Annotated in this window: 66 protein-coding genes and 1 tRNA gene (1 of these 67 cut by a window edge); 47 read left to right on the top strand and 20 right to left on the bottom strand. The window is 45.7% G+C overall.

Annotation, left to right across the window (positions count from 1 at the left end):
* Positions 1–247: the final stretch of an SET domain-containing protein gene (locus tag NEPTK9_RS02140; RefSeq protein ID WP_194847184.1), read on the top strand. Its footprint begins 557 nt before the window's first position; only the last 247 of its 804 coding nucleotides appear in the window; its start codon lies off the left edge, out of view; it ends in the stop codon at positions 245–247.
* Between the two features lie 51 nt (positions 248–298).
* Here the strand turns inward: NEPTK9_RS02140 and rsmA are convergent, their stop codons facing one another.
* The 3 genes from rsmA to NEPTK9_RS02125 all read right to left on the bottom strand — a co-directional run bounded on the left by rsmA (position 299) and on the right by NEPTK9_RS02125 (position 3,526).
* Positions 299–1,150, bottom strand: coding sequence for a 16S rRNA (adenine(1518)-N(6)/adenine(1519)-N(6))-dimethyltransferase RsmA (gene rsmA / locus NEPTK9_RS02135; protein ID WP_194847183.1), 852 nt, complete (start codon positions 1,148–1,150; stop codon positions 299–301).
* The gene (locus tag NEPTK9_RS02130) at positions 1,150–2,148 is read right to left on the bottom strand and encodes a SurA N-terminal domain-containing protein (protein WP_194847182.1); all 999 of its coding nucleotides are present in this window, start codon (positions 2,146–2,148) and stop codon (positions 1,150–1,152) included. Before NEPTK9_RS02130 ends, rsmA begins: the two co-directional genes overlap by 1 nt.
* A gap of 253 nt (positions 2,149–2,401) precedes the next feature.
* Complete coding sequence (locus NEPTK9_RS02125) at positions 2,402–3,526, bottom strand: RsmB/NOP family class I SAM-dependent RNA methyltransferase (protein WP_194847181.1); 1,125 nt, start codon at positions 3,524–3,526, stop codon at positions 2,402–2,404.
* A gap of 175 nt (positions 3,527–3,701) precedes the next feature.
* Between NEPTK9_RS02125 and NEPTK9_RS02120 the strand changes: the two genes are divergently transcribed.
* From NEPTK9_RS02120 to NEPTK9_RS02085, 8 genes are all read left to right on the top strand, one after another.
* Entirely contained in the window at positions 3,702–4,145 is a 444-nt protein-coding gene (locus NEPTK9_RS02120; protein WP_194847180.1) for a DoxX family protein, read from the top strand.
* On the top strand, positions 4,145–5,734 hold the full coding sequence (lnt, locus tag NEPTK9_RS02115; RefSeq protein WP_194847179.1) for an apolipoprotein N-acyltransferase: 1,590 nt from the start codon (positions 4,145–4,147) through the stop codon (positions 5,732–5,734). Before NEPTK9_RS02120 ends, lnt begins: the two co-directional genes overlap by 1 nt.
* A 32-nt stretch (positions 5,735–5,766) precedes the next feature.
* Positions 5,767–6,654: a UDP-3-O-acyl-N-acetylglucosamine deacetylase gene (lpxC, locus tag NEPTK9_RS02110; RefSeq protein WP_194847178.1), complete on the top strand. Its 888-nt coding sequence runs from the start codon at positions 5,767–5,769 to the stop codon at positions 6,652–6,654.
* Entirely contained in the window at positions 6,647–7,099 is a 453-nt protein-coding gene (gene fabZ / locus NEPTK9_RS02105) for a 3-hydroxyacyl-ACP dehydratase FabZ (protein WP_194847177.1), read from the top strand. Before lpxC ends, fabZ begins: the two co-directional genes overlap by 8 nt.
* A 12-nt stretch (positions 7,100–7,111) precedes the next feature.
* On the top strand, positions 7,112–7,942 hold the full coding sequence (gene lpxA / locus NEPTK9_RS02100; protein ID WP_194847176.1) for an acyl-ACP--UDP-N-acetylglucosamine O-acyltransferase: 831 nt from the start codon (positions 7,112–7,114) through the stop codon (positions 7,940–7,942).
* Complete coding sequence (gene fmt, locus NEPTK9_RS02095; protein ID WP_194847175.1) at positions 7,939–8,853, top strand: methionyl-tRNA formyltransferase; 915 nt, start codon at positions 7,939–7,941, stop codon at positions 8,851–8,853. The genes lpxA and fmt overlap by 4 nt, the downstream gene beginning before the upstream one ends.
* Before the next feature lie 78 nt (positions 8,854–8,931).
* Positions 8,932–10,395 (top strand): hypothetical protein, encoded by a 1,464-nt coding sequence (locus NEPTK9_RS02090; RefSeq protein WP_194847174.1) that lies wholly within the window; start codon positions 8,932–8,934, stop codon positions 10,393–10,395.
* Positions 10,396–10,459: 64 nt separating this feature from the next.
* A complete protein-coding gene (locus NEPTK9_RS02085; protein ID WP_194847173.1) occupies positions 10,460–11,113 on the top strand; it encodes a hypothetical protein in 654 nt (217 codons plus the stop codon).
* Between the two features lie 38 nt (positions 11,114–11,151).
* On the opposite strand, the gene NEPTK9_RS02080 is transcribed toward NEPTK9_RS02085, so the two are convergent.
* A complete protein-coding gene (locus NEPTK9_RS02080; protein WP_194847172.1) occupies positions 11,152–11,478 on the bottom strand; it encodes a hypothetical protein in 327 nt (108 codons plus the stop codon).
* A gap of 233 nt (positions 11,479–11,711) precedes the next feature.
* Here NEPTK9_RS02080 and rplC point away from each other — a divergent pair, with 233 nt between their 5' ends.
* The 26 genes from rplC to NEPTK9_RS01950 all read left to right on the top strand — a co-directional run bounded on the left by rplC (position 11,712) and on the right by NEPTK9_RS01950 (position 25,862).
* Complete coding sequence (gene rplC / locus NEPTK9_RS02075) at positions 11,712–12,371, top strand: 50S ribosomal protein L3 (RefSeq protein ID WP_194847171.1); 660 nt, start codon at positions 11,712–11,714, stop codon at positions 12,369–12,371.
* A 4-nt stretch (positions 12,372–12,375) separates the two neighbouring features.
* Entirely contained in the window at positions 12,376–13,032 is a 657-nt protein-coding gene (rplD, locus tag NEPTK9_RS02070; RefSeq protein WP_194847170.1) for a 50S ribosomal protein L4, read from the top strand.
* Between the two features lie 163 nt (positions 13,033–13,195).
* Complete coding sequence (rplW, locus tag NEPTK9_RS02065; RefSeq protein WP_194847169.1) at positions 13,196–13,534, top strand: 50S ribosomal protein L23; 339 nt, start codon at positions 13,196–13,198, stop codon at positions 13,532–13,534.
* Positions 13,535–13,542: 8 nt separating this feature from the next.
* Entirely contained in the window at positions 13,543–14,385 is an 843-nt protein-coding gene (gene rplB / locus NEPTK9_RS02060) for a 50S ribosomal protein L2 (RefSeq protein ID WP_228546975.1), read from the top strand.
* Positions 14,386–14,649 (top strand): 30S ribosomal protein S19, encoded by a 264-nt coding sequence (rpsS, locus tag NEPTK9_RS02055; RefSeq protein WP_194847168.1) that lies wholly within the window; start codon positions 14,386–14,388, stop codon positions 14,647–14,649.
* 14 nt (positions 14,650–14,663) lie between these two features.
* Positions 14,664–15,002 carry a 50S ribosomal protein L22 gene (rplV, locus tag NEPTK9_RS02050; protein WP_194847167.1) on the top strand — a complete coding sequence of 113 codons (339 nt, stop codon included), beginning with the start codon at positions 14,664–14,666 and terminating at the stop codon, positions 15,000–15,002.
* 5 nt (positions 15,003–15,007) lie between these two features.
* Entirely contained in the window at positions 15,008–15,637 is a 630-nt protein-coding gene (rpsC, locus tag NEPTK9_RS02045) for a 30S ribosomal protein S3 (protein WP_194847166.1), read from the top strand.
* Between the two features lie 19 nt (positions 15,638–15,656).
* Positions 15,657–16,076, top strand: a complete 420-nt coding sequence (gene rplP, locus NEPTK9_RS02040; protein WP_194847165.1) for a 50S ribosomal protein L16 — start codon at positions 15,657–15,659, stop codon at positions 16,074–16,076.
* Positions 16,077–16,088: 12 nt separating this feature from the next.
* A complete protein-coding gene (rpmC, locus tag NEPTK9_RS02035; RefSeq protein ID WP_194847164.1) occupies positions 16,089–16,286 on the top strand; it encodes a 50S ribosomal protein L29 in 198 nt (65 codons plus the stop codon).
* A gap of 3 nt (positions 16,287–16,289) precedes the next feature.
* On the top strand, positions 16,290–16,538 hold the full coding sequence (gene rpsQ / locus NEPTK9_RS02030) for a 30S ribosomal protein S17 (RefSeq protein ID WP_194847163.1): 249 nt from the start codon (positions 16,290–16,292) through the stop codon (positions 16,536–16,538).
* Positions 16,539–16,555: 17 nt separating this feature from the next.
* Positions 16,556–16,924, top strand: a complete 369-nt coding sequence (gene rplN / locus NEPTK9_RS02025) for a 50S ribosomal protein L14 (RefSeq protein WP_194847162.1) — start codon at positions 16,556–16,558, stop codon at positions 16,922–16,924.
* Positions 16,925–16,941: 17 nt separating this feature from the next.
* Positions 16,942–17,283, top strand: a complete 342-nt coding sequence (rplX, locus tag NEPTK9_RS02020; protein WP_194847161.1) for a 50S ribosomal protein L24 — start codon at positions 16,942–16,944, stop codon at positions 17,281–17,283.
* 3 nt (positions 17,284–17,286) lie between these two features.
* Positions 17,287–17,829, top strand: a complete 543-nt coding sequence (rplE, locus tag NEPTK9_RS02015; RefSeq protein WP_194847160.1) for a 50S ribosomal protein L5 — start codon at positions 17,287–17,289, stop codon at positions 17,827–17,829.
* Between the two features lie 9 nt (positions 17,830–17,838).
* On the top strand, positions 17,839–18,234 hold the full coding sequence (rpsH, locus tag NEPTK9_RS02010; RefSeq protein ID WP_194847196.1) for a 30S ribosomal protein S8: 396 nt from the start codon (positions 17,839–17,841) through the stop codon (positions 18,232–18,234).
* 20 nt (positions 18,235–18,254) lie between these two features.
* Positions 18,255–18,797, top strand: coding sequence for a 50S ribosomal protein L6 (gene rplF, locus NEPTK9_RS02005; protein ID WP_194847159.1), 543 nt, complete (start codon positions 18,255–18,257; stop codon positions 18,795–18,797).
* 3 nt (positions 18,798–18,800) lie between these two features.
* The gene (gene rplR, locus NEPTK9_RS02000; RefSeq protein WP_194847158.1) at positions 18,801–19,163 is read left to right on the top strand and encodes a 50S ribosomal protein L18; all 363 of its coding nucleotides are present in this window, start codon (positions 18,801–18,803) and stop codon (positions 19,161–19,163) included.
* A gap of 8 nt (positions 19,164–19,171) precedes the next feature.
* Positions 19,172–19,669, top strand: coding sequence for a 30S ribosomal protein S5 (gene rpsE, locus NEPTK9_RS01995; RefSeq protein WP_194847157.1), 498 nt, complete (start codon positions 19,172–19,174; stop codon positions 19,667–19,669).
* Positions 19,666–20,115: a 50S ribosomal protein L15 gene (rplO, locus tag NEPTK9_RS01990; protein ID WP_194847156.1), complete on the top strand. Its 450-nt coding sequence runs from the start codon at positions 19,666–19,668 to the stop codon at positions 20,113–20,115. The genes rpsE and rplO overlap by 4 nt, the downstream gene beginning before the upstream one ends.
* A gap of 11 nt (positions 20,116–20,126) precedes the next feature.
* Entirely contained in the window at positions 20,127–21,500 is a 1,374-nt protein-coding gene (gene secY / locus NEPTK9_RS01985) for a preprotein translocase subunit SecY (RefSeq protein ID WP_194847155.1), read from the top strand.
* A 71-nt stretch (positions 21,501–21,571) separates the two neighbouring features.
* Positions 21,572–21,946, top strand: a complete 375-nt coding sequence (gene rpsM / locus NEPTK9_RS01980) for a 30S ribosomal protein S13 (RefSeq protein ID WP_194847154.1) — start codon at positions 21,572–21,574, stop codon at positions 21,944–21,946.
* A gap of 51 nt (positions 21,947–21,997) precedes the next feature.
* Positions 21,998–22,390: a 30S ribosomal protein S11 gene (rpsK, locus tag NEPTK9_RS01975; RefSeq protein WP_194847195.1), complete on the top strand. Its 393-nt coding sequence runs from the start codon at positions 21,998–22,000 to the stop codon at positions 22,388–22,390.
* A 15-nt stretch (positions 22,391–22,405) separates the two neighbouring features.
* Entirely contained in the window at positions 22,406–23,506 is a 1,101-nt protein-coding gene (locus NEPTK9_RS01970; protein ID WP_194847153.1) for a DNA-directed RNA polymerase subunit alpha, read from the top strand.
* Positions 23,503–23,925 (top strand): 50S ribosomal protein L17, encoded by a 423-nt coding sequence (gene rplQ, locus NEPTK9_RS01965; RefSeq protein ID WP_194847152.1) that lies wholly within the window; start codon positions 23,503–23,505, stop codon positions 23,923–23,925. The genes NEPTK9_RS01970 and rplQ overlap by 4 nt, the downstream gene beginning before the upstream one ends.
* 101 nt (positions 23,926–24,026) lie before the next feature.
* Positions 24,027–25,043: a type I glyceraldehyde-3-phosphate dehydrogenase gene (gene gap / locus NEPTK9_RS01960; RefSeq protein WP_194847151.1), complete on the top strand. Its 1,017-nt coding sequence runs from the start codon at positions 24,027–24,029 to the stop codon at positions 25,041–25,043.
* A 21-nt stretch (positions 25,044–25,064) separates the two neighbouring features.
* A complete protein-coding gene (locus tag NEPTK9_RS01955; protein ID WP_194847150.1) occupies positions 25,065–25,721 on the top strand; it encodes a hypothetical protein in 657 nt (218 codons plus the stop codon).
* Positions 25,722–25,778: 57 nt separating this feature from the next.
* Positions 25,779–25,862 (top strand) — tRNA-Leu (locus NEPTK9_RS01950).
* Between the two features lie 248 nt (positions 25,863–26,110).
* Here the strand turns inward: NEPTK9_RS01950 and NEPTK9_RS01945 are convergent.
* The gene (locus NEPTK9_RS01945) at positions 26,111–27,061 is read right to left on the bottom strand and encodes an RNA-guided endonuclease InsQ/TnpB family protein (RefSeq protein ID WP_228546978.1); all 951 of its coding nucleotides are present in this window, start codon (positions 27,059–27,061) and stop codon (positions 26,111–26,113) included.
* A 347-nt stretch (positions 27,062–27,408) separates the two neighbouring features.
* Here NEPTK9_RS01945 and NEPTK9_RS01940 point away from each other — a divergent pair, with 347 nt between their 5' ends.
* Both NEPTK9_RS01940 and NEPTK9_RS01935 read left to right on the top strand, forming a co-directional pair.
* Entirely contained in the window at positions 27,409–27,687 is a 279-nt protein-coding gene (locus tag NEPTK9_RS01940) for a hypothetical protein (RefSeq protein WP_194847148.1), read from the top strand.
* Positions 27,684–28,499 (top strand): alpha/beta hydrolase, encoded by an 816-nt coding sequence (locus NEPTK9_RS01935; protein WP_194847147.1) that lies wholly within the window; start codon positions 27,684–27,686, stop codon positions 28,497–28,499. The genes NEPTK9_RS01940 and NEPTK9_RS01935 overlap by 4 nt, the downstream gene beginning before the upstream one ends.
* Before the next feature lie 21 nt (positions 28,500–28,520).
* Here the strand turns inward: NEPTK9_RS01935 and NEPTK9_RS01930 are convergent, their stop codons facing one another.
* Positions 28,521–30,140 (bottom strand): hypothetical protein, encoded by a 1,620-nt coding sequence (locus tag NEPTK9_RS01930; protein WP_194847146.1) that lies wholly within the window; start codon positions 30,138–30,140, stop codon positions 28,521–28,523.
* Positions 30,141–30,218: 78 nt separating this feature from the next.
* A complete protein-coding gene (locus NEPTK9_RS01925) occupies positions 30,219–32,081 on the bottom strand; it encodes a sulfatase-like hydrolase/transferase (protein WP_194847145.1) in 1,863 nt (620 codons plus the stop codon).
* A gap of 138 nt (positions 32,082–32,219) precedes the next feature.
* Between NEPTK9_RS01925 and NEPTK9_RS01920 the strand changes: the two genes are divergently transcribed.
* Complete coding sequence (locus NEPTK9_RS01920; RefSeq protein WP_194847144.1) at positions 32,220–33,806, top strand: trehalase family glycosidase; 1,587 nt, start codon at positions 32,220–32,222, stop codon at positions 33,804–33,806.
* Here NEPTK9_RS01920 and rlmB read toward each other — a convergent pair.
* Entirely contained in the window at positions 33,751–34,545 is a 795-nt protein-coding gene (gene rlmB / locus NEPTK9_RS01915) for a 23S rRNA (guanosine(2251)-2'-O)-methyltransferase RlmB (RefSeq protein ID WP_228546973.1), read from the bottom strand. The genes NEPTK9_RS01920 and rlmB overlap by 56 nt on opposite strands.
* 26 nt (positions 34,546–34,571) lie before the next feature.
* Here rlmB and NEPTK9_RS01910 point away from each other — a divergent pair, with 26 nt between their 5' ends.
* Genes NEPTK9_RS01910 through NEPTK9_RS01895 form a run of 4 tightly spaced genes read left to right on the top strand, consistent with a single transcriptional unit; the run spans position 34,572 to position 37,005 of the window.
* A complete protein-coding gene (locus NEPTK9_RS01910; protein ID WP_194847143.1) occupies positions 34,572–34,769 on the top strand; it encodes a hypothetical protein in 198 nt (65 codons plus the stop codon).
* Between the two features lie 6 nt (positions 34,770–34,775).
* The gene (locus NEPTK9_RS01905) at positions 34,776–35,807 is read left to right on the top strand and encodes an Lpg1974 family pore-forming outer membrane protein (protein ID WP_228546972.1); all 1,032 of its coding nucleotides are present in this window, start codon (positions 34,776–34,778) and stop codon (positions 35,805–35,807) included.
* Positions 35,808–36,560 carry an AsmA family protein gene (locus tag NEPTK9_RS01900; RefSeq protein WP_194847141.1) on the top strand — a complete coding sequence of 251 codons (753 nt, stop codon included), beginning with the start codon at positions 35,808–35,810 and terminating at the stop codon, positions 36,558–36,560.
* Positions 36,544–37,005 carry a histidine phosphatase family protein gene (locus tag NEPTK9_RS01895; RefSeq protein WP_228546971.1) on the top strand — a complete coding sequence of 154 codons (462 nt, stop codon included), beginning with the start codon at positions 36,544–36,546 and terminating at the stop codon, positions 37,003–37,005. The genes NEPTK9_RS01900 and NEPTK9_RS01895 overlap by 17 nt, the downstream gene beginning before the upstream one ends.
* Positions 37,006–37,555: 550 nt before the next feature.
* Here NEPTK9_RS01895 and NEPTK9_RS01890 read toward each other — a convergent pair.
* Positions 37,556–38,527, bottom strand: a complete 972-nt coding sequence (locus NEPTK9_RS01890) for an L-threonylcarbamoyladenylate synthase (protein ID WP_194847140.1) — start codon at positions 38,525–38,527, stop codon at positions 37,556–37,558.
* A 145-nt stretch (positions 38,528–38,672) separates the two neighbouring features.
* On the opposite strand from NEPTK9_RS01890, the gene NEPTK9_RS01885 reads away from it, so the two are divergent.
* Positions 38,673–39,032 carry a TMEM14 family protein gene (locus NEPTK9_RS01885; RefSeq protein ID WP_194847139.1) on the top strand — a complete coding sequence of 120 codons (360 nt, stop codon included), beginning with the start codon at positions 38,673–38,675 and terminating at the stop codon, positions 39,030–39,032.
* Here NEPTK9_RS01885 and NEPTK9_RS09600 read toward each other — a convergent pair.
* The 3 genes from NEPTK9_RS09600 to proC form a co-directional block, all read right to left on the bottom strand.
* Entirely contained in the window at positions 38,971–39,366 is a 396-nt protein-coding gene (locus NEPTK9_RS09600) for a superoxide dismutase (protein WP_228546970.1), read from the bottom strand. The genes NEPTK9_RS01885 and NEPTK9_RS09600 overlap by 62 nt on opposite strands.
* Positions 39,338–39,583 carry a hypothetical protein gene (locus tag NEPTK9_RS09595; protein ID WP_228546969.1) on the bottom strand — a complete coding sequence of 82 codons (246 nt, stop codon included), beginning with the start codon at positions 39,581–39,583 and terminating at the stop codon, positions 39,338–39,340. Before NEPTK9_RS09595 ends, NEPTK9_RS09600 begins: the two co-directional genes overlap by 29 nt.
* 1,949 nt (positions 39,584–41,532) lie before the next feature.
* Positions 41,533–42,324 (bottom strand): pyrroline-5-carboxylate reductase, encoded by a 792-nt coding sequence (gene proC, locus NEPTK9_RS01875; protein ID WP_194847138.1) that lies wholly within the window; start codon positions 42,322–42,324, stop codon positions 41,533–41,535.
* Between the two features lie 37 nt (positions 42,325–42,361).
* On the opposite strand from proC, the gene NEPTK9_RS01870 reads away from it, so the two are divergent.
* Positions 42,362–42,973 carry a phosphatase PAP2 family protein gene (locus NEPTK9_RS01870; protein WP_194847137.1) on the top strand — a complete coding sequence of 204 codons (612 nt, stop codon included), beginning with the start codon at positions 42,362–42,364 and terminating at the stop codon, positions 42,971–42,973.
* 76 nt (positions 42,974–43,049) lie between these two features.
* On the opposite strand, the gene NEPTK9_RS01865 is transcribed toward NEPTK9_RS01870, so the two are convergent.
* Together NEPTK9_RS01865 and NEPTK9_RS01860 are read right to left on the bottom strand one after the other, a co-directional pair.
* Positions 43,050–43,331, bottom strand: a complete 282-nt coding sequence (locus tag NEPTK9_RS01865) for a hypothetical protein (RefSeq protein WP_194847136.1) — start codon at positions 43,329–43,331, stop codon at positions 43,050–43,052.
* A gap of 524 nt (positions 43,332–43,855) precedes the next feature.
* On the bottom strand, positions 43,856–45,739 hold the full coding sequence (locus tag NEPTK9_RS01860) for an ATP-binding cassette domain-containing protein (protein ID WP_194847135.1): 1,884 nt from the start codon (positions 45,737–45,739) through the stop codon (positions 43,856–43,858).
* Between the two features lie 71 nt (positions 45,740–45,810).
* Between NEPTK9_RS01860 and NEPTK9_RS01855 the strand changes: the two genes are divergently transcribed.
* Together NEPTK9_RS01855 and NEPTK9_RS01850 are read left to right on the top strand one after the other, a co-directional pair.
* Positions 45,811–46,056, top strand: a complete 246-nt coding sequence (locus NEPTK9_RS01855) for a glutaredoxin family protein (protein WP_194847134.1) — start codon at positions 45,811–45,813, stop codon at positions 46,054–46,056.
* Positions 46,053–47,465, top strand: a complete 1,413-nt coding sequence (locus NEPTK9_RS01850) for an amino acid permease (protein ID WP_320412042.1) — start codon at positions 46,053–46,055, stop codon at positions 47,463–47,465. Before NEPTK9_RS01855 ends, NEPTK9_RS01850 begins: the two co-directional genes overlap by 4 nt.
* Here NEPTK9_RS01850 and NEPTK9_RS01845 read toward each other — a convergent pair.
* The 5 genes from NEPTK9_RS01845 to yhhA form a co-directional block, all read right to left on the bottom strand.
* Positions 47,462–47,860 (bottom strand): hypothetical protein, encoded by a 399-nt coding sequence (locus NEPTK9_RS01845; RefSeq protein WP_194847133.1) that lies wholly within the window; start codon positions 47,858–47,860, stop codon positions 47,462–47,464. The two genes, NEPTK9_RS01850 and NEPTK9_RS01845, sit on opposite strands and share 4 nt — an antisense overlap.
* A complete protein-coding gene (locus NEPTK9_RS01840; protein ID WP_228546968.1) occupies positions 47,845–48,462 on the bottom strand; it encodes a hypothetical protein in 618 nt (205 codons plus the stop codon). Before NEPTK9_RS01840 ends, NEPTK9_RS01845 begins: the two co-directional genes overlap by 16 nt.
* A 10-nt stretch (positions 48,463–48,472) precedes the next feature.
* On the bottom strand, positions 48,473–49,573 hold the full coding sequence (locus tag NEPTK9_RS01835) for a hypothetical protein (RefSeq protein WP_194847131.1): 1,101 nt from the start codon (positions 49,571–49,573) through the stop codon (positions 48,473–48,475).
* A complete protein-coding gene (gene yhhB, locus NEPTK9_RS01830; protein WP_194847130.1) occupies positions 49,534–51,693 on the bottom strand; it encodes a cyclophane-forming radical SAM/SPASM peptide maturase YhhB in 2,160 nt (719 codons plus the stop codon). The genes NEPTK9_RS01835 and yhhB overlap by 40 nt, the downstream gene beginning before the upstream one ends.
* A gap of 64 nt (positions 51,694–51,757) precedes the next feature.
* Positions 51,758–51,919, bottom strand: coding sequence for a YhhA family cyclophane-containing RiPP (gene yhhA, locus NEPTK9_RS01825; RefSeq protein WP_194847129.1), 162 nt, complete (start codon positions 51,917–51,919; stop codon positions 51,758–51,760).
* Between the two features lie 140 nt (positions 51,920–52,059).
* Between yhhA and NEPTK9_RS01820 the strand changes: the two genes are divergently transcribed.
* On the top strand, positions 52,060–53,298 hold the full coding sequence (locus tag NEPTK9_RS01820) for a replication-associated recombination protein A (RefSeq protein ID WP_194847128.1): 1,239 nt from the start codon (positions 52,060–52,062) through the stop codon (positions 53,296–53,298).
* Here the strand turns inward: NEPTK9_RS01820 and NEPTK9_RS01815 are convergent.
* Complete coding sequence (locus NEPTK9_RS01815) at positions 53,295–53,456, bottom strand: hypothetical protein (RefSeq protein ID WP_194847127.1); 162 nt, start codon at positions 53,454–53,456, stop codon at positions 53,295–53,297. The two genes, NEPTK9_RS01820 and NEPTK9_RS01815, sit on opposite strands and share 4 nt — an antisense overlap.
* Positions 53,457–54,007: the final 551 nt, after the last annotated feature.

The raw sequence follows: 54,007 nt of genomic DNA, 5'->3' as shown, positions 1-54,007 counted from the left end.
AGATCAGATTGAAAGAAATGGTGGTATTGAACTAACATTTGATTATGCTGCAAACGAGATAACATTAAGCTATGCTGAGGGGATAAAGTGTTTATGTGATGCACCAAAAAAACACTGCAGAAAGCAAATATTAGGATTTAATGGCCTATCAAGAAAAGAGCAAGAATTTCTAGTTAACACTGGAATAGCAAGTGACCATGTCAAGAAATATTTCTTAGAAGTTGTGTTGAGCGACAATTATCTGTAAGTATGTTAATAGTCGAGTGGCGCAAGGGGGAGGTTCCCTTGCGCCACTCGACTAATAACCTGAGTTCTCTAATCGCGCAGAAGTTTTTTGGCCTTTGGAGAGTGCAAACCACAAGTCAGAAAAATCCTGAAGGGTAAGCTCTTGAGGGCGGGCGGTCTCAGCATGCCCAATCTGATGTAAAGCGGGATTGACATCTTCTATAGAAGCGAATGTCTTGAGTGAAGCGCGGAGCATTTTTCGCCTTTGCTGGAAAGCAGCGCGAATCAGCTCAAACAGTGGTTCATAAGGGGCGCTGACTGGAGGAGGTTTGAGCTTGAGTTCCAAAATAGCAGAATCCACCTTCGGCTTAGGATAAAAGCAAGTGCGGGGGACAGTAAAGAGGAGCTTGGCGTCTGCATGGTAATCGGTAAAGAGGGTAAAGGAGCTATAGTTTTTAGTCCCTTTTTTTGCGGTGCACCGCTCAGCCACCTCTTTTTGAACCATGAGATGGATCGATGTGATCAGCTCCCTTTTGGGAAGGAGTTCCTGAAGGATGATCCCGGTGAGGCTGTAGGGAATATTTGCGATCACTTTTGTTTTTCCCTTAAGCAAATGCTTTAAAGAGACATTGCGAAAGTCATCGACAATAATCTCAACATTTTGAAATCGTCTTAAGTGTTCGGCCAGCTTTTCATCTTTTTCGATCGCGATAACTTTTGCTTCAGCCTCTAGAAGCGCTTCGGTCAAAACGCCCGGGCCTGGGCCAATTTCTAGTACCTGCTCTCCAGGAGTAAGCTGAGCCGCTGCCACCAGTTTATTTAGGATATTTCCATCGATGAGAAAGTTTTGGGAGAGCCCCTTTTTAGGGTGAATCCCCAGCTCCTTAAGAAATTGATGCAGCTCTGAAGGTTTGTAAAGCGGCATTACAACAGCGCAAAAGGGCGATAATTTTCGGGAAGCTCAAAGTTAGGGCTATGAACATCGTAGCCAAACCGCTTTTTAAGGGTGTGGATGTAGACCTCTTTTTCCTTATCGGCGATTTTAAAGAGGAGTTCATTCTTCAGTTTGTCATGCATCTTATCAAAGGTTTCGGGAAGGTTTTTCACCTGATCCTTTAAAAAGAAGATCCGCTGGACCATGCTATTATCAGAGCGGCTGACCTGGGAAACAGGGGCGCTATAGGTCCCCTTATCCAGCTCTTGAATCGCCTGAAGGTGAGCACTTGAAATTTTTTGTGTGGGTCCCGAGTAGTCATCAGAAAGGGCTATGGTCACCCCCTCCTCTTCAAGGGTGGAGGCAACGTCTTCAAGAGACTTTCCTTCATTATGGAGAAAAGCATAAGCTTTTTGTGCGAGAGATGCGCACACCTCCTTATCTTTTCCGCGGATTGAAAGCACTTGGTAGGTCCACTCATCTTCAGGGGGATGCTCTTGAACATACTCTTCATAGGCAACTTTAATGGCTTGTGGCGTGGCGGTTTGAAACGCTTTGGAGTGGACCTTCATTCCGATGAGCTGTCCAACGATAATTCCATTGCGGATCATTTCCCGCGCCTCTTCATATTGGAAGTTGACCTTATCTATGTTAGACATGATGTTGGGGCCAAACCGCTTTTCAAGTTCTTCGCGCACCTCTCCATCGCTCACCTTAATCTCTTTTTGTTCGGCATCCATTAAGACAAGCTCATCGGCAATCATCTCTTCTAAGGTGGGTTGCCACCGACTCATGTAGTACTGGTACCGGTCGGTCGTTGGAAAGGTTTGGTTGGGGTAGTAGTCGTAGAGGAAAAGGTCCATTTTTTTCACCACGTCATACAGGGAAATGACCCTTCCATTCACTTTAGCAAGGGGGCGGTTATTAATGATCAGGCGGGGCTCTTTATTGGCAGCTGTCGAAGATTCGATAAAAGAGGGGGTTTCCATCTCTATCTCGCCTACCTCTGCAAGCAGGGGAAGAAAAAGCGTTGAAAAGAAAAAAATTGAAGCATATGTCAAAGCCCAAAATTTCTTCGGAAAATTAACCCATCTTTTCCGCCCCTGCTGCGGGCTCGATCTCGAAAGCTTTATTAAGCTTCCATCGATCTCCGCTCCTTGCAGGTCCGAAAAATCTGAGCGCAATTTTATCGAAGAAATTTTAGGCTTTGACATATATAGTCCTTTCATCTCAATCCTTATGTTATTTTTGCATTCTAGACAAAATCGCACAAAAAAAGCCATCCATCTCTCCATTTTTTGGGAAAGATTGGAAGGAAGATGCTGCAAGTGTTAAGCCATACCGTTTCATAAAGTCATCGACTTGCTCTTCATTTTCCTCGGGGAGAATGCTGCAAGTGGCATAGACAATTTTTCCTCCTGGACGGACAAATTTTAGAGCATCATCAAAAATTTTTCTCTGCTCTTTAACCAAATGATCAATCATTTCAGGCTTGAGTTTCCATTTCATATCGGGGTTTCGCCTTAAAGTCCCTGTTCCCGAACAGGGAACATCGAGAAGGAGCCAGTCCATCCGGCCGATCAGTCCCCGTTTGTTTAATTTTTTAGGGTCGAGGATTTGACTATTTTGAATTCCAGCCCGCTTGAGCCGCTTTTTTGCTTCCTTAAGGGCGTGGGGGCGGATGTCATATAAGTAGATCTGCCCCTTTCCCCTCATCTGAGGGGCAAAGGCGAGGGTTTTCCCCCCTGAACCAGCGCAGTAATCGAGGACATGATCGTTTGGCTTTACATCCATGTGAGAGGCAACGAGCTGACTCCCTTCATCCTGGATTTCAAACAGTCCCTCTTTAAACTCAGGAAGGGCAAAGAAGTTAATTTTTTTATGAAAAATGATCCCATGAGGGCTTTGCATGCAGCGAGAAACGGCATATTCCTTTTCCCACTTCTTAAGGAGTTCTTCACGGGTGATCTTAAGGGCATTGACCCGAACCATTGTAGGGGCCTTTTCATTGGAGGCTAAACAGAGTTCTACCGCCCGCTCTTCGCCATAATATTTTTTAAGTTTTTCAAAGAAAAATTTCGGAAAGCTCACCTGAACATGTTTTGGAAGAGAAGAAACATCGTACGTCGGAAGTTTTTGGTAGGCTGCAAGGCGATCTTCCCAATGGATCGGCTTATCGCAGTGGGCGTCAATAAGTCCTCTCCAGCGGATCATTCCATAGAGCGTTTCGCAGATTTCCTGCCGATCCTTTGAGCCTACAGCCCGGTTTTCCCGAAAGTAATCTCTTAAAAATGCATCGAGAGGAAGGGAGCTTTTTTCCTGCCCTTCTAAAATTTTTAATAGGTGGTAGCGCCTAAATTCTTTCATGGGAAGAAGGATAACACTGATTGCTCAAGGTTTCAACCTCTCATTGTCACTGCGAGGTTTTTGCGAAAACCTCGCAGTGACAGTGAGAGGTGTTGAAAAAGCTATTTATATTCAGCTGTTTGTGAAGTCTCTAGAAGACTAGCATATAATTGCCTAATCTGTGATAATTAGGGTTATGCGAAAGATTATTTTATTTATTGCGCGTGCACTCATTAGTATCATTTTCCTGGTGGCTGCTGCTGGAAAACTGATGAACTGGCAGGAAAATGTCGATAGCCTTGTCATGGTTTTTTCTAAGTGGCACATGCACCTGGAAGGGGGGATCACCTCGAGCGATCTCAATAGCTTCTTGGTTTCTAGCGCCCCCATTCTCCTTGGAGTGGCCCTCTTTTTAGAGGTTGTGGGAGGACTCCTTCTCTTTTTAGGGGTGAAGGTCCGTCTTGGAGCATTGCTCCTTCTCATGTTTTTGATTCCCACAACGGTTGTTTACCATGCCTTTTGGTTTGAAATCGGGCCTGATCTCCATAGAGAGTTTACAAAATTCTTATTAAACCTTGCCCTTATCGGTGGCCTTCTTTATATCGCTGCTTGTCCAACGCAGAGACGGGAAGTGGGATAATGACTTTCCTCTTCTTTCTCCTTAGCTGGGCCCTCGTTGCTTGGGGTCAGCCCCATATTAGTCCCTTTTTCTCCCTTTTAGCGAGTAGCGTTGGCTTTGCTCTTTTTTGGCTTGGCCTTTCCCGTTTAAAACAAAGACGTTACATCTGGGCCTCTTTATGGTTTTTTGCTGTCCAGCTCGTTCAGCTTTCTTGGCTTGCGACCCCTGCCTACCAAGGGACTTACATCTTCTTCGTCTATGGAGGGATTGCCCTTTGGTTAGGGGCGGAGTTTGGAATCCTTGCCCTCTTTTTTCCCAAGAAAGGCCCCCTCCGGTTTAGAGCGATTTTGGGGATTGCTGCCCTTTGGACTCTCTTAGAGTGGAGCCGTCTTTTCATTCTGTGTGGCTTTGCATGGAATCCTGTGGGCCTAGCCCTTACAGGCTTTCCGATCTCTACGCAGCTCGCTTCGGTAGTCGGGGTGTTTGGCCTTTCCTTCATTGTGATGGTGGTCAATTTACTCGCTTATAATGTGATGGTGATGCCCAAAAAACGAGCCATTTCTCTATATGGGGGATGCCTCCTCCTTCCCTATCTTTTTGGTTTTGGCCATCTCCAGTTTCATGAGGGAAGGAAAGGGGATACCTCATACAATGTTGCCCTGGTCCAAACAGCCCTTCTTCCCGATGAAAAGGGGAAAGTTCACCCCTATTTGCAGTGGAATGCCATTTTTACCTATCTTGAAGAGCATCGCGCCAAAGACCTCGACCTGATTGTGCTTCCTGAGTATGCCCTTCCCTTTAGTTCTCATACGCCAGTCTACCCTTTTGAGGAGATGAAAGCGTTCGTGAAAAAAGAGCTTGGTGATTTGCCACCCCTTCTTAAGGAGCCTCTTGCAGAGGAAATGGAAGGAAAGTGGTATGTGAGCAATGCTTTCTGGACCCAGGCGATTGCCAATTTCTATGGAGCTGAGGTGGTGATTGGACTAGACGCAACTCAAGGAGGAGAAAGCTACAATGCTGCCTTCCATTTCACTCCAAATAAAGAGAAGGTAACCCGTTACGACAAAAGAGTTCTCCTTCCCCTCGCTGAATACCTCCCCTTTAACTTTTTAAGACCTTTGGTGGCGCGGTATGGGATTTCCAACTTTTTCACCCATGGAAAGGAGGTAAAGCTTGCCGAGGGAAAAGAGCTGATGAGCTTGTCGGTTTGCTACGAAGAGTGTTTTCCCCACATCATGCGGGAGGGGAGAAAACAAGGAGCAAAGCTCTTTGTCAATGTGACCAACGATGGGTGGTATCCCGCTTCCCGCCTTCCGCAGCAACACTTTATCCACGGAAGGGTGCGGGCCGTTGAAAATGGCGTTCCCCTTGTCCGCGCTTGCAATACAGGGATTACAGCAGGTGTCGATAGTTTAGGAAGAACGACAGCCCGCTTTGAAAACGGGGAAGGGAAATTTGAATTCGAACGGGGAGCCCTTTTCGTTCCTATTGACCTCTACTCCTTTTCCACCCTTTATACTTTTTGGGGAGATGCCTTTATCGTCTTTATCTCTCTTGGATGCCTCCTGTTTTTAAGACTTGCTCAAAATCGGGAATCTGGTTTAAGCTAAAGGGAAGTAATTTTATCTTAAGCTAGGTTTACATGTCTCATACCGATAAATTTTCGACCTCAAGAAAACACCAAAGGTCACTAAAAAACTCTGTATCCCTCTCTGGAATGGGCCTTTTTACCGGGATGAAATCAGAAATTAAGCTCCGTCCTGCTCCGGAAGGGACAGGTATTGTCTTTCAACGGATGGATCTTCCCAACAAGCCAACCCTTCCGGCCCTTGCTGAATATGTTCAGGAAACGCCTCGCTGCACCATTTTAGGAACAGATAACTTTAAAGTGCAAACCGTCGAGCACATCCTTTCTGCGCTCAAAGCGCATGACATCGATAATCTCATTATTGAAATTGAAGGGCCAGAAATTCCGAGTTGTGATGGGAGCGCCCTCCCCTTTGTTGAGCTCATCGAAAAAGCAGGGATTGTTTCTCAAAGTAAAACCAAGAAGATTCATCACCTAGAGACCCCCATATTTTGGTCAAAAGGGGATGTCCATCTCGTTGCCCTTCCTTCAGAAGAATTCCGCATTAGCTACACCTTAAATTATCCCAATAGTGAACTTCTCAAATCTCAATTTTTTACCGTCCATGTTGATGAAGAAACTTACAAAGAAGAGATTGCTTCTGCCCGTACCTTTTCCCTTTATGAAGAGGTTGTCCCTTTGATTGAAAAGGGGAATATTAAAGGGGGACGCCTTGATAATGCTGTCATTATTAAAGGGGATTCTGTTTTAAACCCTGAGGGGGTGCGGTATGAAAATGAGATGGTCCGCCATAAAATCCTCGACCTTATTGGAGATCTTGCTCTTGTTGGGCAGTCGTTTATTGCCCATGTGATTGCCATCCGTTCAGGCCACTTTTCAAACACCTCTTTTGCAAAAGAGCTTGTTAATAGTTTCAAGATGGAGACCCATGTAAATGTCTGATAAGGTTGTCCTTAATATCAAACAAATTCGAGACATCCTCCCTCACCGGTACCCTTTTTTGCTAGTCGACCGGGTGGTTGAGCTCGATCTAGAAAATAATAATATTGTGGCGACTAAATGTGTCACAATGAACGAAGAATTTTTTCAAGGTCACTTTCCCCAAGCCCCAATCATGCCAGGGGTTCTCATTCTAGAAGCCTTAGCGCAAACAGGGGGAATCCTCATCCATGAAAAAGGGTTTAAAGAAAAAACGGCCGTTCTTTTGAGCGTGAACAATGTCAAGTTTCGTCGCCCCGCTCTTCCTGGAGATGTGATTATGATGCATGTCCATGGATTGCACCTAAGCTCGAAGGGGGGAAAGGTAGAGGCAAAAGCGATGGTTAATGGAGAGCTTGCTACAGAAGCGGTGATTGGCTTTGCCCTCACAAGTTTTGAACAGATTTAGGAAATGTGCACCATGTCTAACATCCATCCCACAGCGATTATCGAAGAAGGGGCGAAGCTCGGCCAAAATGTGACGGTCGAGCCTTACGCGATTGTTAAAGAAAACGTCACCTTAGGTGATGGAGTGACCATTAAGTCTCATGCCTATATCGATGGGTACACCACCATTGGAGAGGGGACTGTTATCTATCCTTCCGCGAGTATTGGAACGAAGACCCAAGCAAAGAAATTTCAAGGGGAAAAGACCTACGTCAAGATTGGAAAAAACTGTGAGATCCGCGAGTTTGTCACGATCAACGCATCCTGTGGTGAAGGGTCGACCGTTGAGGTAGGAGAGGGGTGTTTGATCATGGCTTACTGCCACATTGCCCATCACTGTAAGGTAGGCAACCATGTCATTATGGCCAATGGAGCGATGCTTGCCGGCCATGTGGAGATTGAAGACTATGTCAACATTGGAGGGATGACTCCGATTCATCAATTTGTCCGAGTGGGCGCCCATGCGATGGTTGGAGGCTTAAGCCGGATTGCCCACGACATTCCCCCCTATACACTAGGAGCAGGGATCCCTTACCGGATGGCAGGGTTAAACCTCATTGGGCTAAAGCGACACAACTTTAATCTCGAGCTGCGAAAAGCGCTGACCCACGCCTTTAAGCTCACCTATCGTTCAGGGATGCAGCTGAAAGAGGCGACCGACCGTGTTGAAAAAGAGGTAGAAGATAGCCCTGTGATCAGACACTGGATTGACTTTGTCAGAACCTCAAAGAGAGGTCTAATCGGTCTTCAACCTGTCGAACAAGCAAGTGAGCTTCCCGCCCTTAAAGACCTTCTAGAAGAATGAAAATCATCTACTTTGGAACCCCAACTTTTGCATCTGTTGTCTTAGACTTTTTAATACAAAGTGGGGTCGAAGTTTTAGCCATTGTGACCAAGCCCGACAAACCCCGTGGCCGTTCGGGCAAGCCCGCCTTTTCCGCCGTTAAGCAGCTAGCAACCGAAAAATATCCCACCATTCCCCTCTATCAGCCCGACAAAGCCTCAACCACTTCCTTTGAAGAAGAGATAGCCCGCTATGGCGCCGATCTTTTCGTTGTTGTTGCTTATGGGGAGATCATGAAACAGCCCCTTCTCGATCTTCCCAAGCGAGGGTGCATCAACCTCCACGCCTCCCTCCTCCCCAAATATCGGGGAGCAGCCCCCATTCAATTTGCCCTTCTTGATGGAGCCAAACAGACAGGAGTGACCATCATCGAAATGGTTCTCAAAATGGATGCAGGGCCTATGCTTGCCCAAGAAAAAATCCCCATCCCGAAAGAGATGAACAGTGGCGAGCTTGAAGAAGCCCTTTGCGATCTAGGAGGAAAAACCCTTTTGCGGGTGATTAAAACCTACCCTAAACAAAAAGTAGAGCAAGACCCTAGAGGAGCCACCTACGTTCAAAAAATCACCCCCGACATGGCGGCTATTGACTGGGGTAAGCCTGCCGAAACCCTCCACAACCAAATCCGCGCCTTTAGCCCCCGTCCGGGTGCTTGGTGTGAGGTGGAGATCGATGGGCAGACCAAGCGATTAAAAATTTTCAAAGCAGAGGTTAGCGCCGAAACAGAGGAAGTTTTTTCAAAAGAAAAATGGAGCATCCCTTGCGGCGAAGGGGCTCTTTCCCTTTTAGAGGTGCAGCTCGAAGGGAAGAAAAAACTTCCCATTGGCGACTTTGCTCGAGGGCTGAATCAACCTCCTCATATCAAAAAATAATTTTTTCATTGGATCTTTTTTTAAGTTTTTGTAAAATTAGACTCTTTTTACGATAAAACCTTAACCAGGAAAATTATTATGACGGTAGGAGCACCTAAGGCTTTTCTCAATTACTTCTCAAGTGTCTCGAACACTGTATCTATACTAAATACAGCAGATTTCGGAGTCTCAAAATTTTTTGAGTGTCCCACTCTAAAAAAAATTGGCGGAATGGTTCCCCATTTCTTTACCTTTTTAAGCATTGGTGGAGCCGGATCTACCCTTTATATGCTTGCCTCTGATTGGGCCATACTCAACACTATAAGGAAAAAAGAAAACAACAACAATGCTGATACCAAAGGCAAACATTTCCCAAGACAAGATGCATGGGTAGGGCCTAAGGGATGGATTTCTTACCGAACTTTAAGGCATGCTGCAAAGCTGTTTGCACTAGGTGTGGGGATTCATCAAGGACTTCGAGCCTTGAGTGTTGTGAGTTCAAGCCCTTGCACGCTTGCAAAAAGGGTTGCCCCTTTTGCAGGAATGGTCGCTGCGGGTCTTGACATCGCTGAACTTCAGAAGCAAAAGAATGATCAAGCAGGAAGATTAAAGAACAGTGATCAAAAAGAGTTAGCCGCTTATACAATAAATGCTACAGTGAACCAATTAGAGCACGGCTTGATGATTGCTGTGAAGATCGCATCTCTAGCCGCTGCTTTCAAAGCTTGGGAAAGTTGTGAAGGACTCTGTGGTGATGCTATAAAATTTGTCAATAAGCACTCGGTGAATATTTATGGCGCCCTTTTTGCTTCCCACCTTGCTATAAATCTGGTTCGAAATGTTGCTTGCCGAGAGGTTATTAAAAAAGATAAAGAAGCCAAGCAAAAGGAAAAATCTAACCATCCTTTTGCAAAATACGTGTTTAATGTATTCCCAGGGTCTCGCTCTTTTGTCCGACTAGCAAAGCTTGTTTTTTCAGGCTTGGTTGAATACTATGACTCTTCCTTTGGAAAGGCCCTTGGAATGTCTAAACACTTCGATGCCTTATTCTACATCCCAAAAGTTGTCACCTCTCTGACAGAGGAAGATGAGAAGAAAGGGGTTGTAGCAGCCTATGGCAAATGGGATAGTAGCAAAAAAGTTGAGAGTCTCCAGGTCGTTGCGATTCCAACGTTCGAATTTGTTGCCAATACAGCTGGAGTTGCAAAATGGGTTTTACAGCTCGCTGGTTATAAGGGTTTAGCGAGATACGCTGGCTACGTAAAAGGTGCCATGTCTGTATCTGCAGCGACAGGCCACATTGTCATAGCAGTAAACGCTATCAATGCCAACAAAGACAAGAAGCTAGAGGAAGTGCAAAACCAAGCGCAGCCCCTTGCAGCTAGAACTTTTGCTGTCATTGCAAATAGCATAGCGATGATGGAGACCTATGCAGGGCCTGCGATAAAACAGCAGCAAGGACAGATGCTTCCCCCTTGGTTCAAGCTGGCTCTTGCAGGTGCCGCATGGACAGTAAATGAGAGAAACAGTCTGCATAAAGCGTGGACAGCCAAAGTGGCATAACCCGTCGTTAAGCGAAAAAGCCCCTTCATAAGAAGGGGCTTTTTTTAGCCATAGGCATGCGTATATGTTAATAAAAGCCCCGCTTCCCCTCTCTGTTTCAAGTGATCTTTTTCATCAAACCTACCTTTCCTCCTCCCATAGTCCCAATGAAACAAGAAAAAGGGGACGCTCTTCCCTTTTTACCTTTATTGACGAGCTGATTAGCCTCATGCGTCTTCCCTATCTCTTTTTAGAGGTCCGGAGGGTCTACCACAATTTTAAGAAAAAAAGAACATTTGAACTTTCCTCAGAGGATTGCTATCAAATCCTTTCGATCATCGCAAACAGCGCAGAAATCCTCCTCTGGCTTTGCGAAAAGAGGTGGATTAAAATAGGAAAAAAGGGGGGGTCTTGGGTTCAAGGAATTTGTTACATCAGTCGGATGATCCTTTATGAGCAAGCCCTTTACCAGGAGGGACGGATATTTTTTGCTTACCGAAGAGCGATTAAATTGGACCCCAAAGTAGGGGAAGAGAGACAATACAAACAGCTCAAAATGGAGCTCATTTCCCACTCGGCATACCTCGCTTGGGTCACTCTCCACTTCATCTCCCATGTTTCATCGATTTCTTACCCCCAAACCTATCTCAAATTTCTCCATACAACCAGTTTTTGTTTTGGGCTGATCAGTAGAGGGTATAAAGAAAGAGGTTTTGGACCATCGACAGAAATTTATTAACATCGCGTCCCACCCTTTTTTTGAGTGAGCGGATCGCTTTAATCATTTTTTTTTCGGTCCTTATCTCCCTTGTTTTGATCCAATTTCTCAATGAAGAGAAGATCGATCCCGCTGTGGAACATTTTTTTGAAAGTAGAAAAAGATGGGTTAGTGGTTGTAAAGAATAACGCGGTTTGATATTCTTTATGCTTTAGAGCCAATTGCAAAATTACTGATGATCGCTTTTCGGTTCTTTTCACAAATTTTGCCGCTTGAACCAAAAACCCTACCCTGAAGGGTATGTGAGTTTGGCTCAAACGGCGAAATTTGCAAAAACCTTCCAAAAGTCGACTGATCAGTAATTTTGCAATTGGCTCTTTAACCATAAGTAGCGTGGTATCGATTTCGATGACTCCGTTACTCGCTTAATAGTGTAAAGAAGATCCCTATGCAACTGGCTTGATAGCCAGGTTTTTAGGGGTTTTGTTTTGGAATTTGGATTTTCGATGACCCCATAGCCTCAAGCTATAGGGGAAGAGAAAAGATCGGATTCCAAAGCGTAAAGCAAAAAAAGATGGCCTCAAAACAGTTATGATGGGGGTCTCAAAAAGGAAAGACTATGTCACTAAAGCTCATGGGCAAGAAAAGAGGAATGACCCGTATCTATGATGAGAGTGGAAATCTCGTTGTCTGTACGGTGATTGCTGCCGAACCCAATGTCATCGTTCAAGTGAAGAATGAGGACAAAGATGGCTACAAAGCCGTTCAGCTAGGAGCAGTCAAAGTTCCCGAGACTAAGAAAAAAAATCTTTCTAAGCCTCTCGTTGGCCACTTTGCTCGCGCAAAAGTGGAGCCACGCCGCCACCTTTTAGAATCCCGCATTGAAAATACCGAAGGGTACCAACTCGGCCAAGAGATTGGCGTTGACTACTTTGCTGACACCGAATTTGTCGATGTCTGCGGAACCTCAAAAGGAAAAGGATTCCAAGGGGTTGTCAAAAGGCATGGTTTCGGGGGAGGGCCAGGATCTCACGGATCGGGCTTTAACCGAACAGCAGGATCGACAGGGATGTGTAGTACACCCGGTCGCAACATGCCAGGCATCAGAAAAGCAGGTCAGATGGGAGCCCAAAAAGTGACAGCAGAAAACCTTCGGGTCATTCGGGTTGATGCTGATAAGCAGGTGATCCTTGTAAAAGGGGCCGTTCCAGGGCCGAAGAACAGCCTGATTTATATCCGGAAATCGGTAAAGAAAACAAAATTTCAAAAGGTAGGATAAGATAGTGGCGAAACTGAAGAAATATGATTTAGATGGAAAAGAGGTCGAGGAGGTCTCCGTCGATGAGAAGCTTCTCGATGTTTCAGTCAACCAGCAGCTGATCAAAGATTACATCGTTGCCCTTAGAAAAAATGCACGGCAGTGGAGCGCCAACACAAAAGGACGCTCTGAGATCGCCCTTTCCAACAGCAAGCCCCACCCCCAGAAAGGGACAGGGCGTGCCCGTCAGGGATGTATCAAAACCGCGCAATATCGAAAAGGGGCCATTGTCTTTGGTCCTAAGCCAAAGTTTGACCAACATGTCCGTATTAACAAAAAAGAAAGACGGGCAGCCATCCACTATCTATTAGCCCAAAAAGTGACCGAAGGAAATATCCGTCTCTTAAAGCTAAAAGCCCTTAAAGAGCCGAAGACCAAGTCGGTCTGTAAGTTCCTCGATGCGGCAGGGCTTAAGAGTAAAAAAGTTCTCTTCCTCTGCGATCAGGGAGAAAAAACCAAGAGACAGCGTGTCAATTTTTACCTCAGCATGCGCAACATCCCTGGAGCAAGATTCCTTCCGATCGAAAATATCAGTGGATATGACCTGATGAGAACTCAGGAAGTGGTTGTTATCGATACAGCACAAGAAAAACTACTTAGCGCGATGGGAGGTAAGTTATGAGCCAATCCGCAAACTCAAATACCCTTTCTTTTCGTGCTTTTTGCACCTTTTTGAAGACAGATTCTTCGGCCTTGTCTCTTGGACAATGTCCTCGAATCAGTTTCCAAAAATGCACTAAAAGATCAATCGAAAATCAAGAATATTATAATTTACGGATAGCCTCATGAAAGAGCGAAACCCTTACCATGTGATCAAATCCCGTCATGTGACCGAAAAGACAACCGTTCTTGAAGGGCTTCAACATGCCAATAGCAACCGATGTGTTGCCAAGTGCACAAGCCCCAAGTATGTCTTTATCGTCGACAAAAATGCGAATAAAAACGAGATCGCACAAGCTGTCGAGACGATTTACGTTGAGAAAAAGATTAAAGTAAAAGCAGTCAATACCATCAGCATGAAACCCAAGAAGCGACGTGTTCGTGGCTTTAGAGGCTTTCGCGCAGGATTTAAAAAGGCAATCGTTACCCTAGAAGCTGGGGATACGATTGATGAAGCGGTTTAGGAGCGATAATGGTTAAGAAATTTCGACCGACAACACCCGGACAAAGAAAGCTAGTTCTTCCTAGCTTCGGTCAGCTAACCCGTGTGAAGGGGAAGCGAGCAACTGTAAAACCGACAAAGTCTCTTTTGGCTCCAAAAAGACGGACTAACGGAAGAAACCACCATGGTCACATTACTTGTCGCCATAGAGGTGGAGGACACAAGCGCTTTTACCGCCTGATTGACTTCAAAAGAGATAAAGATGGGATCGAAGCAAAGGTTGCCTCTGTTGAGTATGATCCAAACCGGTCTGCCCACATCGCTCTTTTAAACTACCGCGATGGGGAAAAGCGTTACATCATTGCTGCTGAAGGGCTCAAGGAAGGCGATCTCCTCATGTCAGGAGAAAAAGCCCCTTTCAAACCGGGATGCGCGATGCAACTTAAAGATATGCCCCTTGGTTCGACCATTCACAATATTGAAATGTATCCAGGGCGAGGTGGAAAACTTGTCCGTTCAGCAGGCCTTTCAGCGCAGCTCATGGCTCGTAGTGGAGGTTATGCCACATTGAAGATGCCTTCTGGAGAAGTGCGCATGGTTCGAGAGACTTGCCGCGCCACCTTTGGAGTGGTCTCCAATGCAGAAAGAGCGCTTCGTGTTGAAGGAAAAGCGGGAAGAACCCGTTGGAAAGGTTTCCGTCCGACAGTGCGAGGAACGGCAATGAACCCCGTTGATCACCCCCATGGAGGTGGTGAAGGGCGTCATAACGGTTATATCCCCCAGACACCATGGGGAATGCAGACAAAAGGGCTCCGCACCCGTTCGAAGAAAAAATCGAAGAAGCTGATTGTGAAAGACCGAAGGAAGAAATAAATGGGTAGAAGCTTAAGAAAAGGTCCCTTTGTGGATCACCACCTAATCAAAAAAGTCCTCAAGCAACCTGCAGAGGGGACTAAAAAAGCAATTAAGACGTGGTCGAGACGTTCCATGATCGTCCCTGAGATGATCGGTCATACGTTTGACGTCCACAATGGAAAAAAATTTATCTCAGTCTTTGTGTCTGAGAATATGGTGGGTCACCGGTTAGGAGAATTTTCTCCCACAAGACTCTTTAAAACCCACCCGGTTAAGAAGTAAAGGAAAGTGAGACAATGCAAGAAGCGATAGCTAAAACGAAATATGTCCGCATCAGCCCAAGGAAAGCACGCCTTGCAGCCGACCTGATTCGAGGCAAAGGTGTTGAAGAGGCGCTCCTTCAGCTCCTCTATTGCAACCTCAAGGGAGGACGCCTTTTAAAGAAGACCCTCGATAGCGCCATTGCCAACGCCGAGACGCTTCATAGCGTTCAGCGCAGAGATCTCAAGGTTAAAGAAGTGCGTGTAGATGTAGGGCCGACTTTAAAGCGAGCAAAATCGAAAAGCCGTGGTGGAAAAGTACCCATCTTAAAGCGGATGAGTCACTTTACAATCATTGTTGGAACGGAAGGTTAAGCATTATGGGACAAAAAACATCACCAACAGGGTTTAGACTAATCCTGAATAAAGATTGGAAGTCAGTATGGTTTGCAAACAAACAAGAGTGTGGAAACTTCATTGCTGAAGACAAAAAGATCCGCGAATTTTTAATGAAAAAACCTTGTTGCGTCGGAACAGCAGAGATCGTCATCAAACGAATGAGTGAAAAAATTGAAGTGACATTGCACACCGCTCGCCCAGGTCTTGTTATTGGAAAGAAAGGGGCAGAGATCGATGCGATGAAGCAAGATCTTAAGAAACTTACTAACAAAGACATTTGGATCGAAGTCGCAGAAATCAAACGTCCTGACCTCGACGCCAAGTTAGTTGCAGAAGCCATTGCCCAACAACTCAAAAGACGGATGGCCTTTAGACGCGTCTTGAAAAAAGCGATCCAAGCGTCGATGGACGCAGGGGCTGCAGGAATTAAAGTTCAGATTTCAGGACGGATTGGTGGCGCAGAAATTGCACGGACCGAGTGGTACAAGGAAGGGCAGATTCCTCTCCAAACCATGCGTGCCAACATCCAATATGCCACAGCACGCTCTGAGACAACCTACGGCTCTATTGGAGTCAAAGTTTGGATTAATAAAGGTCAGCAAAACGGATAGGAATTAGGAGAAATTTGAAATGAAACAAATGCCCGGACGGCCGAAATACCGTAAGCAACAGAAAGGTTCAATGAGCGGAAAAGCTGGCTCTGGACAGTTCATTGAATTTGGCGACTACGGAATGCAGATCCTTGACCGAGGCCGGATTACGAACCAGCAGATCGAAGCTTGCCGTGTAGCCGTTAACCGAACCTTTAGTCGTAGAGGAAAAGTGTGGATTCGGATTTTCCCCGATAAGCCGATCACAAAAAAACCAGCCGAAACCCGAATGGGTAAAGGAAAAGGGGGGACAGACCACTGGGTCGCCGTTGCCCGCCCTGGAAGGATTTTATTTGAAGTTGCGAATGTATCCGAAGATGAAGCCAGAGAAGCCCTTGCAAAAGCGGCAGCAAAGCTTCCCTACCGCACACGTTTTGTAAAACGGCTAGAAAGAGTTTAAGGAGAAAGACAAGTGGTAAAAGCAGAAGAGTTAGTAAATCAATCGATCGAAGAGCTTGAGGCGAAGTACGAAGACACTTGCCGCGACATTTTCGAGCTCACCAGTGAGCTCCGGGTTTCTAGAAAGCTAGAAAAACCCCACGAATTAAAAGAAAAGAAAAAAGATCGGGCGCGAATCCTTACTGTTTTGCGTCAAAAGAAAAACGGATAGATCATGGAAGCTCAAGGAAGAAAAAAAGTTAGAGAAGGAACGGTTGTCTCAGCAAAAATGGACAAGACCGCAGTGGTCAATGTTGAGAGAACGATCCTCCATCCTCGCTATAAGAAAGTGATCAAGCGAGGAAAGAAATATTATGCGCATAACGAGAAAGGAGAGCTCAAAGTGGGTCAAAAAGTCCGCATTCAGGAAACCCGCCCCCTTTCAAAGTTAAAGCGGTGGATAATCATTGATGTGCTTTCATAAAAACAGGTAAGAGAAGAATGATTCAACAAGAAACAGAACTAGAAGTAGCAGATAACAGCGGAGCCAAGCGGGTCAAGTGCTTTAAAGTCCTTGGCGGAACAAGACGGCGTTATGCTGGAGTCGGTGATATTGTTGTCTGTTCGGTGAAAGCGGCAGATCCCAAAGGAAATGTGAAAAAAGGGGATGTTGTCAAAGCGGTCATCGTTAGAACAAAAAACTACATCCGTCGAAAAGATGGCTCGATGCTAAAGTTTTATGACAACAGTTGTGTCATTATAGACGATAAGAAAAACCCTAAAGGGACCCGTATCTTTGGCTCTGTTGCCCGAGAAGTACGCGAAAAAGGGTTTATTAAAATTGGCTCACTGGCCCCCGAAGTGATTTAAAGAGGAAAGAGCGAATCATGAAACAAAAATGGATTAAGAAAGGTGATAAAGTCCTCGTTATCAGCGGAAACGACCGAGGGAAGGCAGGTGAGGTCATCGCCAAGAAAGATTCTCGGATCCTTGTGCAAGGGATCAATGTCCGAAAAAGACATATGAAAGCACGCCAGCAAGGGCAAAAGTCTGAAATCGTCAGCTTAGAAAAGCCCATCCACATCTCCAACGTGGCCCTTTGTGATGGCGAAGGAAAAAAGATTAAGCTCAACGTGAAGATTGGCAAAGATGGATCTAAAGAGCTTGTTTATCTCGATAACGGTAAAGAAGTCAGTTATCGAACCCTAAAAAAACCGGTGAAAGCGTAAACCATGTCAAGATTAAAGAAGAGATACCAAGAAGAAATTAAAGAGGCCCTCAAAGAGAAGTTCTCTTACACAAACCCGACAAAGATTCCAGAGCTTAAGAAAATTGTTATCAGCATGGGAGTTGCCGAAGCGATCAAAGACAAAAATGTCTTGCAAGATTGTGTCAAAGAGCTTACCCTGATCTCTGGTCAGAAGCCTATTGTTACAATCGCGAAAAGGTCGGTGGCAAACTTCAAGCTTCGAGAAGGACAGGCCATTGGGGTCAAGGTCACCCTAAGAGGAAAGCGGATGTATGAATTTTTTGACCGCTTTTGCAACATCGTTTGTCCCCGCATTCGGGACTTTCGAGGTTTCAATAAGAAAGGAGATAGTAGAGGAAGTTACTCCCTAGGATTAACAGACCAACAAATGTTTCCAGAGCTCAACCTTGATGAAGTGAAACGGGACCAAGGGATGAACATCACCTTTGTCACAACGGCAACAGAAGAAGAGGACTGTCTAGAGCTGCTCACCCAGCTAGGACTTCCCTACAGAAAAGAAAATTAAGAGGATATGATGGCAATTACCGATACAGTCGCAGACTTATTGACCCGAATTCGCAATGCAAAAGATGCAAAGCATAAATATGTCGATGTTTGCTTTAGCAAGTTGAACCAATCAGTGATCGATGTCCTTAAAGAAAAAGGATATGTGAATCAACTTCTGATCAATGAAAAAAAACATCAGATCCGAGTCTTCTTGAAGTACCGAAAAGGATCAACAAACAGCATTATCCATGGACTCAAGCGTGTCTCTAAGCCTGGCTTAAGAAAATATGTCGGCTACCAAGACATCCCAAAAGTCTTTAGCGGACTTGGAATTGCAATCCTTTCTACTCCCTCAGGAGTTTTAGAAGGGGAAAAAGCTCGAGAGATGAAAGTAGGTGGAGAGCTTCTCTGCTTAGTTTGGTAAAAATTAGGAAATAACGAAAAATGTCACGATTAGGTAAAGCACCCATTCCCCTCCCAAAAGGAGTAGAAGTTAAGGTTTCAAAAGAGGCCATTGAAGTCAAAGGTCCAAAAGGAACCCTGAAGCATGAATTTCCCCTAGGGATTTCTGTCAAAGTGGAAGAAGACCAAGTTCATGTCCTATTTGATGAAAAAGCAGGTCTAGAAAAGCCCCATTATGGACTCCACCGCTCACTGATTAACAATGCTGTTGTGGGGGTCAGCGCCGGCTTTGAAAAGCAGCTGAGCCTCATTGGGGTAGGATATCGTGCGGCGGTCAAAGGAAATGTCCTTGATCTTCAGCTCGGTTTTTCCCACCCTTCACAGGTGGCCATTCCTGCTGATCTCCAAGTGACCGTTGAAAAAAACACACTCATCAAAGTGACTGGACCAAACAAACAAGTTGTCGGTCAGTTTGCAGCGAACGTACGTGCTTTACGCCCTCCTGAGCCTTACAAAGGAAAAGGGGTGCGCTACGTTGATGAATATGTCCGCAAGAAAGCCGGTAAATCGGCTAAAGGGAGCTAAAAAATGCATTTAAACTTAAAAAAGCGAACCACCATCCGAAAAAAACGGGCCCTTCGCATTCGCAAAAAATTGCGCGGCACTGCAGAGCGTCCCCGTCTCTCCGTTTCAAAAACGCTTACTCACATTGGCGTTCAACTGATTGACGATGAGAAAGGAATCACCCTTGCTAGCTACAGTACACTAGCAAAAGAGCTCAAGGGAAAGAAAAAGTCCAAAGAAACAGCCCGTCTTGTTGGCGAGAAGATCGGAGAGCTTGCTAAAGGAAAAAACATCGACCGAGTGGTCTTTGATCGTGGCCGATTTAAATATCATGGAATCATCGCTGAGCTTGCAAATGGCGCTCGGGAAAAAGGAATAAAATTTTAGGAACACTCATGGCGAAGAAAGGCAAAAGAGAAGAAGATTTCAACAGCGAATTTGAAGAGAAAGTTCTCTACATCAACCGTTGCTCTAAAGTAGTGAAAGGGGGACGCAAATTTAGCTTTTCCGCTCTCGTTATTGTTGGAGATGGAAATGGGCGTGTAGGGGTAGGCTTTGCCAAAGCCAATGAGGTGGCCGATGCGATCCGCAAAGGGGGCGAAGCAGCCCGCAAAAACATCCTCACCTTTGAGCTCGAAGGAACCTCGATCCCTCATGAAATCATTAGCGACAAAGATGGAGCCAAGATCCTCTTAAAACCCGCAAAGCCAGGAACAGGAATTATTGCAGGATCTAAAATGCGCGCTGTTCTTGAAGTCAGCGGTATTAAAGATGTGATTGGAAAAAGCTTAGGATGTAACAACCCGCTGAACCAAGTCCATGCTACATTCAAAGCCCTTGGTGAGCTGAGAAACAGACAAGAGACACTCGAAGCAAGAGGAGCTGCCGTATGAAACTATCACAGCTAAAAGATACACACCGCAAACCAAAGCGAAGAAAACGTGTAGGTAGAGGCCCCGGCTCTAAAATGGGAAAGACCTCTTGCCGTGGCCATAAAGGAGACAAGTCTCGTTCTGGTTATAAAAGACGTGGCGGAAAAGAAGGAGGACAACTTCCTCTCTTCCAAAAGCTTCCTCACCGAGGCTTTTCCAACAAGCAGTTTGCAACGCCCATTTTCTCGATCAATCTAGACCGGATCGATGCTTACTTCGAAGACGGTGAAGTCGTCAACAAAGAAACCCTCATGGAGAAGGGATTCCCCATGCGGCGGATGAAAGGGGGCTTTAAAGTTCTCGGAAATGGCGAGCTCACCAAAAAAGTGGTGATTGAAGCAAACAAGTATTCCAAAAACGCGATCGTCAAGCTTGAAAAGCAAGGGATCGAATTTAAGCGCATTTAAGTTAGGCCAATATGCTTCAAGCATTCAGAAAGATCTTTTCTATCGAAGAAGTCAAGACAAAAATTGTCTTCACGCTCTTAATGCTTTTAGTGTGCCGTATTGGAGCTTATATCCCTGTCCCTGGAATCAATGGAGATGAGGTTTTCCAAGTCTTCCGGCAGCTAACAGGAGGAAGCCAAAACCTCTTCCAGCTCGTCGACATCTTTTCAGGGGGCGCCTTTGCCCAGATGACAGTGATTGCCCTTGGGGTGATGCCCTATATTTCCGCATCAATCATCATGCAGATCCTCGTTGCTGTGGTCCCTTCCCTTCAAAGGGATATGCGAGAAAACGGAGAAGCAGGAAAGCGGAAAATGGGAAAAGGGATCCGGATGATGACCATTGTATTAGCCCTTTTTCAGTCAGCCCTTCTTGCTAAATATGCCTTTAGCCTCAACGCTTCCCATCCAGGAATCATCGTTCCTCAAATGCTAAGTGCCCAGATCATGGGGTTCCCCTGGCTTTTTTACCTGACCGTTATGGCAGCGATGAGCACAGGAACCCTCTTTTTGATGTGGATTGGAGAACAAATTACCGAACGAGGAATAGGAAACGGAATCAGCCTTATTATCTCGATTGGAATCCTTTCCTCCCTTCCACGCACCCTTGGAACCATTATCAGGCAGCTTAACCTAGACTCTCAAGAGCCAGGGCAGATGACCTTTTCCTCGATCGTCGTTCTTTCGATTGTCTTTGTCATGATCATTTTAGGAACCATTTTGATCATTCAAGGAACCCGAAAGATCCCCCTTCAATACGCAAGGCGCGTTGTGGGGAGAAGAGAAAGTCAAGGTGGAACCTCCCATATTCCACTGAAAATTAACTATGCAGGAGTCATTCCCGTCATCTTTGCCTCCTCCCTTTTGATGTTTCCTGCAACCATCGCCCAGTTTTTAAGCAAAGGGACCTGGCTTGCCTCCGTTGTGGGGTGGCTCTCTCCCGGAAGCTGGGTATATACCACAATATTTGTCCTCCTCATCCTCTTTTTCACCTACTTTTGGACAGCAACACAGTTTCATCCGGAGCAAATAGCCTCCGATATGAAGAAAAATGGAGCCTTCATCCCTGGAGTGCGTCAAGGTCGCCCCACACAAGAATTTTTAGAATCGACCATGAACCGGATTACCCTTGCCGGCGCCATTTTTCTCGCTCTCATCGCCATCTTACCCACCTTGGTAGGTAAAATTTTAAATGTAGATCCTTCGATCAGCTACTTCTTCGGCGGAACCTCCCTCCTCATCCTCGTAGGGGTGATCCTCGACACGACGAAGCAGATCGAATCTCATCTACTGATGAAGCGGTATGACGGCTTTATGAAGAAAGGAAGAATTTCAGGTAGAATATAAGTGTTGAACTCTTTAAGAGTTTCTGCTAACATTGTGCCTACAAATGAAGTATTAAAGAAGGATTTTAACCTATGCCCCGTGTGATTGGAATCGATATTCCGGGTAATAAGCGTCTTGTGATCAGCTTGACCTACATCTATGGAATTGGAAATGCTGTTTCAAAAGAAGTGATCCAAAAGCTTGGATTAGACGCGAATATGCGCGCTCACAACCTGACCGATGAAGAAGTTTCAAAGCTCAATGCGATCTTAACCTCTGAATATGTTGTAGAAGGAGACTTGAGGCGACAAGTACAAAATAATATCAAGCGATTGATCAGTATCAACGCTTACCGTGGAATGAGACACCGTTCAGGCCTCCCTACCCGAGGACAAAGAACCCGTACTAACGCCCGGACCCGGAAAGGGAAAAAGAAAACTGTAGCTGGCAAGAAAAAAGCCGTTTAATGTTAGGAGTATCAATTGGCTAAACAAGATAAAGCGACTAAAAAGACACCGATGGTCAAAAAGGCCCCGACGCGTACCAAGAAAAAAGTCTCAAGAACAATCCCAAGTGGAATCGCCCACGTTAAAGCAACGTTCAACAATACGATCGTTTCAATTACCGATCCTTCAGGCAATGTCATTGCATGGGCAAGCGCTGGGAAAACCAATTTTACAGGATCTAGAAAATCATCTGCATTTGCAGCCTCTGTTGCGGCGCAAGATGCGGGGAAGATTGCGATGACCCATGGAATGAAAGAAGTTGAAGTCTGCCTAAAAGGGCCCGGAGCAGGAAGAGAATCTGCAGTACGTGGCCTTCAAAGCGCCGGACTCATCATTACCCTGATTAAAGATAAGACTCCCATCCCCCACAATGGTTGTCGCCCTAGAAAAAGACGTCGTGTATAAGGAGAGAGGAAATCTATGACAGTTAAGTATGGCAAATTTGAACTGCCGACGAATATCAAAATTGAAGAAGCGAGTAAATCAGATACCTACTCTCGCTTTATTGCAGAGCCTTTTGAAAGGGGATTTGGACACACTGTTGGAAACAGTTTAAGACGTGTGATGCTCACCTCTTTAGAGGCCCCCTCTATTATCTCCGTCAAGATCGAAGGAGTTCCCCACGAATACACAGCCGTTGAGGGAATTGTTGAGGATATGACCCATATCATCCTCAACTTTAAAGGAGCCCTTCTCCGCAAGCTCCCCCTTGAAGAGAACCGAGATACCCGAGGCCCAAAGCTTATTTCAAAAACCCTCGAAATCACACAAGCCATGCTTGATGAAAATGGAGGGCAAGTCAACATCACCTTTAAGGATGTCATGGGAGAGTCTGACTTTGAAATCGTCAACCCTGACCACCACATCTTTAAAATCACCCAACCGATGAAAAAGCGGATTGACCTCAAGGTCGCGATTGGAAGAGGGTATGTGCCATCGGAGCGTCATGAAATTGCAGATAAAGTCGTTGATGAAATCGTGATCGACTCAGCCTTTTCTCCTGTCCGCCTGGTCAACTACTTTGTTGAAAACACCCGGGTTGGACAAGACACCGACTATGACCGTCTTATTTTAGAGGTAACAACCGATGGAAGGATCACCCCTCAAGAGGCCCTGACCTTTGCCACACAGATCGGCGTCCTTCACCTTGAAGTTTTTAACACCTTGAAGTTTCAGGATCTTTCTTACGACCACGAAGAGATGGAATCTGACTCTGACCGGGATGAACTTCTTGCGAAGCTATCCCTTAAGATTAATGAAATTGAACTTTCAGTACGTTCAACAAACTGCCTCCTTCAGGCAAACATCGATACCATTGCCGAGCTTGTCATCATGCCCGAGCCTGAGATGCTTAAATTTCGCAACTTTGGAAAGAAATCTCTCAACGAGATCAAAGCCAAGTTAGAAGATATGGAGCTGAGCTTAGGGATGGATCTGACCCGTTACGGAATCAACCGCGATAACGTCAGACAAATTGTTGAAGAGTACTTGGAAGAAAAAGCAGGACAGGAAATACAATGAGACACCAGAAACGGACAGTAAAGCTCAATAGAAATGGTTCCCATCGTCGGGCAATGATTGCCAACATGTTAAAGGCACTTGTTCAGCATGGACAAATTGAAACCACAGTGGCGAAGGCAAAAGCGCTCCGCCCCCATGCCGATAAGCTCATCACGATGGCCAAGAAAAATACTCTGGCGTCGCGACGAGCAGCTATTGCAAAAATGATGGTGTCCTATAACAAGCTTTCTTCAAAAGAGACCCGTGCAGCGAAAGAAGGGAATACCTCTTCTTACAACGCTGATAGGTTTGTAGAGCGCAAACTTGGTGAGCTTGCAGAGCGTTATGGCTCGCGTGCTGGAGGATATACCCGCATTGTTCGGAAAGAAAACCGACAAGGTGATAGCTCACCTCTCTGCATCATCGAGTACGTTCAATAAAATTCTGAGCAATCTGCTTTCAGATTGCTCTTTTCCCTTCCATCCAGTATGATTTGAAAAAAGAACTTGTAAACCCAAAACCGAGGTTGTAAGGATTGCGCATGGGAAAAATACGTGTTGGAATTAATGGATTTGGGCGCATTGGCCGTTCGGTCTTTAGGCTCGCCTTTGAAAAATTTAGCGATATAGAAATCGTTGCAGTCAATGATCTTGTCGCTCCAGCAAATCTTGCCTATCTCATCAAACATGACTCGGTTCATGGCCGTTTTGCCCACTCGATCGAGGCCAAAGGGGAGACCTTTGTAGTCGATGGGAAGCACACCATTCAAGTTCTAGAGGAAAAAGACCCCAGCAAGCTCCCTTGGAAAGACCTCAATGTCGACTATGTCATTGAGTCAACAGGCCTTTTTACCTCGCGAGAAAAAGCTGAACTCCATCTTAAAGGAGGAGCCAAGCGGGTTATTATCTCTGCTCCTGCCAAAGATGGGGTTCCGACCTTTGTCATGGGGGTGAACCACGAAAAGTTTGACCCCAAAAAAGATACGGTCGTTTCCAATGCCTCCTGTACGACCAACTGCCTTGCCCCTGTCACCAAAGTACTTTTGGATCACTTTGGGATAGAAGAAGGGCTCATGACAACCATTCATGCGTTAACACCGACCCAGCCGGTCCATGATGGTCCGTCAAAAAAAGATTTACGTGGAGGGCGCAGTGGCGCCTTCAACATTATCCCTGCCTCTACTGGAGCTGCCAAAGCGGTAGCGCTATGCATCCCAGAGGTGAAGGGAAAATTAACAGGGATGGCCTTTAGGGTCCCTGTTGCCGACGTCTCTGTTGTTGATTTAACAGTAAAGCTGACGAAATCGACCAGTTATGATACACTATGCAAGACGATGAAGTCGGAAGCAAATTCAAATTTGAAAGGAATACTAGGTTATACCGAGGAAGATGTTGTTTCCTCTGATTTTATTGGAGACACCCATTCCTCATACTTTGATGCCCATGCCGGGATCCCGTTAAATGATAACTTTTTCAAACTGATTTCCTGGTATGACAATGAAATGGGGTATTCCTGCCGTTTGCTCGACTTGATCCGCTACATAGCCAAAACACAATAACCTTTAACATGGAACAAATTAGTGGATTTTACACGAGAACCCTTAGTAGAAACAGTCATTACCCCCAAGGAGGGATTTAAGCTCATCATCCGCGCAAGCAGCGGAGCAAGTGAAGAGGAATATTCAGTGGGTGCTGTTGAAGTCGTTGCCTTTGGCAACTGCTACTTCTTCCGCTCCCTTGAAAAGCCCAAAGCCTTCCTCCTTCCAATGACAGAATATGAAGTTGTAGAAGCGCGGGAGACCCGCACCGTTCTTAAAAAGCCGAAGATTGAAAAGGCGATTAAGATTGGTGGAGGCAAAAAAGCCACCTCCAAAAAAGCCTCCTCCGAAGAAGAACCCAAAGAGGAGCAGCCGAAGAAAAAAGAGCGGAAGCGGAGCCGGAAGCGGAGCGCAAAAACCGATGAAGCTCCCAAAGAAGAGGAAGCAGCAGCGGACGGAGAACAAAAAGAGGCCTCTCCACCACCCCCTCGCCGCACCCTTCTTCCTCCTCCCACAAGTCTCATCTCCGAGCAGATCGATCGGTATAAAGATTACCTGGCCGAACAAGGAGCTATCACTCCTGGAGATATCAAAGCTGCTGAAAAAGAGGTTGCTGAAGAAAGTGCACCCGCTGAAGAAAAAGTGGTCGATATCGCAACCGAAGCTCCTCCCACGACGCTTGAAGAATCAGAGTCTTGATTCTTAACTGGAAAAAGGATAGACTGTAACTCTCCTCAAACGGGGAGAGTTACCCACGCTCGGGTGGTGAAATTGGTAGACACAAGGGACTTAAAATCCCTTGGACTTTTGTCCGTGCGGGTTCGAGTCCCGCCTCGAGCAGACTTAAATTTCTAGTCTTTTTCCTTATTGCACATCATCTAGAGGCTGTCATCACTCGACAAGGTGCTTTACACCTTGCGCTTCGTTCTTCCAACCTCTATCTAATGCACACTAAGAAAAAAGCCTAAGAAATCTAAGTCTGCTCGAGGCGGCCCCCTCGCATTGCTTAGAACGGTTTACAGCAATTCTCAACTTTACTTATCATGATTGCTTGATGGTATATGGGGTTTTATGTCAACTACTCCTCCCTAAAGGAAGGAGCTTGTAGCTAGCGCAGTTGCTGCTACCATAGGCACGTTGACAGGTGCCCTTGCTGAGACAACAGACTCAGCAAGCTTGCAGTGGTTGATCGCTGCATTGCGATCGCTGTGCTGATAGCTTCCACAGCTTAAACATTTAAAGAGGTGCTTTTGCCTAATACCAAGCTTTTTACATCGAGAACAGGTCAAAGAGGAGTACTGTGGCTCCACATAGACAACTTCGATTCCTTGGTTTTGTGCTTTATATTCTATAAAGCACTGAAGCTGCCTCCAAGGCCAGCGGTGGAGCCGTGTCCGCATCCGCTTATTTCCTTTGATTCTCTTTCGAATATTTTTCAAATCTTCGAGAGCTATAATCTTGGCCTCTTTCAAAAGGGCCTCTTCTACAAGGGCTTTGCTGATGCAGTGGTTTGTTTCTTTAACGCGACGACGCTCTTTGCCAGAGGTTTTTTTCAGACATCTTTTAGATGCCTTAGAACCGTTGGACTGAAGCTTCTTCCGTCTATTCAGAAACCTATCTCGCTCAGCTTTAAGTTTTCCTCCTCCATAAATAGTGCCGTTAGAGGTAACGGCACTATTGTTTTCTCCAAGGTCAACCCCCAAAATGGTCCCTTCCTTTTTAAGGGGAACTTCTGGGAGCTCAATAACAAGGTTAAAGAACCACTCTTTTCCCCTCCGAATAAGTTCGCCTTCTTTGATCTTCCCTTGGTTAAGGTATTTCTCTTGATGCGGTCCTATTCGAAAAGAACATTTGATCCTTTTGTTTATAGAAAAAAGAGACAGTGTCTCTTTTTTGAGAGTAAAGGTACGCGCACAGTAGTGGATACTAGATGTTTCTTTAAACGAAATCTCGGGAACTTCTTGACCTTTTTTAATTTTAAGTGCTTTATAGCTTCCACGTACTTTCCTAAGGGCATTGCACACCATTTGAGAGCCCAGTTGCGGAATTTCTTCTCTTATTTTAGAATAGCATTTGACAAATTTAAAGAAAAATCGTCACTTGACGATTGGGGTCCCGGGGTTTTATAAGGAGATTCTGGAGCAGATTCTCCCCGATGCGGAGACTGTAGAGCTCACACACTTAGGAGTTGGGGAAAAATAACTCATGCATTTCTGGTGCCATAGCGCTTTAGCTGCGCGGCGCAAATCCGCAGGAAGCTTATTAGCTTTCAAGGAGTTGCAACAAAGCAGATGAAGATGTTACGGTTGCAGAAAGGCATGAGTTATTTTTGCCCAGCTCCTTAGAACAAATTAAGGATTTTTTGCAGTCGGGAAAGGTAGACGCTGTGATTTGGAAAAAAGAAGCAGGGATCGGGTACTGTCGGACCCACCTCGATTATGTGGTGATCGACTACGGGCCCCAAGCTGGGACCTCCTACCTAGCCTATCCAATTAAATACAATGCGTTTGCATTCCTTTTCTTTTTAAACCGCTGGCTCACCATCCAGGAAAATAGTGGCTTTAAAAAGGAGCAATATGAGTATTGGATGAATGGCTGCCCTCCCCTAAAGTCTGAGGGGCGGTGGAACATCATCCGTAATGTCTTTGGTTGGGGCAAGGAATGAATAAAACGATCTTTTTAACCATCAGCGCCTTCTTCTTTACGATCTTCATCTTTATTGGGTATATCTACCAAGAGCAAGAAGCGATGCTCTTTCATAAGAGAACCCTCCCCAGCGACTATGCCTTTACCTTTAAAGAGCCTTTTGATGAGCTCTTCCTAGAGACCGATCAAGATGCCCGGATCAATGCCCTCCACTTCAAAATCGACAATCCCAAAGGGGTGGTCCTCTATTTCCATGGACGGGGAGGGAACTTGGGAGGAAAATGGGGGCCCGTCGTGCGTGAGTTTACCTCCCGCGGCTACGACCTCTTTATCATGGACTATCGGGGTTTTGGGAAAAGCACCGGAAAGCTCAGTGAAAAGGGGATCTGCCACGACGCTGACTACTGCTACAGCTATCTTCTCGACCAGTACCGAGAAGAGCAGATCGTCGTCTATGGCCGCTCTCTAGGAACAGGGATCGCTACCTACGTTGCCTCCCACCACGACCCCAAAAACCTCGTCCTTGAAGCCCCTTACTTTAGCATCCTCGACCTGACACCACGCCAGCTCCCCTACCTTCCCCGCTTCCTCGTCCCCATGATTCTCAAGTACCACTTCCGGACCGACAAGTGGATCGTCCGGGTCGACTCCCCCATCCATATCTTCCATGGGACCCACGACGAGCTCGTCCCCTACGATTCGAGCACCCGCCTCCTCAAACTTCTTAAAAACAAACAAGACGCCGTCCTTGTTTCCATCGAGAACGGCAAACATAGCCGCCTGCGCCACCATCCGAGCTACCAAAAAGCACTCGACAAAATCCTGCAATAGCTGTTGCAGTTTTTTGCAGGATTAAGCTGTAGCAGACTTCCAGATAAAATCCCTAAAAGTTGCGATCGCTTCTTTATGAGTGAAGCTAACCTGCTTCATTTTATTGATCGCACCATCGATAATTCCCGCAGTGGGCCCTTTTCCTCCAAAAGGCAATGCCACTTGCTTCTGGCTTCTTTCAAAATGGAGAAAGACTCTATCTTTAGTAACCCGGATCTTATTGATCTTAACCGTAAATTGAAGGGGAACTGTCGTATTGCCTGTCAACCAATGGGTATAGCCATTTTTTCTAAGAAGCGCTTTAAGGCCAAGCTTCTGTTTTTCACTCGAACACCTATCATAAAGAAATGAAAAATCTGCGATATGAATTCCCATATGCATCGAGTCTCCATGAAAGGAGATGGAACCTTCATCATTGGCTCTTACCCAAAGAACTTTTTCAGCTTTTAGGCGAGAGTTTACCATATCTTGCCAGCCTCCCGCTTTAACGGTACCTGCTGACCCTACCATTGGGGATTTTAAGGTAATCTTATATTCACGGCCACAAAGTTCTACCGACTCAAGAGCACTTGATGGAATAAACGTTTGCTCAATAAGCTTCCGAATCTCTTCATGTTCAGTCTGAAGACTCATAAAAATCGTTTGCACCATCTGAGCAGCCTCAGACTCTTTCCATATCAGTGCAGGAGGCGCTTTCTTTTTAGCGACTGTTTTACGATTAGTATTCCGCTTTCCCTTCTTTATAAGAGAGTCTTCTCTTTCCTTTTTTGTTTTGGCTTCCTCTGCCTTCTCTTTTTTTGAGATTGTCTCCTTAAGTCGCAAGGGTGCCCAATCTGGTTCGATACAGTCGTAAAATTGCTCGTCAACCCAACTTGGACTATCGTCTGCAGTCACATATCCGTCGTCGGAGCTCTGTTCAATCGAAAGAAGAGTTGGCACCAACGGAGTCTCATAAAAGAATAACGGCCTCACTCTTCTTTTGGGTCTAAAATGGTGCTGGCCGAGGAGAAGAGGTGCCCTCTTTGATCTTTTAGGAGGCTTGATCGCTTTTTGAAAGACATAATCGAGGTTCCAGTGAGCCTCTAGCTTCACCTCATTAAAGTAACGGGTTCGAAATTCCCTATAAAGCTTAGGGTTGCGCGCCCTCTTGTTCATCAGCTTTAAGTAATCCCTAACCTCTTTGAGAGTGGTCACCGGTTTGTCTGTCTCGAAGTAGTCTGAAAAAGCGGTAATCGCTTTTTGTTCGTCACTCTGTATCTGATCAGCAACTTCAAAATAAGTCACGCGGGCCTTATGAAGCTTCTCCCTCTCATCGGTAAATAGGTCGCCAATACTGAGAAAAAACTCCTTGAGAATCCCCCTAAGGCTATAGTCGGAGGGGGTCATTGCCTCTACAAGCCCTGCATAAGCGCTATAAGCCTCATACCACTCCTCATAAGCCTTGTGGATCTCCATCTGCTCCATAAAGGAAAGGGTATGGCGCGTCCTCTGAAAATTGTGCATTTCAATAAAGAGATCCCGGTCATCAGCCGAGGGGATTTTAAATAATTTTTTTAAACAGGCGCGGGCATCCTCAAGTCTTGCTAGCTTGAGCGGCTCATCTAAGTCCCTACTAGGGAGTGTTCTATCAACTAAAACCATGCTATTACTAATGTTAATTTATTTTAACTATTACATTATAGCACAATGTATAGTTATGAATAAATAATAATAAATGATTTAATTATTTATGATTTTTTTGAAAACAGGAGCATAGCGGGCTTTTAGGGCCTCTTTATTGATTTTGAGGGGGCGACCGAGGGTGTTTTTGAGGGAGCGCACCTCAAGTTCCCGGTCGGTGTTAAAGCGGAGGGTGCACTTGAGCGTCCCATCGTGGATGAAAAACTCTTCGGGAGCGCGGGGGCCGTTGAAGCGCCCTGTGATCACAAAGGGAAAGCGCCCTTCTTTGAACAGAGACTCCCCATCAAAAAAGGGATAGGGCTGCTCCCCCAGCAGGTAATCGATGAGGGTCGGGAAGATGTCGACATGAGAGGTGATAATTTCATCGGTCTTTACGGTTTTGAGCCGCTTGTTATCCCCAAGCTTCATGTAAAGTGGGGGCTCGGTTTGCATTGCGCTGAGATGGGAGGCGTGAAAGAGTTGTCCTTCCTCGAAAAACTCCTCGCCATGGTCAGCGGTAAAAAGGATCAGGGCATCGTCATAAAGCCCCTTTTCTTTTAGGCGGTTCACCACCTGCCCAAAGAGAGAATCGACAAAGTGGATCGAGTTTCGGTACCGGTTCTTTGTGAGGTGGACATTTTTAATCGAATTGGAAACCCGAAGATCTGTCTTTTCCTCGCTAATGGGTGTAAAGTGGGTGGGATAGTCGTCGGGCCAACTATAGTTAAAGTGGGTCGAGTCGATAAAGAAAATAAAGAGGTTCCCCTCTTTGCTCTTTTCTTTATCGAGATGACCCAAAAATTTATTCACCGCTCGGGTGTCAGACTCCCAGGCTTGGACCGGAGCATAGTGGGGATAGACATGATAGGAATCGGCAAGGTAGTGATGGGTCCCAAACATCAATTTATCGAGCCGGTAGTAGCGGAGCTGAGACCCCGAATAGACATGGATGTCATACCCCATCTTTTTGAGAATTTGGAGAGGAGGACTCCCCGACTCCCACTTCTTTTGGGTCTCGGCCCAAAGGAAGGGGTAGCGGGAGTAAAAAAGGGAATACCACGCCTTATGGGTCGCGTTGGCATTGGAAAAGGTCTTTCCAAAGCGGACATTTTCCTCTCTAAAGGTGGCAATGTGGGGGGCCGTCTCCTCGGTCATAAAGTCATCACGCAAACTCTCCACGATAAAGAGGTAGATGTTCGGCTTGTTGGCCGCTGCAATGGGCGTTGTGTGGAGGATTTTAAGCGTTTTGTTTTCATTCGGAAGCGATTTTAGGGGACGACCGAGGCGGAGCAACACCTTCTCTTGGGAAAAAAGGGTCGACTTCCAGGGAAGGACCCGCTCATAATAATAGTACTGTTGCCGGTCTAATCTAGGAGTCACTGTAAAATCAAGGGCTATCAGCCCTAAGGGTAAACAGCAAAGGACCTGCGCCAGCCCTCGATAGGTCACCTTTAGAGGCTTTTTTGTCGCTAGCTTTGCGGTTAACTTGTAAAGCCCGACCGCCAATAGTGGAATAACCGTCACGGTTGCTGCAAGAAGAAAAGCCCAAGTCATAATGCTAATTCCCGTCAAATGAAGGAGTTCGATAAAGTTTTCAAAACTCTCATCAAAGACCCAACGGAGACCGTAAAAAACCGAGATATCCATAAAGCGGGTCAGGGTAAAGTCGATGTAGCGAAGGATAAAAAAGAGAAGGCAAAGGCTAATGAACCCATAGTAAAAAGGGTTAGGAAAATAGCGCTTAATCAGATGAGCGACCAAGCCTAGGAGAATGACCTCTAAAAAGCTTTGTAGCAGTGCATAAGCGAGAAAGTATGTGAGAGAAAAGCTCCACTCTTGATCCAAAGAGACGACATGGCAAACATTTAGGGTGAAAAACCCGGCCATGAGTAGGACAAAGTAGTACGGGTTGATGAGCAGCATCCTTTGCCAAAAAGATCTGGAAGTTTTCCCCCCTTCCATTTTCACCCTAACAGTTTGTGTCGTCTCGTAACCTTCTTCTGGCAAAACTTGGGCGGATTGTCAATTGCTTTTTATTCGATTTTTCCTATCTTGATTAGAATGAGCGATGAAAAATTTATACAAGTTTCGGGCCCCCTTTTTGAAGCGGTCCAAATAGCCCAAATCTTTCCCGATGGAAAGACCTTTGTAGATAGCATTCCCCGCTCCCCTCCCGATGAAATTTTAAAAGCCTTTGAGACCCAGAAAAAGAGCGGTGACTTTGATCTTAAACGGTTTGTGGAAGAGCATTTTGACCTTCCAACCCAAGAAGAGGAGCAGGTTCCCCAAGCCTCAACCATGGAAGACTATATTAAGAAGATGTGGCCGATCCTCCTTAAAGAGATGCGGGCCCCCTCTCCTTATATACCCAAACAAATTCAAGAATTGGGAATTTGCCAAAGCCGGCGCCCCAGATTTAGCTCCCTCGAAGCAGTCCCCTATCGAGGAGATAGGGGCGATGCAGAGGGAGTTAAAGATGGGGATGCTGGCGTGGGGAAAAACCAATTCTTGAACTTGTTTGGGTATAGTTCTTTGATCTCCCTTCCCAAGCCCCACATCGTTCCTGGGGGCCGGTTCCGCGAATGCTTTTACTGGGACAGCTACTTTACCGCCCTCGGCTTAGAAGATATGACCTTGGTTAAGAACATGGTCGAAAACTTTGCCTTTCTGATTGAGCAGTTTGGCTTTATCCCTAACGGGAACCGGGTCTACTTTGCCTCCCGCTCCCAGCCCCCTTACTTCTCTTTTTTGCTCACCCTCCTCTATGATGCTGGGGAAAAGGAGTTCGCCCTCAAGTATATCCCCCACCTTGAAAAAGAATATGCCTATTGGATAGAGACTTGTAAGGGAGACCTGGGGCTCAACCGCTACTTCGATCCCCTAAATATCCCCCGCCCTGAAGCTTACCTCCGCGAAACCACCCTAGCCAAAGAGGGGATCCCTCCCGAGTTCTTCCAACACTTAAGGGCCGCCTGCGCCTCTGGATGGGACTTTAGCTCCCGTTGGATCGGAGACCAAAAGAGTTTTCAGACGATCTGCACCCTCGACATCCTCCCCATTGACCTTAACTGTCTCCTTTACCATTTAGAAGAGACCTTGGCCCGCTTCGCCAAAGATCCTGCCCCTTATGCCGCTGCCGCTGCCAAACGAAAAAAAGCGATCCAGACCCTCTTTTGGAAAGAGGATTTCTTCTTCGACTACAACTTTAAGAAGAAAGAGCCTAGCCCTACCCTCTCCCTTGCCGGGGTCACCCCCCTCTTCGTCAAAGCAGCCACCCCCGAGCAAGCAGAGGCCTGTGTAAAGCGGCTTTACATCGACTTTCTAAAGGATGGGGGTTTTGTCACGACGCTGACCGAAAGTGGCCACCAGTGGGACATGCCCAATGGCTGGGCTCCGCTCCAGTGGATCACCATCCAAGGACTCCTCAACTATGGCTATACCGATCTCGCGATGGAAGGGGCCCGCCGGTGGCTTGCCCTTTCCGAAAAGATCTTCAAGGAAACGGGGACTCTCCTTGAAAAGTATAATGTGCGTGACTGCTCTTTGGATATTGCCCGAGGCGAGTATGCCCTTCAGCAAGGGTTTGGGTGGACTAACGGTGTGAACTGTGCATTGCTAAAAAGGTTGCCGCGGCTTGAGAAACGTTAAGCGAATCGATCGCCCCTTGCATCGGGATCATGACGTGAAAGTCGGCCCGATCGGAGACGAGGCGCTGGATGCCACTCCCCTCAGCCCCTAAGATGAGGAGGGTCCTTTCTGGAAACTCAAAATCAAAAAGGGAGTGGGCTCCCTCTTTTAGTTCAGCAGCGACAGAAAAGTAGCCCCCATCTTGGAACTTCTTTTGGGTGTCGGCCAAGTTTGAGACGGGCATTAGAGGGACCAGCTCAGAAGCGCCCACACTTGACTTGCTCACAACAGGGGTGAGGGCCACATTTCGGTTCTTCGAGTAGATAACCGCATCGACTCTAAAGCACTCGGCAGCGCGGAGAATCGCCCCAAAGTTTTGGGGATCCTGAATCGCATCGCACATCAAAACGAGACTTTTTTCAGGAGCGTCTTGCAGAAAAGCTTTCGGCGTTAAGAATTCCCGCTCCTTCACTTCGGCGACAAAGCCCTGGTGGGACTCTGACCCTGCAAGAGAAGCGAGCTTTTGCTTGGGAGCGCATAAGACCTTGACCCCTTGTTTTTTGAGGTCGGTCGCAAGAGGATCCTCTTTTTTATGGGTGTAGACATGGAGAAAGCGCTCCGGACTTTTCTGGAGAACTTCCTCTAACGCATGCTTTCCCATGATGATCCGTTTCATGTTAGCAAGGGTAACATGTCTATGAAAGAAAAGAAAGGATTTGTCGTGAAATTCTTTTTTCGTTATACGTTGGAGAATGTTCAAAAATTCACTTATATGAAGGTAGGTTTATGGAAATTCTTGTTGTTGTTAGCAAAGTCAAAAAATACATTAAAGATAAGGCGGGGATGAGCACCTCTGCATCAGCTGCGGAAGCGCTGACTCGCATCGTCGAAAGAGAGGTTGCCAAAGCGATCAATAATGCGCAAGCAGATGGACGCAAAACCGTGATGGATCGGGATTTTGAAGTTTCAGAGTCCAATCTATAGGAAATAATGATGCATAAGAAGTTCCTTTTATTACTCCTTGTTCCAGCATTTGTCTATGCGCAGCAGCAGGTTCCCCCTGATGAGCAAGACCTCTTCAATAAAGATGATGCAGTGGTGGTGATCAATGGGGAATTTCTTTTCTGGAGCGTCAATGAGGGCGCTCTTGACTACGCCATCCGGATGAAAAAACCGGCTTGGGGACCGAGCAATTCCTATGCGCAGGGAGATTTCGAGCAGGCCGAGTTTGACTTCGATCCCGGCTACCGCTTTTCAATCGGCTATTACCGCGCTCCCAACTTCTGGGAAGCTGATTTTGAATGGACTTACATCCACTTTAAGGGGACCGACCGGATAAAACGGTCTTCCTCTCCAGAACAGTTTACAACGGGAACCTTCCCGCAGGTTTTTTCGAATCCAATCGACCACGCGACGAGTCGGATCCAACTCCACTATAAAACGGCTGATCTGATCGCCCACCGAGTCTTTCATATCGACAATAACCCCCACCTTCGGTTGAAGCTTCTCGGGGCTTTTAGCGGTGTCTGGACCCATCAAAACTGGAAGGTCCGCTACTTCGATGCAGGGACGAGTGCCACTTCGACCACCAATCGGTGGAAATATTGGGGCTTTGGCTTCCGTACCGGCTTAAGCTTTGATTGGTTTTGGGGCAACCACTTTTATACCACGGGAAAATTTACCACAGCCCTTGTCATTGGCCGGTATAAAAACCATTCAAAGCAGACGGTCAATACCCCTTCGCAGCCGGGAGATAATGCCCTGGTACCGGTTCGCGATGCCCGCTACCGCGATTACCGGGTTTCTTTTACCACGCAACTGCTTCTGGGCCCCTCCTATCAGCGAAGTTTTAACAAGTGGCGCTTTGAGATTTTTGCGGGCTACGAGATGAATATCTGGACCAACCTGCAGGAGATTTTCCGCTCAACAGCTGCTCCTGCAAGCGGAGCAAAAGAGACTTGGCTCAGTACGGGCCTTGTCGCCCTTCAAGGATTAACACTGCGAGGATCGGTGAATTTTTAGATGAAAAAGTTTCTTATTATTTTTTTTGGACTCGTTGTCATTGCCTGTTTAGTGGGTGTCCTTTTATGGAATATGCTTCCCACAATCGTATCCCATAAGCTGTCGAAACGGGCGCAAGTGGCGGTGACGATTTCCGATATCAAGGTCTCTTCCGCTTCCCTTTCGGTCGATGGAATACAGGTGGGTAACCCCCGCGGCTATAACAAAACGCCCCGCGCCCTTTCTGTTGCTAAGATCGATATTAGCATTCCCCTCACCCGCTTTTTCGATAAAAATATCGTCATTGAAGACATGACCATGGATGATATTTACCTCGGTCTTGAGTTTGACTCCCCTCGCAGCCGAAAGGGAAACTGGACCACCATCATGAACAATATGAGCCGTGCGACAAGTGAGGAAAAAGCCCAAGCCGCAGCTAAAAAAGAGACAACTAAGGTCCTCATTAAGCGGCTTGTCATTACAAATCTTCAGGTCGAGCTTGCTTATACGACGGGAGGGAGGGCTAACCGAAAACTCCGCCCCATCAACCGCCTAGAGCTGACAAATATCAGTAGCGAGGGAGGGATCCCCACCTCTCAGATCATGCACATTATTATGGCAGAAACCCTCCGCAGTGTCTTTAGTAAGGAGGGACTCCAAAACATGCTTGAAGGAGTGCTCAACCCTAGAGGTTCTTCCGGAGGAAGAAACCGGGTTGACCTAAGAGGACTCTTTTCTGAAAATGAGCGGGGAGAGCTTGAAGAAGCCCTGTGAGAAAGAGATCTACCTCATCCGCCATGGGGAAACCGAGTGGTCCCGCGATGGAAAGCATACCGGACTCACCGATATTCCCCTCACCGACAAAGGGGAAGTTGAGGCAATGGCCCTGGGCAGGCGGCTTGAAAAAATCCGGTTCGACCATGTCTTTTCAAGCCCCCTCAAGCGAGCCAAGGAGACCTGTCTTATCTGTGGCCTCGAGCCCCAGGTCGATGATGATATTCTCGAGTGGAACTATGGGGCCTACGAGGGATTGACAAGCGCTGAAATCCACAAAACCAATACTGACTGGAACATCTTTACCCATGGTGCTCCTGCTGGAGAGCCGGTTGAAGAGGTTATTAAACGAGGGATGTGCCTTGTCCAAAAACTCGAGTCGCTCGAGGGGAAGATTGCCCTTTTTACAAGTGGTCATTTTTCCTGCGCTTTTGCAACCTGCTAGCTGGAGATGCCTATAGAAATGGGGCGGCGGCTCACTCTTTCAACCGCATCACTTTCCATTCTAGGATATGAGCACGAAGTGCGGGCTTTAAAGCTTTGGAATGACATTTCCCACCACAGTAGGTAGTGGTTTGGTGGTAATGGTTTGTTTTGTTGAATTTTTGTGCTCTAAACCAGCTGATAACTCCAAGGATCCATATAGAGATGCATCGGGGCTGCGCCCCCGCTGCCCCTTGAGCTTCAAGCGAACAGTCAAATCGGACCTTCAAGAGGGGGGCCGTGCGAAGCACTGATCCACCCCTCCTTCATGCCGATTTTACAGGTTCGCCCTGAAGCCGCGGACTGCTCTGAGCAGCCCTTTCCAACCTGGCGGTTGAGGGCTGTCCCTTCGCAGGAGAGTTTTTTTCTTTTTTATCTTCCCCAGCGAACTGACGTGAGTTCAAGCCCGGAGGGCGCCAGAATGAACGCGGTGAGCTGTCCGCATATGGATTAATGGATATTTACTGCTAGTTTAAAACACAAAAATCAAACAAAGCAAACCATCAAAAACACTAGGTGCTGGCGATCTGCTTGAGGCGGTTGAGGAGAAAAGCATTCCGCTTGAGCTGCGGATCACAAAGAACTAAAACCTCTACATATCCATCACGGTTTGCCGTTCGGAGCCCCTCATAAAAGCTCTTCGCTGAAAGCTTGAAGTGATCCCCTCCTTCGATGGGGGCAGGCTCTTCACTCATGATAAGCCGCTTACTAGGAGCACTGAGCTTGAGGTAAATCTTCATCTCATCCCAAGAAGCAAAAAGACGAACCGTTGAGCGGAGCTTGGGGAAACAACTATTTCTATCTAAAAGGAGGGCAGCAGGATGAATGGTCACTTGCCGACCAAGTGCTTCCTCGATCTCTTTTTGAGAGATCGCCCCTACCCGCAAAATGGTAGGTTTCATCGGATCTTCTAAGGAAAGGATCGTCGTCTCTATTCCAAGCTCGGTCTCCCCCCCATCGACAATCCCTTCAATCAGGCCGTTAAGATCTTCAAGGACATGGGCAGCTGTTGTAGGACTTGGCTTCCCCGATTGGTTAGCCGAAGGAACGGCTAAAGGACATCCCGTTAGTTCAATAAGTCGGAGAGCAATGGGATCAGAAGGGATCCGAATCGCAACAGTCTCTTTACCCGCTGTCACCTTTGAGCAGAGATTTGGATGCTTTTTCAAAACGAGGGTCAAAGGACCAGGAAGAAAGCGCTTTGCTAAGGCAAAGACTTCTGAAGGAAGATCTTTTGCAACAAATTTAACTTGTTCGATATTTGCTACTTGTACAGGAAGAGAGCGATCGGCAGGGCGTCCCTTAGCTGCAAAAAGACGTTCAATCGCTGGCACATTTAAGATAATTGCGCCGAGCCCATAAGTTGTTTCTGTCGGAAAAGCAACAAGCCCCCCTTGCTGCAGTTTGCGAGCTGCAGCTTCAAGATGATGGTTCGCATCGCTTAGCTTTTCTCGATCAATTGGACCAAAGTATTCGGTGTACATCCTCTTCCTACTATTCAACAAGTATTGGGCATTATTAACATTTGGTAAATAAAAAACAATATAAAAATACAACACAAGCTATTTTTTGGAGCCGATTGAAAAAATTTCTCTTGCCGTTTGGTCCCGAAGTGGTATAATGAGCTCTATGGAAAAAGCAATTTTCAAAAAAATTGGAGTGACCGTTCTTCTCTACTCAATTTTGGTATTTGCCGGAGGAGTGATGGGATTTGCAACAAAGAAGAGTCTTCCCTCTCTGCTTGCAGGAGGAACTTTTGGCTTAGCCCTTCTTTTTTCAAGTGTGAAAGTCTTGACCTTTCGGAGATGGGGGCTCTACGCCTCATTGATCTTGCTTCTTCTTTTAGATGCCTTTTTCTCGTACCGCTTTCTTTTGACCCAGGCTCTTTTTCCTGCGGGGATGATGCTGATCGTTACAACCGCAACGCTTATCTTGCTTCTTTTTCAGCTGCGCACTTCAAAAAGCGACTCTCAACGATTTCCCAATTGATGTTCTTTAGGAAGACCTGGATGTACCCTAGGCGACTCAGGCCATATTCGGTGATATAGGCGTGCTCCCTCACATCCATGATGAGAAGGGGCTCGGCCCCTGGAATATGATTGATATTGTGCTCATCGACCCAGATATTGTAGAGAAGCCCATCAATCGGGTCTTGATAGAGAATCACCCACCCAATTCCTCGGATCATTCCGGTCGAGACGAGGTTCCTTTGCCAAGCCTCAAAGGAGCCAAAGCAGGAAACTATTTTTTTGAAAAGGGGGCTTTTTTCAGAAAGGGGCTTTGCCCCGAGATTCTCAAAGTAATACCCAGGGGTAATATTCATGGAGTACCGTCCCATCAAATTCCCAGGCAAATCGCCGCTTTAGAGCCCCATAGGCAACGGTCCGGTCCTCCCCTTTTTTCCTCATTTCTTCAAGGGCCTTTTGAAGGGTATTGGTATTCTTTACATAGCCGCGGTAGAGGGTAAAATGCGTCTTGAAAAGGGCGTCATCAAGCCCTGGAAGCTTCCCCAATAGGTAAGAAAAATCAGCATGGTTCAAAATACAGCATGCTGAGGTAACACTTCCCGAAATATGGAGGCCTTTCCACCTTATGTAGTTAATCGGGAGTATTTAGGAGAAAGATGCGTCGGGGGCAAGCCCCCCCGCTGCCCCCTTGAGCTTCAATTTGGCAAGCCAAATCGACCTTCCTCGGGGGGCCGTGCAAAGCACTGTTCCACCCCTCGTTCAGATCAATTTTGCATAGCCATCTTGAAGCCGTGGACACTTCACGACGCAGCTTTTCTTCGCCTTCGGCTCCGAAGCTGTGTTGGTTCAGTGAATTTTTTTGTTATACCCAAACAAGCTCAAGAATTGGTTTTAGGCAACGCGAAAGCTGTCGAAATTCGTCGATCCTAAGTGGCTAAAAACCTGAAAAAAAAACTTGGTCCTTCGTGAAAGATGTGCAAGGTTTTCTAGAAAAAACCTTTCCAGCGAACTGACATGGCTTCGGAGCCGAAGGCGAAGAAAAGCCATGCGGTGAGCTGTCCGCGGCTTCAAAATGGCTCTGCAAAATCGCCCCGCACGAGGGGTGGAACAGTGCTTTGCACGGCCCCCCGAGGAGGGTCGATTTGGCTTGCCAGATTGAAGCTCAAGGGGGCAGCAGGGGGCTTGCCCCCGACGCATCTTTCATAAGACCAAAAATTGTTACCCTATTTTGAACCATGCCGAAAAATCTTTAGCCTGATAGTCGGCAAAGAGCGTTGTGAAGGCGAAGAGGAAAATTAAAATTTTATTCACACACCCAATGGCACCAATTTTACCAAAATCGGAAAACTAAAAACTTTGCTATTATATAACTTATTTATAATTGTTTGCTCTAAATCATTAATAATGCTAAAATTAATCGATAATATAATTAAAAAGAGCAAAAATAGTTATGGTTAGTTCAGTGGTGTTTCGGGAAAATACCGTTCCCGATGAGCCCTACGAAAGGCCTCCTGTCTTCCCCTATGCAAATCCCCTCTCTGTGGGTTTCCATATCTATGCAACTGTTAAGTCTTTTTTTGGCGCTCTATTTTATGGAGACCGAGAAGAGCTCAGCTTAACATCGGCCCGCTTTTTAATGATTTCCCCCCGTATCATCCAAGGGATTGGTCATATCCTCCCCTACCTGCCCTCCCTTGGAATGATTTCTAAAATAGGCCCTGCTGTCTCTATTATCCCCAGCTATATAGGAGCAGGCCTGTGTATTGTCGAGGGAGCGGCCGATGCCTGGCTCCTGAATGAGCAGCGAAAATTCACTCAAGGGTATGAGTTCAAAGCACTGTCCCGCCTCCGCTATATGATCGGTGATTATGATGCGGTCCATGCCCCTGCTGCGATTCAGTGGCTCACTAAACACCGTGATGAACCGGTATTTCAAGAAATGAAAGAGCCTCTTGACGCTCGTCCCCTCCGCGCTGGCGAAATTATTAAGAATAACAAAAAAAAGCTTGAAGCGATTGCAGAGAAGCTTATTCGAGAAAACCTCGGAAAACTTCAAAGGGAATACCTAGAGCTTAGCAGTGAAGAAGTTACCAAGTTTGGGGAAGATAACGAAAAGGAACTCAGCATCCAGCTCGGGATTAAGAAAAAGCGGCTGGCCCGCCGTCTTCGCCCTTGGATGGTTCGTGAGGCTGACGAAAAGATCCTTCCCATTCTGTGGGGGCTGGATCATAACTCAAAGAAAGAGGCAATTTTGGAAGGACTCCGCTTAGCGGACGATATCCATGCCCAAGCGAAGAAGAAAAAGCTTGCCCACACGATGGGAGTTGTTGCGATGATTGCTGCAGCGGTGGGTCTTGTCTGCGTTGCTGTCGCCCTTCCCCCAAGTATCCCCTATGTATTTGCCCTTCTCGCCACGACATTTTCTTTTTTTCGAATGGGAGTCTTCACGGGAATGTTAGAGACCCGGGGATGGGTCTTTAACCCCAAACACTTGATCCCTCAAGGGATCCGGAGCTGGATCTTTACTCCTCCCCCTTCAGAAGATCGCTCTCATGAGATTTCTCATTTGCTCTCTGAATTCCCCGCATCAGAGCGTAACGGACTCGTTCTTTCTCAAGCTCCTGCAAACCTGCAATCGTCGAACCTCCTGGAGACGCAATTTTCCAACGAAGGGATTGGAGACTGTCCCCCTGATCTCGAAAAAGAGCCACCGCTCCTTCAATCGTCTTCAAGACATAATCCTCAGCTAATTCTTGTTTGATCCCCATGCTAATCCCCGCTTCCACCATTGCCTCGATGATCAGGTAGATAAAGGCCGGGTTACAGCCGGTAAGCGCTGTAAAAGGGTTCATCAGCTCCTCTTTTAGCCAAACAGTGGTTCCCATCCCCTCTAAGACTTGGTTCACCTTTTCCTGATCTTCCTTAGCAACTTGAGGGTCTTCCGCAACCCCGATCATTCCCTTCCCACAAAGGAGGGGGAGGTTAGGCATCACACGGAAAAGAACTCCCCTAGAAAAGTGCTCCTTGAGGTTCGCAAGGGAAATGCCCCCAAGAACGCTCAATAAGAGGCTCTCTTGCTTCATGAGGGGCTCGAGCTCTTCAGCCACCTCTTCAAGCCTATGAGGTTTAACGGCCAAAACAAGCGCCTCTGCATGGTCGGCAACCTCTTTAAGAGAGGTGCACGCTTTGGCGCCGATCTCCTGTGCTAAATCGGCAACAGAGCTCCTGCTATAGAGGGCTACCTCATGCTTTTTTGCCATTCTCCGTGCCATGGCATTTCCCATGACACCACATCCAATCACTCCGACTTTCATCCTTGCCTCGAATCAAAAATACTGATAAAACTGTCCTATGAACCACCTTAATCTGCGCACCCCTTTTCGAAAAGCCCTTTTTTTCGTTTTTCTTGCCCTCATCGCCTACTTTTTTGTCGATCCTCACTTCCTCGCCCTTACAGATGGGTGGCGCCCCCTCATGAAGACCTTTACCCTCCTCATCTTTCCTCCCCTCCACTTGGCCCTTTGGGGAGGACTCTTCCTCTACATGGGTCTCCGAAAAAAGAAATGGTCCCTTCCCCTGTTTAAAATCACCATGGCACAAGGAATGGTGGCAGGGTGTGTCCGCATCATTAAAATCCTTGTCGGCCGGGCCCGCCCCGACATCTTTATCAAAAAAGGGATCTACGGCTTTTATGGATTTAACTGGAGCAGCCACTACCATTCATTCCCCTCGGGCCACAGCGCTACAGCCTTTGCCCTTGCAACCTCGCTTTCCCTCCTTTTCCCCCGCTTTTCCCTCCGCTTTTTTACCCTAGCCCTTCTTTTTTCCCTTAGCCGCTTTCTTCTATTTAAGCATTACTTAAGTGACATTTTGGGAGCCGCAGCCCTTGGTGTAGTTGTTGCCAGCGCCACTCACCTTATCATCAATAAAATTATTGCGAGGGTTGCCCACAAAGCCTTCTGATTCAATTGGGTACAAAAAAAATCGAACGAGCACTCGGCCCGTTCGATCTAATCAAGAAACTAACGAATCTTAAAAACTACTTCTTAGCAGTTTTTCTTCGTCGTTTGCGAACAGCTGACTTCTTTTTAGCTGCAGTTTTGCGTGTCTTGCGTCGAGTAGTCTTTCTAGCAGTTTTACGCTTAGTTGTCTTTTTCTTAGCAGTTTTGCGCTTAGTAGTCTTACGCTTAGCAGTTTTTTTCTTAGCTGTTTTACGCTTAACTGTTTTTTTCTTAGCAGTTTTGCGCTTAGCTGGCGCTCTTTTAGCAGCTGTTTTTCGAACAGTCTTCTTAGCTGCTTTTCTTTTTCTTTTAACTGGCATGTTTAATGCTCCTTAAAAATTGGAATTCTAATTCTAACTTTCTGTACCGGGTAATTTTTAACTTATAGGATGGCTACAGCTTCTTCAGGTTAATTTCCTTCCTCACCCATAGCCTTTTGACTATGGGACTCGTCGTTCAAATGAACCTGACTTTGCTTCGCTCACCCTCTAAATCAAAAATTCCCCGGTACAAAGAGTTTTTTCGGTAGTTCGCAAAATCGTCATAACTACCTTTCTTCGTCCTACAAACTTTAATATATATTTTTTGCAATAAAAAATAAAAAACTTTTTATTTTTTTTAATTAAATTAAATAAATTCGTTTTTGTAAACAACCTTCAGAAGATGTTCTCGACATGTTTTTTTTAAATAAAAAAAATGAAAAAAAATTTCAGAAAAGCTGAAAATTTAGTAAAAAAATGAAAAAAATAGTTCTGCTTTTTGAAAAATTAACCGTTTTTATAAGCTTGTAAATTTTAGCGTCTTATGATTTTTTTATAGTCACAAGAGTTTGTTTTTAAGGGTTTTAGTAGTTACTATCAAACTCTTCTATTTTTGCTTCCCACTGATTGAGTGCGTTTTCTCTCTTTTTTTCGAGCTTATCCTTTTGATTGATCACCTCTTGCTGCTTAATTGGAGGTTTTTTTTCGTAAAAACCGGGGGTTGCAAGGGTTTCATTAACCTTTTCAATTTCACTTTCTGTTTTTGCAATTTCGTTTTCGAGTCGTTCAATTTCCCGTTTGAGTCGATTGCGCTCTTTTCGATGCTCTTTTTTTTCGTGGTAGATTTCTTTTTTCTCTTTGACCTCTTCTTTGAGATAGTCCCGTTCATGTTCTTTGACAAAGTCCTCATATCCCCCCTGAAAATCGGTGATTTCCCCAGGAGTAAGTTCAATAATCCTCTCGGAAATTTTCGAAATAAAGTAGCGGTTATGGCTAACCATGATCAAAGTACCGGAATACTCTTTAAGAGCGGCGATGAGCGCCTCAACACTTTCCATATCGAGGTGGTTGGTTGGTTCATCTAAGACCAAACAGTTGTGCTCGGCAAGCATCAAATCGACAAAAACAAGGCGGGCTCCTTCGCCTCCACTCAAAGCGCTAACTTTTTTACGCACGGCATGCTCATCAAAGAGCATTTTCCCGAGGGCTTGCCGCACTTTTTGCTCGGGAATTCCTTTAGAACGCTTAGATAACCAGTCATATAGGGTTTCTTCCATATTGAGAAGGCGGCGGAAGTTTTGGGGAAAGTAGCCGTAACGAGCATGAGATCCCCAAAGGGCTGTCCCTTCATCTCCCTTTATATGATCGGTGAGAATCTCTAATAAGGTTGACTTCCCCACTCCGTTAGGACCAACTAGGGCCACCTTTTCAAATCGCCCCACCTCAAAGGAGATATTGTTTAGAACAGCGTGTTCACCAAAAGCTTTGGAGATTCCTTTGACCCTGAGCGCTCTTTGGGCAGGAGGGCGGATCGATGTGAAGTGAAAGTGGGGATATTGGCGGGAAGAAGGGAGGAGAAGATGTCCCTTTTCCTCTTCTTCGAGCTTTTCAATCATCCGTTCACGGGAAGAGGCTTGCCGCGCTTTGGTTGCTTTTGCTTTAAACCGGTCGATAAAGCGTTGGATTTCCTTTTTTCGTTTGGAGAGCGATTTGAGCTCGGCCTCTTTCACCAGGACGTTTTTCTCCTTCTGCTGAATAAAATGGTCGAAATTCCCCACATAGCGACGCATTTCCCCATAATCGAGGTCGATGATCTCTTGGCAGACCTGATTTAAAAAGAGGCGGTCGTGGGAGCTTAAAATGAGGGTTCCAGGATAGTCGATGAGATAGCGCTCAAGCCACCGGATCGAAAAGAGGTCGAGATAGTTGGTAGGCTCGTCGAGAAGGAGGATTTCAGGCTCTATGAAGAGAACCTGCGCCAAAAGGACACGGAGTTTGTACCCTCCCGATAGGGTGCTTAAGGGCGCACTCTGCCTTTCAGAGGGAATGCCAAGGCCGCTCAGGAGCTGCGCCCCCTTTGCATGAGCCCGGTATCCCCCTTTTAAAGTGAGCTGCTCTTCGATCTCACTGAGCACTTCAGGATCCACCTTTTCTTGGGCAAGGAGCTTCTCCTTTTTCTTAAGAAGGGACCACAGCTCCTTATCCCCCATCATCACGAGGTCGAGAATGGGAACGTTTTCGAAGGGGGAGTAATCTTGATCGAGCATCCCTAGCCGAGCCTCTTTAGGAATGTTGACCGTTCCTCCGCTTGGCTCTACCGTTCCTTTTAAGATTTTAAGGAAGGTGGTCTTCCCCGCTCCATTAGCACCGACAAGGCCATACCGCCTTCGGGTGCTGAAGTGAAGAGTCACCCCGCGGAAGAGGATCCTATCCCCATAAATCATTGTCAAATCATCGACGCTAAGCACGATTTCCCTTTACTTTATCTTCTAAAAATTATATGTGTTAGGGTTTTAGATTGCATGTAAAAAGTGATATCATGGGTATTTTAACACTCTACTATAAGCCAAGTTGCCCCTATTGCAAAAAGGTGCTCAAGTTTCTTAAGAAAAATGAACGGGAAATCCCCCTAAAAAACATCGATGAGGACCCCAAGGCTGAGGAGGAGCTTCTCCACCTCGGAGGAAAGGTCCAGGTCCCCTGCCTATTTATCGATGGAAAACCTCTATATGAGTCGAAAGAAATTATCGACTGGCTCAGCAACAATAAGGATGCGATAGAGTGATCGGAACCCCTAATCCCAAACGGGTCATTTCCGTTTTCGTCCTGGCGATGCTCAATGTTTCGGTCATGGCGAGCCTTCGAAACCTCCCGCTTGTGGCCGAGCTTGGCTATACGATGATCTTTTTCTTCATTGTTGTTGCTGCCCTTTTCCTTGTTCCCTGCGCCCTTGTCTCGGCAGAGCTTGCAACCGGATGGACCAAGTCGGGAGGAATCTACGTTTGGGTCCGTGAAGCGCTTGGAGACCGGTGGGGCTTTTTTGCCATTTGGATGCAGTGGGTCCACAATGTCACCTGGTACCCAGCGATTCTCTCTTTCGTTGCCGCAACCCTTGCCTATATCATTAACCCCGAGCTGGCTAGCAGTAAAGTCTTTATCCTTTCGATTGTCCTGGCCGTTTTCTGGGGAGTGACCTTTATCAACTACTTTGGGATTGAAACCTCAGCGCGTGTCAGTACAACAGGGGTCATTGCAGGAACCATTATTCCGGGAATTTTTATCATCGCACTGGCGATTGCTTGGCTCGCACTGGGACGCCCCATTGAGATCCCTTTCAAGGCGGACAAGCTCCTCCCTGACTTTAGCTCCCTTGGAAGCTTTGTCTTTATGGCGGGCCTTTTCCTCTCCTTTGGAGGGCTTGAGGTGACTGCGGGCTATGCAGGCGAGGTCAAAAACCCCCAAAAGAACTTCCCACGCGCCATTATCTCCGCTGCCATCATTACCTTTGCACTCGTGATGCTAGGAGCCCTCTCCGTTGCCATCGTTGTTCCCAAAGAGGAGATCAGCCTCGTGGCTGGACTCATCGATGCGATGAAGATTTACCTTGGAAGCTATGGCCTTTCGTGGCTCCTCCCCTTTCTAGCGATACTTTTAGTCCTCGGCGCGGTTGCAGAGGTGAACTCATGGATCATGGGGCCGATCAAAGCGCTCCACACCACCTCTGTCCATGGAAACCTCCCTCCCTTCTTCCAAAACCTTAACAAGCATGGGATGCCGACTCACCTCCTCCTCTTCCAAGCGATTATCGTTACCGTTGCTGCGCTCATCATTCTCTTTACCCCGACAGTAAGCACGGCCTACTGGATACTCACCGCCCTCTCCGCTCAGATGTATCTGATCATGTATGTCTTCATGTTTATCGCCGCGATCCGCCTCCGCTACACCCATCCCCATATCCCGCGGGTCTACAAAATCCCTCATCCCCACAAAGGGATCTGGCTCGTCGCTAGTATCGGAATCCTCGCCTCTTTATTTGCGATCTTCATCGGGTTTGTCCCTCCAACTTCCCTCGATACCGGCTCCCTTGTTCAATATGTGGCCCTATTAGCAACTGGCCTTGGAATCATGGTTGCTATCCCCCTTATTATTTACCAATTCCGGAAGCCCTCCTGGGTGCTTGAAGACTCCGATTAGTTGTTGCCCTCTTCTTTTTTGTATAAAAGACATAGCTGTCTACTGCCTGGATAGTCAAAAAGGACAAAGCCAATAGATTCAAGAGATCGTTTTGAGGCAACATTGCTTCCTCTCAAATGGGCAACAAAGATGGTATAGGTAGATTTGTCAATCGCCTTAGCTAGAGCAATTCGCCCTATATGCCTCCCTCTCAAGGGAATTGGAACCTTAAAGTCTATTGTAACATGTTTCTGAAAGACATCATCTTCCTTAAAATAAAACTTCACATACCCTGCTGATTTTCCATCATAGAGAATTTTCCATCCTTCAAATTTTTTTGATGCCATCTTGGTTATTGAAACATCCTCGGGTAATACATACTTATCGGAAACTTCACCTTCTAAATGGATCGACATAAACTCCTCCTCATTTTTAATGGAATAAAACCTATTCTTTCCAGTGCAGTTCTCCACTGCTGAAGTTCTGGAAAATGTTTGCCTAACGTAAGTTTTTCAACCACTTGCTCTGCTAAATCAAGTGAGTTTTTACAAGAAGTACTACAAGGAACATGACTAATAAAAGCAACCCCATCAATATATTTTTCTGGACTTATTAGTTGAAATAAACCATCAAAACCCTGTGCAAGCAATTTTTGCTCATATGCATCAATCTCATGCTCTCCTACTTCTGCAATTTTTTTACAGCAACAATGAGGATACCCCAGTAACTCACCAAAAGCTTGCTCATGCTTCTCCACAGAGTTATCAAGCTTTACAGCCAAACTCAACAAAACCTCATTAAAAGAAAAGTAGATAAAATCTTCTTTATCTAAAAAATATTGAATCTGAAATGTGTGACACCAATCTTCTAGTTTCTTTATATTCAGATCACTTATAAGCCTTGTGCGAACACAAGGCTTATAACCATAAAAAAACAATAAAAAATCAACCTTTGCCGATAGTGGAAAAAACTCATCAATAATCACCCATAGTTTCTCCAACGGTAAATACCACTTCATCAAAGCAGCTTTACATCCTATCAAATTCATAAATCATCTCATTAGAATAGTGGGTAGCAATATAGTCACTCAACCCATCTTTTTTGATAACTCCCCATTTTTCTCCTTCGATTAAAATATAGCTACAAATCTCTTCCCAATATTCCGCCGGGAAAAAACCTGGCGATAAACAAATATTCATAAAAACATCTGTTCCCAAGGCCGACACTTCTTTAAAAATTTTGTCTATAAGAGATTTAGCCTCATTGATCGTTAAATCTATTGAGAGCGTTTGAGGTGACCAATTAGAATCAAGGTTATAACGGTTTGAAAAACCATCACAATCAATATGGAGTAGGGTCGGCAAATCACTATCTAAACAGTTAAAAATTTTTTCTACTGATGGGGAAACTTGGTATCTATAGTCTGTACACACATCAGTAAAACGAATCGCTGGTCGGTGTTGACCGCTTACTAAAAGCTGATCTTCTTCGTAGTGGAGCTCAAAACATGTCTTTTGAGGAGCAAATGCATCAGAAAAACAAAGATGGCCGATATTTAAAGTCTCTAAACGCTCAATTAGAGGAACAATAAAGGTCCCTATCCCTACCGATTTATAGTGAATCGCTTGGGCAACACTCTTTGGATCTTCTACATCAAAGAGATCCTTTGAAAATAGGCATCTCTTTTCGCTATCTCCATAAATTAAGTGAGGACTTCCAAGGTCTTGATGATCATCGATATGAACTAGGTTAAATCCAGACGGTTCTTTTCCTTTACTTCTAAGAAACTGAAGAACAAGGCTCCAATAATAAAGAGACCAAGAATCAAATAGAGAAACCATGACATTTTTATAAAATGCCCGGTAAGATCCTAATTCCTCTATATGAACGGGGTGGGCCCAATTTTTGAGAGTAGGTTCTAAGTAAGGGTCAACGTAGTAGTCAAATTGATCTGGGGTAAAAGCTATAAGATCCCAAATAGCCCCATTTGCAAGCTCAAAGGGAATCAGTCCACACGGAAAGTAGTGATCCAGCTTCTCTCTTCGAAGCATTGAGTCCTCACTGAGCCTTTCTCTAGGAATTTCAAATTTTAAGTCAGGCATAGGCTTTGACTTTTTAAAAGCTCCCACTCTTTTAGCAAGGATTCAAAAAAGAGAGCCCCCATGGGAGTAAATTGAACTTTTTCTTGAATCTCTGAAATACAACCATCTATTCTTTCAAGGGTTAAATCGATTTCTTCTTGAAGATTCTGATCACATATCGCTACATGATTCAAAAACTTTGCTACATGAATAAATACATAAACGGCATGAAGTGCAGCAATTGGAGGGCGATATTTTTCCGGCCAAGGAGAATAAATTTCTACATCTTGAGGCTCAATAATTTCAAATCGTTCTTGCAATAAATAAAGCTTTTGGTGACAGTGTTCGTGAATCATGGATGCTGCTACCTTATAAGGAGCTAAACATCGATTCCCCTTCCATACTCCGATAAAAATTGCACCTGGAAGCGTCTCATCAGCAAAGGAAATATCTCGATCTGGGGGACTATTCTTATCCTTCACGATATAAATATAGGGACTAATGATCTTCATTTCATCGTACAGATGAGTATCATACTCCTGAATCATTCCTAGGGCATCTTCAATCACTTTTTTTCCTAGATCAAAGGCTGTCTGAGGATGATTAAAAACAATATCCTTGCCTAAAGCGTGCGTATACCAATCGTGGTTTTCTTGAATCACAAACTCTTCTTTTCTAAGAAGTTTAGTCCCAATTAAATGAAGAAAGTCAATATCGATAGGAAGTGGGGTGCCATCCATTCCTTCAACAACTTTTCCTTTTAAAGACTGTTCAAGAGCATCCAAAAAAGAGGATGAGACAGGGTGCATTAAGGCACGCTCTCCTACGGAAGACACCTGATTATTTGTTTGATTGATTAAAGCCTCTTGACTAGGGAATCTTTGCTTAGCTTCAACAGCTATCCTTTCCCATTGGGCCCTTTTTTTCTGTGCTACATATTCTTGGAGCTTTCGGATCTGTTTTTCTGAATTTGAATAGATACAAAAGTCTTCCATCTCCTTCTGGCTAAAGAGAATACTAGAACTCTCATTTTTTTCAAGCTCTTGATCAACTAGCTGAATGAGCTTCTCACTAATGTGGTCAATCAATGCATACATCTCTTTGCAATAAATCGTCGGATTATCAAACCCTTCTGTCCCAAAGCGGTGAGGAACAGATCCTCCCCCACAAATATCTACATGCTTGCATGCCAAGCATGTCTTACTTAATCCTTCCTTAGAAAGAAGTTTTCTATGGACTTCAATGTTTTTTGATTGAGCAGCAGCTGAAATTGGAGCTGTTTCGAGCCCAATACCTAAAGAAGAATATCCTTCTTTAGTAATCTTTAACACATCAAGATCGTGATACATTCCATCTGTTTCAATATTGAGAAGAGAAACGTCTCCCAACCCAAGGGCATCTGTCTGTCCTGACTTCCCAAGAAGAGCCAAAATAATGGATTCAAAAAACTTACATTGGATGTGAGGAAACTCTGCGGACCAACAATCAAATGCCTCGATCAACCAGTCAATATAGACGTCTGGGTTTTGGTCTCTTCCGATTGGAGGACTCGTATAGTTAGCATCGGGAAGTAAAATATTAAACTCTTCAACTTCATTTTCACTAAAGAACTGAAAAAGCTCCCTTGGTGAGTAGTTCACATTGATCACAGCAATGCACCCTGAAAAAATTTGGGGATATTTTTTGAGAAGAGCAAGTGCACGATACACTTTATCGAAACTCGGATTTCCTTTGTGATCTAATCGATAAACATTATGAATCTTTTTCGGTCCATCAATACTTAAAGAGACTGAAATATTTTCATCTACAAACAACTTAAGATGTTCTTCTTTAAGGAGGGTTCCATTTGTCTGGATCCCAAAGTCAACTTGGCAGGAAATCGTGTCTAACCTCTTTTTAATCGCTTTAGAGAAGTTGACAAGTTTGTCCGCTCCAAAAATTAAAGGCTCTCCACCATGATAAATCACAAGCACTTTATCTAAGGACTTTTCTTGAGCATAGTCATAGAGTCTATCCACAAAAAGCTGTTGGTGCTTCTCAGATAAAACTAAAGGTTTATCCTTCCAAGACTGATCTGCATGTTGATACATGTAGCAGTAAGCGCAATTGAGGTTGCACCTAGAGGCAACTTTAATTAGGAAAGAGCTAAAAATGGGATCTTGTTTCATAATTAATTTTTTTAAAGTGTGGAGGCCTATACCTGACGCCTCCACTATCTATTTCTTTTAAATTTTACGATCGGTTATGTCGGTGATGCATGCGACTATAATTTTCCTTAGCATTAACAGGATCTTTTTTCATTTCATCTGCAGACCTTTTAAGAATTGGATTACTCAGGTCAGCACTGTTTAGCTTGTTTAAAATTTCTTCTTGTTTTTTTCCATCAATTTTCATAAGGTTTTACTCCTTTTGGTTAAAAATTCACAAAAGTTAACGTTTTGATTTGTCAACTCTCTAAAAGAATGAGTTTAAGATGATATCAAATTATTGTAAAGACCTTTTTGGTAAAAAAAATTTGTGGTAAGCTACCTTTCATGACCCTTCCTCTAGCAGAACAACTCAGACCCAAAGACTTTAGCGAGGTCGTTGGCCAAAGCTCACTGATCGAGCTCCTTTCAAAAATCATCGAAAGGGGAAAACCTCTCTCCATCCTCCTCTGGGGACCACCCGGGTGTGGTAAAACGACAATCGCCCGCCTCTACGCCAAAGCCTTTGACCGCCCTTTCGTCCCCTTTACCGGCGTGATGAATGGGGTCGCCGATATTAAAAAAGCGATTCAAGACGCCAAGTCCCGCCCCCTCTTTGCCGGCCAGCCCATCCTATTCGTTGATGAGATCCACCGCCTCAATAAGGCGCAGCAAGATATCTTCCTCCCCTGCATCGAAGATGGGTCGATCATCCTCATCGGCGCGACAACCGAAAACCCTTCCTTTACCATCAATAACGCTCTCCTTTCTCGACTCCGCGTCCTCACCCTGGAGCACCTTTCCGAAGAGGCCCTTCAGCAGATCATCACCCGCTTTGAAACCTCCTCGAAAAAGGTAACCCTGACCCCCGACGCCAAAAAAGCGCTGATTTCCCTTTCCCAAGGAGATGGCCGCCACCTATTAAATACCTTGGAAACGTTACCCGAAAAAGAGATCGACCGGGACACCCTCTATGCCCTTGCCCAGAAAAAACCGGCGGCCTACGACCGGCATGACGATGGTCATTTCAACCTTATCTCAGCTCTTCACAAAGCAGTTCGCGGCTCCGATCCCGATGCGGCCCTCTACTACTTTGCCCGGATGCTTGAAGGAGGTGAAGATCCCCACTACCTCGCCCGCCGGATGATGCGGATGGCTGTTGAAGACATCGGCCTTGCTGATCCCGAAGCGCTCAAGGTGACCCTCACCGCCTGGGAAACCTACGAGCGGCTCGGCTCTCCCGAAGGAGAGCTTGCCCTTGCCCAAGCGCTCCTCTATCTCGCCCTTGCCCCCAAAAGTAACGCCGCCTACGTCGCCCTAAAAAGAGCCCAAAAACTTGCTGCCGAAACCTCTCACCTCGATCCCCCGAAAACGATCCTCAACGCACCGACCAAGCTGATGAAACAAAAAGGATATGGCGAAGACTACCAGTATGACCATGACCTGCCCCATGCTTTCTCCGGGCAAAACTACTTTCCTAAAGGGATGGAACGTCCCTCTTTCTATAAGCCAGTCACCCGCGGCTTTGAACGGGAAATGGAGAAGCGGCTCCAGTTTTTTGCGTCTTTGCGCAAAAAACTTTCCTAACCGAGGACTTCCCATCCAGCCTCTTTTGCTGCCTGGTCCCAAGAAATGGTGTCTTTAGGATCTAGCTCCTCGAGTCTTTTTCGAGCTTTTTCAGCAATTTTTGCCTCTTCCTCAAGAAAGTCATCTAAGCTTGACCCAATATGCTTATTTTTTTTCATACTAAAAGATTAACAAGCACAATGTATTTAAGCAACACAGACCAAAAACAAGTCCTCTCCCAACCCCCTTACACAAAAAAACCTTCAAGCCCCTGTGAATTTCTAAGGTGTTTACCTTAAGAAGCTCGCAGTTGCATTGAAGGTCCAGAGATTGTATTTGATCCTCTAGCTAAGTTCAGGCAGAGAGGCTGAAATGGCCTCAATCATACCTGTCGCCTCTATAAGAGACATGATGACTAGAGTTGTTCTAAGGATACTTGTTTTGAGCAAGTTATGAAAACAAAGTTCTCTCTTAGAACTACAATCGCTTAAGGTTGTCATTAGACGCATCCCTATACTTAATTTACCATGAATCGAATAATTATTAATAGTTTTTTTGCTCTTTAGTTATAGAAGTCTAATTAAGAAGGACTTTGTATGTGTTTTTAATAAACCACAGACCACACAGGGAACAGGATCCCTGCAAAGTCGTGACTTAAATTTTTAAATATGCATAAATGGTTGGTTTCGTATCCAATATAACCAAGGCGAGCCAGCATGAGCACCCAAAC

It is taken from the genome of Candidatus Neptunochlamydia vexilliferae (assembly GCF_015356785.1).
GTDB classification, from domain to species: domain Bacteria; phylum Chlamydiota; class Chlamydiia; order Chlamydiales; family Simkaniaceae; genus Neptunichlamydia; species Neptunichlamydia vexilliferae.
This window is presented reverse-complemented; position numbering and strand designations above follow the sequence as displayed.

Bases quoted from the DNA above. Each gene is read 5' to 3' on its own strand.
- rsmA (WP_194847183.1), bottom strand. From the start codon at position 1,150: ATGCCGCTTTACAAACCTTCAGAGCTGCATCAATTTCTTAAGGAGCTG.
- lpxC (WP_194847178.1), top strand. From the start codon at position 5,767: ATGTCTCATACCGATAAATTTTCGACCTCAAGAAAACACCAAAGGTCA.
- NEPTK9_RS01815 (WP_194847127.1), bottom strand. From the start codon at position 53,456: ATGAAAAAAAATAAGCATATTGGGTCAAGCTTAGATGACTTTCTTGAG.
- rplC (WP_194847171.1), top strand. From the start codon at position 11,712: ATGTCACTAAAGCTCATGGGCAAGAAAAGAGGAATGACCCGTATCTAT.
- NEPTK9_RS01925 (WP_194847145.1), bottom strand. From the start codon at position 32,081: ATGCTGCTCATCAACCCGTACTACTTTGTCCTACTCATGGCCGGGTTT.
- NEPTK9_RS09600 (WP_228546970.1), bottom strand. From the start codon at position 39,366: ATGAATATTACCCCTGGGTATTACTTTGAGAATCTCGGGGCAAAGCCC.
- NEPTK9_RS01905 (WP_228546972.1), top strand. From the start codon at position 34,776: ATGATGCATAAGAAGTTCCTTTTATTACTCCTTGTTCCAGCATTTGTC.
- gap (WP_194847151.1), top strand. From the start codon at position 24,027: ATGGGAAAAATACGTGTTGGAATTAATGGATTTGGGCGCATTGGCCGT.
- NEPTK9_RS02080 (WP_194847172.1), bottom strand. From the start codon at position 11,478: ATGGTTAAAGAGCCAATTGCAAAATTACTGATCAGTCGACTTTTGGAA.
- rplO (WP_194847156.1), top strand. From the start codon at position 19,666: ATGAAACTATCACAGCTAAAAGATACACACCGCAAACCAAAGCGAAGA.
- NEPTK9_RS01870 (WP_194847137.1), top strand. From the start codon at position 42,362: ATGAACCACCTTAATCTGCGCACCCCTTTTCGAAAAGCCCTTTTTTTC.
- fabZ (WP_194847177.1), top strand. From the start codon at position 6,647: ATGTCTGATAAGGTTGTCCTTAATATCAAACAAATTCGAGACATCCTC.
- rpsQ (WP_194847163.1), top strand. From the start codon at position 16,290: ATGGAAGCTCAAGGAAGAAAAAAAGTTAGAGAAGGAACGGTTGTCTCA.
- lpxA (WP_194847176.1), top strand. From the start codon at position 7,112: ATGTCTAACATCCATCCCACAGCGATTATCGAAGAAGGGGCGAAGCTC.
- secY (WP_194847155.1), top strand. From the start codon at position 20,127: ATGCTTCAAGCATTCAGAAAGATCTTTTCTATCGAAGAAGTCAAGACA.
- NEPTK9_RS01900 (WP_194847141.1), top strand. From the start codon at position 35,808: ATGAAAAAGTTTCTTATTATTTTTTTTGGACTCGTTGTCATTGCCTGT.
- yhhB (WP_194847130.1), bottom strand. From the start codon at position 51,693: ATGAAACAAGATCCCATTTTTAGCTCTTTCCTAATTAAAGTTGCCTCT.
- rplW (WP_194847169.1), top strand. From the start codon at position 13,196: ATGAAAGAGCGAAACCCTTACCATGTGATCAAATCCCGTCATGTGACC.
- proC (WP_194847138.1), bottom strand. From the start codon at position 42,324: ATGAAAGTCGGAGTGATTGGATGTGGTGTCATGGGAAATGCCATGGCA.
- NEPTK9_RS01970 (WP_194847153.1), top strand. From the start codon at position 22,406: ATGACAGTTAAGTATGGCAAATTTGAACTGCCGACGAATATCAAAATT.
- NEPTK9_RS01865 (WP_194847136.1), bottom strand. From the start codon at position 43,331: ATGCCAGTTAAAAGAAAAAGAAAAGCAGCTAAGAAGACTGTTCGAAAA.
- rplF (WP_194847159.1), top strand. From the start codon at position 18,255: ATGTCACGATTAGGTAAAGCACCCATTCCCCTCCCAAAAGGAGTAGAA.
- NEPTK9_RS01845 (WP_194847133.1), bottom strand. From the start codon at position 47,860: ATGTCGATCCATTTAGAAGGTGAAGTTTCCGATAAGTATGTATTACCC.
- NEPTK9_RS01855 (WP_194847134.1), top strand. From the start codon at position 45,811: ATGGGTATTTTAACACTCTACTATAAGCCAAGTTGCCCCTATTGCAAA.
- lnt (WP_194847179.1), top strand. From the start codon at position 4,145: ATGACTTTCCTCTTCTTTCTCCTTAGCTGGGCCCTCGTTGCTTGGGGT.
- NEPTK9_RS01930 (WP_194847146.1), bottom strand. From the start codon at position 30,140: ATGGTTTTAGTTGATAGAACACTCCCTAGTAGGGACTTAGATGAGCCG.
- rplV (WP_194847167.1), top strand. From the start codon at position 14,664: ATGCAAGAAGCGATAGCTAAAACGAAATATGTCCGCATCAGCCCAAGG.
- NEPTK9_RS01910 (WP_194847143.1), top strand. From the start codon at position 34,572: ATGGAAATTCTTGTTGTTGTTAGCAAAGTCAAAAAATACATTAAAGAT.
- NEPTK9_RS01840 (WP_228546968.1), bottom strand. From the start codon at position 48,462: ATGAAGTGGTATTTACCGTTGGAGAAACTATGGGTGATTATTGATGAG.
- rplB (WP_228546975.1), top strand. From the start codon at position 13,543: ATGGTTAAGAAATTTCGACCGACAACACCCGGACAAAGAAAGCTAGTT.
- NEPTK9_RS02090 (WP_194847174.1), top strand. From the start codon at position 8,932: ATGACGGTAGGAGCACCTAAGGCTTTTCTCAATTACTTCTCAAGTGTC.
- NEPTK9_RS02125 (WP_194847181.1), bottom strand. From the start codon at position 3,526: ATGAAAGAATTTAGGCGCTACCACCTATTAAAAATTTTAGAAGGGCAG.
- rplP (WP_194847165.1), top strand. From the start codon at position 15,657: ATGAAACAAATGCCCGGACGGCCGAAATACCGTAAGCAACAGAAAGGT.
- NEPTK9_RS02130 (WP_194847182.1), bottom strand. From the start codon at position 2,148: ATGGAAACCCCCTCTTTTATCGAATCTTCGACAGCTGCCAATAAAGAG.
- NEPTK9_RS01920 (WP_194847144.1), top strand. From the start codon at position 32,220: ATGAGCGATGAAAAATTTATACAAGTTTCGGGCCCCCTTTTTGAAGCG.
- rpsM (WP_194847154.1), top strand. From the start codon at position 21,572: ATGCCCCGTGTGATTGGAATCGATATTCCGGGTAATAAGCGTCTTGTG.
- NEPTK9_RS02120 (WP_194847180.1), top strand. From the start codon at position 3,702: ATGCGAAAGATTATTTTATTTATTGCGCGTGCACTCATTAGTATCATT.
- rpsE (WP_194847157.1), top strand. From the start codon at position 19,172: ATGGCGAAGAAAGGCAAAAGAGAAGAAGATTTCAACAGCGAATTTGAA.
- fmt (WP_194847175.1), top strand. From the start codon at position 7,939: ATGAAAATCATCTACTTTGGAACCCCAACTTTTGCATCTGTTGTCTTA.
- rpsK (WP_194847195.1), top strand. From the start codon at position 21,998: ATGGTCAAAAAGGCCCCGACGCGTACCAAGAAAAAAGTCTCAAGAACA.
- rplN (WP_194847162.1), top strand. From the start codon at position 16,556: ATGATTCAACAAGAAACAGAACTAGAAGTAGCAGATAACAGCGGAGCC.
- rpsC (WP_194847166.1), top strand. From the start codon at position 15,008: ATGGGACAAAAAACATCACCAACAGGGTTTAGACTAATCCTGAATAAA.
- rpsH (WP_194847196.1), top strand. From the start codon at position 17,839: ATGGCAATTACCGATACAGTCGCAGACTTATTGACCCGAATTCGCAAT.
- NEPTK9_RS01935 (WP_194847147.1), top strand. From the start codon at position 27,684: ATGAATAAAACGATCTTTTTAACCATCAGCGCCTTCTTCTTTACGATC.
- NEPTK9_RS01885 (WP_194847139.1), top strand. From the start codon at position 38,673: ATGGAAAAAGCAATTTTCAAAAAAATTGGAGTGACCGTTCTTCTCTAC.
- rplQ (WP_194847152.1), top strand. From the start codon at position 23,503: ATGAGACACCAGAAACGGACAGTAAAGCTCAATAGAAATGGTTCCCAT.
- NEPTK9_RS02085 (WP_194847173.1), top strand. From the start codon at position 10,460: ATGTTAATAAAAGCCCCGCTTCCCCTCTCTGTTTCAAGTGATCTTTTT.
- rplR (WP_194847158.1), top strand. From the start codon at position 18,801: ATGCATTTAAACTTAAAAAAGCGAACCACCATCCGAAAAAAACGGGCC.
- rpsS (WP_194847168.1), top strand. From the start codon at position 14,386: ATGGGTAGAAGCTTAAGAAAAGGTCCCTTTGTGGATCACCACCTAATC.
- NEPTK9_RS01890 (WP_194847140.1), bottom strand. From the start codon at position 38,527: ATGTACACCGAATACTTTGGTCCAATTGATCGAGAAAAGCTAAGCGAT.
- yhhA (WP_194847129.1), bottom strand. From the start codon at position 51,919: ATGAAAATTGATGGAAAAAAACAAGAAGAAATTTTAAACAAGCTAAAC.
- rplX (WP_194847161.1), top strand. From the start codon at position 16,942: ATGAAACAAAAATGGATTAAGAAAGGTGATAAAGTCCTCGTTATCAGC.
- rplE (WP_194847160.1), top strand. From the start codon at position 17,287: ATGTCAAGATTAAAGAAGAGATACCAAGAAGAAATTAAAGAGGCCCTC.
- NEPTK9_RS01820 (WP_194847128.1), top strand. From the start codon at position 52,060: ATGACCCTTCCTCTAGCAGAACAACTCAGACCCAAAGACTTTAGCGAG.